This window comes from Pseudomonas sp. NFACC51 (assembly GCF_900103575.1).
Lineage (GTDB): Bacteria > Pseudomonadota > Gammaproteobacteria > Pseudomonadales > Pseudomonadaceae > Aquipseudomonas > Aquipseudomonas fluorescens_Q.
Genome location: NZ_FMXH01000008.1, coordinates 1 through 57,671, shown reverse-complemented (window position 1 = coordinate 57,671; position 57,671 = coordinate 1). Strand labels below are relative to the sequence as shown.

The 57,671-nt window shown below is 62.8% G+C and carries 41 protein-coding genes (1 of these 41 running past the window's edge); 21 read left to right on the top strand and 20 right to left on the bottom strand.

Features of this window, described 5'->3' with window-relative positions; all coding sequences use genetic code 11:
• Positions 1-838: the 3' portion of a lipid kinase YegS gene (gene yegS / locus BLT00_RS17160; RefSeq protein WP_092144789.1), read on the top strand. It extends 80 nt beyond the left edge of the window; 838 of the gene's 918 nt are visible here — the last part of the coding sequence; its start codon lies beyond the left edge, outside the window; its stop codon occupies positions 836-838.
• Here the strand turns inward: yegS and BLT00_RS17155 are convergent.
• From BLT00_RS17155 to BLT00_RS17145, 3 genes are all read right to left on the bottom strand, one after another.
• Positions 822-1,481: a response regulator gene (locus BLT00_RS17155; protein ID WP_063322291.1), complete on the bottom strand. Its 660-nt coding sequence runs from the start codon at positions 1,479-1,481 to the stop codon at positions 822-824. The two genes, yegS and BLT00_RS17155, sit on opposite strands and share 17 nt — an antisense overlap.
• Entirely contained in the window at positions 1,478-2,371 is an 894-nt protein-coding gene (locus BLT00_RS17150; protein ID WP_063322290.1) for a sensor histidine kinase, read from the bottom strand. The genes BLT00_RS17155 and BLT00_RS17150 overlap by 4 nt, the downstream gene beginning before the upstream one ends.
• Before the next feature lie 233 nt (positions 2,372-2,604).
• On the bottom strand, positions 2,605-3,075 hold the full coding sequence (locus BLT00_RS17145) for a hypothetical protein (RefSeq protein WP_092144787.1): 471 nt from the start codon (positions 3,073-3,075) through the stop codon (positions 2,605-2,607).
• 482 nt (positions 3,076-3,557) lie between these two features.
• On the opposite strand from BLT00_RS17145, the gene BLT00_RS17140 reads away from it, so the two are divergent.
• Both BLT00_RS17140 and BLT00_RS17135 read left to right on the top strand, forming a co-directional pair.
• Complete coding sequence (locus BLT00_RS17140; RefSeq protein WP_063322288.1) at positions 3,558-4,481, top strand: chemotaxis protein CheV; 924 nt, start codon at positions 3,558-3,560, stop codon at positions 4,479-4,481.
• A gap of 71 nt (positions 4,482-4,552) precedes the next feature.
• Complete coding sequence (locus BLT00_RS17135) at positions 4,553-5,362, top strand: MOSC domain-containing protein (protein ID WP_092144785.1); 810 nt, start codon at positions 4,553-4,555, stop codon at positions 5,360-5,362.
• Between the two features lie 204 nt (positions 5,363-5,566).
• On the opposite strand, the gene BLT00_RS17130 is transcribed toward BLT00_RS17135, so the two are convergent.
• From BLT00_RS17130 to BLT00_RS17105, 6 genes are all read right to left on the bottom strand, one after another.
• Positions 5,567-5,851 carry a pyrimidine/purine nucleoside phosphorylase gene (locus BLT00_RS17130; RefSeq protein WP_014337306.1) on the bottom strand — a complete coding sequence of 95 codons (285 nt, stop codon included), beginning with the start codon at positions 5,849-5,851 and terminating at the stop codon, positions 5,567-5,569.
• 93 nt (positions 5,852-5,944) lie between these two features.
• On the bottom strand, positions 5,945-6,487 hold the full coding sequence (locus BLT00_RS17125) for a 3'-5' exonuclease (RefSeq protein WP_063322286.1): 543 nt from the start codon (positions 6,485-6,487) through the stop codon (positions 5,945-5,947).
• Between the two features lie 62 nt (positions 6,488-6,549).
• A complete protein-coding gene (locus BLT00_RS17120; RefSeq protein ID WP_092144783.1) occupies positions 6,550-8,520 on the bottom strand; it encodes an acetyl/propionyl/methylcrotonyl-CoA carboxylase subunit alpha in 1,971 nt (656 codons plus the stop codon).
• Between the two features lie 134 nt (positions 8,521-8,654).
• On the bottom strand, positions 8,655-9,812 hold the full coding sequence (gene atuD / locus BLT00_RS17115; protein WP_092144781.1) for a citronellyl-CoA dehydrogenase: 1,158 nt from the start codon (positions 9,810-9,812) through the stop codon (positions 8,655-8,657).
• A gap of 33 nt (positions 9,813-9,845) precedes the next feature.
• Positions 9,846-11,462 (bottom strand): geranyl-CoA carboxylase subunit beta, encoded by a 1,617-nt coding sequence (gene atuC, locus BLT00_RS17110; RefSeq protein WP_092144779.1) that lies wholly within the window; start codon positions 11,460-11,462, stop codon positions 9,846-9,848.
• Positions 11,463-11,630: 168 nt separating this feature from the next.
• Entirely contained in the window at positions 11,631-13,436 is a 1,806-nt protein-coding gene (locus BLT00_RS17105; RefSeq protein WP_092144778.1) for an acyclic terpene utilization AtuA family protein, read from the bottom strand.
• A gap of 181 nt (positions 13,437-13,617) precedes the next feature.
• On the opposite strand from BLT00_RS17105, the gene BLT00_RS17100 reads away from it, so the two are divergent.
• From BLT00_RS17100 to BLT00_RS17090, 3 genes are all read left to right on the top strand, one after another.
• Positions 13,618-14,244 carry a TetR/AcrR family transcriptional regulator gene (locus tag BLT00_RS17100; RefSeq protein ID WP_063322281.1) on the top strand — a complete coding sequence of 209 codons (627 nt, stop codon included), beginning with the start codon at positions 13,618-13,620 and terminating at the stop codon, positions 14,242-14,244.
• Between the two features lie 118 nt (positions 14,245-14,362).
• Entirely contained in the window at positions 14,363-15,139 is a 777-nt protein-coding gene (locus BLT00_RS17095; protein WP_092144776.1) for a substrate-binding periplasmic protein, read from the top strand.
• Between the two features lie 70 nt (positions 15,140-15,209).
• The gene (locus tag BLT00_RS17090; RefSeq protein ID WP_092144774.1) at positions 15,210-16,223 is read left to right on the top strand and encodes a GNAT family N-acetyltransferase; all 1,014 of its coding nucleotides are present in this window, start codon (positions 15,210-15,212) and stop codon (positions 16,221-16,223) included.
• A gap of 140 nt (positions 16,224-16,363) precedes the next feature.
• Here the strand turns inward: BLT00_RS17090 and BLT00_RS17085 are convergent, their stop codons facing one another.
• Positions 16,364-16,912, bottom strand: a complete 549-nt coding sequence (locus BLT00_RS17085; RefSeq protein ID WP_024619408.1) for an RNA polymerase factor sigma-70 — start codon at positions 16,910-16,912, stop codon at positions 16,364-16,366.
• Between the two features lie 281 nt (positions 16,913-17,193).
• Here BLT00_RS17085 and BLT00_RS17080 point away from each other — a divergent pair, with 281 nt between their 5' ends.
• Positions 17,194-30,180, top strand: coding sequence for a non-ribosomal peptide synthetase (locus tag BLT00_RS17080; RefSeq protein ID WP_092144772.1), 12,987 nt, complete (start codon positions 17,194-17,196; stop codon positions 30,178-30,180).
• Positions 30,181-30,278: 98 nt separating this feature from the next.
• Here BLT00_RS17080 and BLT00_RS17075 read toward each other — a convergent pair whose 3' ends face one another.
• The gene (locus BLT00_RS17075; RefSeq protein ID WP_092144770.1) at positions 30,279-30,542 is read right to left on the bottom strand and encodes a hypothetical protein; all 264 of its coding nucleotides are present in this window, start codon (positions 30,540-30,542) and stop codon (positions 30,279-30,281) included.
• A 174-nt stretch (positions 30,543-30,716) separates the two neighbouring features.
• Here BLT00_RS17075 and BLT00_RS17070 point away from each other — a divergent pair, with 174 nt between their 5' ends.
• On the top strand, positions 30,717-31,529 hold the full coding sequence (locus tag BLT00_RS17070; RefSeq protein ID WP_092144768.1) for an alpha/beta fold hydrolase: 813 nt from the start codon (positions 30,717-30,719) through the stop codon (positions 31,527-31,529).
• A gap of 152 nt (positions 31,530-31,681) precedes the next feature.
• Here the strand turns inward: BLT00_RS17070 and dsbG are convergent, their stop codons facing one another.
• Genes dsbG through dsbD form a run of 3 tightly spaced genes read right to left on the bottom strand, consistent with a single transcriptional unit; the run spans position 31,682 to position 35,021 of the window.
• On the bottom strand, positions 31,682-32,449 hold the full coding sequence (gene dsbG, locus BLT00_RS17065; RefSeq protein ID WP_063322276.1) for a thiol:disulfide interchange protein DsbG: 768 nt from the start codon (positions 32,447-32,449) through the stop codon (positions 31,682-31,684).
• Positions 32,425-33,294, bottom strand: a complete 870-nt coding sequence (locus tag BLT00_RS17060) for a TlpA family protein disulfide reductase (RefSeq protein ID WP_092144766.1) — start codon at positions 33,292-33,294, stop codon at positions 32,425-32,427. Before BLT00_RS17060 ends, dsbG begins: the two co-directional genes overlap by 25 nt.
• Positions 33,294-35,021 (bottom strand): protein-disulfide reductase DsbD, encoded by a 1,728-nt coding sequence (gene dsbD, locus BLT00_RS17055; RefSeq protein ID WP_092144764.1) that lies wholly within the window; start codon positions 35,019-35,021, stop codon positions 33,294-33,296. Before dsbD ends, BLT00_RS17060 begins: the two co-directional genes overlap by 1 nt.
• Before the next feature lie 175 nt (positions 35,022-35,196).
• On the opposite strand from dsbD, the gene BLT00_RS17050 reads away from it, so the two are divergent.
• The 4 genes from BLT00_RS17050 to BLT00_RS17035 all read left to right on the top strand — a co-directional run bounded on the left by BLT00_RS17050 (position 35,197) and on the right by BLT00_RS17035 (position 39,374).
• Positions 35,197-35,877: a response regulator gene (locus BLT00_RS17050; RefSeq protein ID WP_072340703.1), complete on the top strand. Its 681-nt coding sequence runs from the start codon at positions 35,197-35,199 to the stop codon at positions 35,875-35,877.
• Positions 35,874-37,208 carry an ATP-binding protein gene (locus BLT00_RS17045; protein WP_092144762.1) on the top strand — a complete coding sequence of 445 codons (1,335 nt, stop codon included), beginning with the start codon at positions 35,874-35,876 and terminating at the stop codon, positions 37,206-37,208. The genes BLT00_RS17050 and BLT00_RS17045 overlap by 4 nt, the downstream gene beginning before the upstream one ends.
• Before the next feature lie 441 nt (positions 37,209-37,649).
• A complete protein-coding gene (locus BLT00_RS17040) occupies positions 37,650-39,062 on the top strand; it encodes an aspartate aminotransferase family protein (RefSeq protein ID WP_092144760.1) in 1,413 nt (470 codons plus the stop codon).
• Between the two features lie 84 nt (positions 39,063-39,146).
• Entirely contained in the window at positions 39,147-39,374 is a 228-nt protein-coding gene (locus BLT00_RS17035) for an MbtH family protein (protein WP_063322270.1), read from the top strand.
• Between the two features lie 187 nt (positions 39,375-39,561).
• Here the strand turns inward: BLT00_RS17035 and BLT00_RS17030 are convergent, their stop codons facing one another.
• Positions 39,562-40,458 carry a LysR family transcriptional regulator gene (locus BLT00_RS17030; protein WP_092144758.1) on the bottom strand — a complete coding sequence of 299 codons (897 nt, stop codon included), beginning with the start codon at positions 40,456-40,458 and terminating at the stop codon, positions 39,562-39,564.
• 103 nt (positions 40,459-40,561) lie between these two features.
• On the opposite strand from BLT00_RS17030, the gene BLT00_RS17025 reads away from it, so the two are divergent.
• Positions 40,562-41,407: a type 1 glutamine amidotransferase domain-containing protein gene (locus BLT00_RS17025; RefSeq protein ID WP_092144756.1), complete on the top strand. Its 846-nt coding sequence runs from the start codon at positions 40,562-40,564 to the stop codon at positions 41,405-41,407.
• A gap of 132 nt (positions 41,408-41,539) precedes the next feature.
• Here BLT00_RS17025 and BLT00_RS17020 read toward each other — a convergent pair whose 3' ends face one another.
• Positions 41,540-42,358: a posphoenolpyruvate synthetase regulatory kinase/phosphorylase PpsR gene (locus BLT00_RS17020; RefSeq protein WP_014337326.1), complete on the bottom strand. Its 819-nt coding sequence runs from the start codon at positions 42,356-42,358 to the stop codon at positions 41,540-41,542.
• Between the two features lie 184 nt (positions 42,359-42,542).
• Here BLT00_RS17020 and ppsA point away from each other — a divergent pair, with 184 nt between their 5' ends.
• The 8 genes from ppsA (at position 42,543) to BLT00_RS16975 (ending at position 50,760) form a co-directional block, all read left to right on the top strand.
• On the top strand, positions 42,543-44,918 hold the full coding sequence (gene ppsA / locus BLT00_RS17010) for a phosphoenolpyruvate synthase (RefSeq protein WP_092144754.1): 2,376 nt from the start codon (positions 42,543-42,545) through the stop codon (positions 44,916-44,918).
• 252 nt (positions 44,919-45,170) lie between these two features.
• Positions 45,171-46,160, top strand: a complete 990-nt coding sequence (locus BLT00_RS17005; protein WP_092144752.1) for an alpha/beta fold hydrolase — start codon at positions 45,171-45,173, stop codon at positions 46,158-46,160.
• A 126-nt stretch (positions 46,161-46,286) separates the two neighbouring features.
• Positions 46,287-46,778, top strand: a complete 492-nt coding sequence (rraA, locus tag BLT00_RS17000; RefSeq protein ID WP_003199517.1) for a ribonuclease E activity regulator RraA — start codon at positions 46,287-46,289, stop codon at positions 46,776-46,778.
• Positions 46,779-46,803: 25 nt separating this feature from the next.
• Positions 46,804-47,799, top strand: a complete 996-nt coding sequence (locus tag BLT00_RS16995; RefSeq protein ID WP_092144750.1) for a zinc transporter ZntB — start codon at positions 46,804-46,806, stop codon at positions 47,797-47,799.
• A gap of 63 nt (positions 47,800-47,862) precedes the next feature.
• Positions 47,863-48,108 carry a hypothetical protein gene (locus tag BLT00_RS16990; RefSeq protein WP_003199521.1) on the top strand — a complete coding sequence of 82 codons (246 nt, stop codon included), beginning with the start codon at positions 47,863-47,865 and terminating at the stop codon, positions 48,106-48,108.
• Positions 48,109-48,110: 2 nt separating this feature from the next.
• Positions 48,111-48,935, top strand: coding sequence for a mechanosensitive ion channel family protein (locus tag BLT00_RS16985; protein ID WP_003199523.1), 825 nt, complete (start codon positions 48,111-48,113; stop codon positions 48,933-48,935).
• A gap of 91 nt (positions 48,936-49,026) precedes the next feature.
• Positions 49,027-49,617, top strand: a complete 591-nt coding sequence (gene sigX, locus BLT00_RS16980) for an RNA polymerase sigma factor SigX (RefSeq protein ID WP_003183614.1) — start codon at positions 49,027-49,029, stop codon at positions 49,615-49,617.
• Between the two features lie 108 nt (positions 49,618-49,725).
• Positions 49,726-50,760, top strand: a complete 1,035-nt coding sequence (locus tag BLT00_RS16975) for an OmpA family protein (RefSeq protein ID WP_092144747.1) — start codon at positions 49,726-49,728, stop codon at positions 50,758-50,760.
• A 197-nt stretch (positions 50,761-50,957) separates the two neighbouring features.
• Here the strand turns inward: BLT00_RS16975 and cobA are convergent, their stop codons facing one another.
• Genes cobA through nirB form a run of 4 tightly spaced genes read right to left on the bottom strand, consistent with a single transcriptional unit; the run spans position 50,958 to position 57,208 of the window.
• The gene (gene cobA / locus BLT00_RS16970; RefSeq protein ID WP_063322263.1) at positions 50,958-51,713 is read right to left on the bottom strand and encodes a uroporphyrinogen-III C-methyltransferase; all 756 of its coding nucleotides are present in this window, start codon (positions 51,711-51,713) and stop codon (positions 50,958-50,960) included.
• Positions 51,714-51,723: 10 nt separating this feature from the next.
• Entirely contained in the window at positions 51,724-54,441 is a 2,718-nt protein-coding gene (locus tag BLT00_RS16965; protein WP_092144745.1) for a nitrate reductase, read from the bottom strand.
• The gene (gene nirD, locus BLT00_RS16960) at positions 54,441-54,758 is read right to left on the bottom strand and encodes a nitrite reductase small subunit NirD (RefSeq protein WP_014337336.1); all 318 of its coding nucleotides are present in this window, start codon (positions 54,756-54,758) and stop codon (positions 54,441-54,443) included. Before nirD ends, BLT00_RS16965 begins: the two co-directional genes overlap by 1 nt.
• Positions 54,755-57,208: a nitrite reductase large subunit NirB gene (nirB, locus tag BLT00_RS16955; RefSeq protein WP_092144743.1), complete on the bottom strand. Its 2,454-nt coding sequence runs from the start codon at positions 57,206-57,208 to the stop codon at positions 54,755-54,757. The genes nirD and nirB overlap by 4 nt, the downstream gene beginning before the upstream one ends.
• Between the last annotated feature and the right edge of the window lie 463 nt (positions 57,209-57,671).

The following is a 57,671-nucleotide window of genomic DNA, read 5'->3' as shown; positions in this document are numbered from 1 at the left end:
GCGCGAGCAGGGCTGGGACCTGGCGGTACGGTTGACCTGGGAGGCCGGTGATGCCCAACGATGCGTCGATGAGGCGCTGGAGGCCGGTTATACGCGACTGATCGCCGGCGGCGGTGATGGGACCTTGCGTGATATCGCCGAAGCGATCGTCCTCCATTCGAGTGAAGCCAGCCTGGTACTGCTGCCGCTGGGCACTGCCAACGATTTCGCCCGGGCGGCTGGCGTTCCGTTGGAGCCTGCGCAGGCCCTGGATTTGCTCGACGTTGCGCCGCAGGCCGTGGATGTGGGGGAAGTCTGCGGTCGGATTTTCCTGAACATGGCCACCGGCGGTTTTGGCAGCCAGGTGACGGCGAACACTTCCGAGGATCTCAAGAAAGTCCTGGGAGGCGCGGCCTACCTGTTCACCGGCCTGTCGCGATTCAGTGAGCTGAGTGCCGCCTATGGTGAGTTGCAGGGCCCCGATTTCCACTGGCAAGGCGATTTGCTCGCGCTGGGCATCGGCAATGGCCGTCAGGCGGGGGGTGGCCACGTGCTGTGCCCGCAGGCGTTGGCCGATGATGGGTTGCTGGACATCAGCATCTTGCCGGCGCCTCAGGAGGTGGTCAGTACGTTGAAGGACTTGCTGGCGGGTGGCCTGGGCATCGACAACATGTTTGTCCGCGCGCGCTTGCCATGGGTGGAGATCAAGGTCGCGCAAGGCCTGGATATCAATCTCGATGGCGAGCCGTTGCAGGTAGACGCCCTGCGTTTCACTGTCCGCCCAAAAGCACTGAACGTGCACCTGCCGTCCGATTCGCCGCTGTTGGGTGGCGCGACGGCGCTCAATCGTCCAGGCTGATGATCTGTTCGCGAACCGCGAACAGCACAAGGCCGGCCACGTCATGGATCTGCAGGCGCTTCATGATTTGCGCCCGGTGGGTTTCCACGGTCTTGATGCTCAGGTTCAGGCCGTTGGCTATTTCCCGGGTGGACTTGCCGCGCACGATCAGCCGCAGTATTTCCAGCTGGCGTGCCGTCAGGTTATGAGTCCGGGCGGGGTCCGACTGATGCTTCTGGACGCGGGTCAGCGCCTGGTTGATCACGGTATGGGCGATGGCCGGGCTCAGGTAGCGTTCGTTGTTGCGCAGCGCCTCCAAGGCGTGTTTCAGCTCATTGGCGGTGGTGTCCTTGAGCAAATAGCCATGGGCTCCGGATTCCAGCGCCTGCATGATCAGCGCCGGATCCGTATGCATGGACAGGATCAGCACCTTGCTGTGGGGGCGCACCCGCTTGAGCTGTTGCAAGGCGTCCAGGCCGCAGGTGTCCTTCATGGAAATGTCCAGCAGCACAATATCGGGGTTCAACCGTTCGACCAGTTCGACCAATCGCGTGCCATCGCTGGCTTCACCAATGACGGCATAGCCCGGGATATCCATGACCAGCGCGCGCACGCCGGCCCTGATCAGGGAGTGGTCATCGACCAGGAGCAAATTACAAATCAAAGGAGAACCTTATTCTTACTGGCTCGTTCCAGGGCTCGCGGCGCCCAGGGAAAGCGTGCTTCGATGTGCGTGCCCTTGCCGGCCTCGCTGATGACCTTGAGGGTGCCGCCCAACTGTTCGACCCGCTCCGACATGCCGGCCATGCCCCGTTGGCCTTCGCGAGCGGGGTGGGTGGCCGGGACAAATCCCTGGCCATCGTCGCTGATCAGCAGGCTCAGGCCGTCAGGCAGGCGTTGCAAGCGTACCAGCAGATTCGTCGCCCGGGCATGACGCAAGATGTTGGTGACCGCTTCCTGGGTGATCCGGAACACCGCGACCGACATTTCCTCCGGGATGCCTGCCATGCGCTGTTGGCAATCGAGGCTCCACTTCACCGGGGCATTGGCCAGCGTCTTGAGCAGGTGCGCCCGCAGGCTGGCTTCCAGTCCGAGGCTGGCCAGTTGCCGGGGGTTGAGGATCGCCGATACGTCGCGAACCTTGTTGAGGGTTTCGTCCAGGGTCTCGCAGAGTAGCGCGCATTGGCCTTGCAATTCTTCCGGCATCCGCCGCTTGAGCCATTCGCCTTGCAGCTTCGCTGCGGTCAGCAACTGGCCAATGTCGTCGTGCAATTCGCGGCTGAGGCGATGGCGCTCGTTTTCCTGGACCTCAAGCAACCGGTCGGCCAGTTCCTGAGGCTGGAACTTGATGGATTTGCGTGACAATCGATGGTGGATCGCCACACAGGTCATGGCCGCGACATTCAGTACCAGCAGGCTCAACGGCACCGTGTAGGCGAACAGGTAGGCCAGCAGGCAGCCGAGGGTCGAGCAGATACACAATAATAATGTGAAGCGACGGGCGTTTTCTCGGGAGGGAGGCCAGGTGATGAATGACTTGAGGCTGGCGTACATAGCGGATGGAGCCAATGAATGTTCGCTGCGGGCTGGCCGGTCAGCGCATCTGACAGGCCCGGTCGGGTAAACGTTTCAGGTCGAGGGCAGCTTCGGTCGGCGGCTTTTACGGCGCTGTCTTGAAGTGGCTGACGCGAGAGATAGTACCACTTCACCTATCGTTGGTCGCGCTCGGCATGGCGCGGTGAAAGCGCTACGTACCAGGCACGCAGCACTGAGCCGGCATCGTCGCCTCAGGCTTGTTTCTGGGGGTAGGGTACCAAGGCCAGCGGACGTGACACTGCCGATGCTTGGTCGGGGCTCTGGCCTACCTGGAAAGCGAATGCCTCGATCAACGAGATCTGTTCACTGGTGTCCAGGCTCAACTGGCCGGTGGTGTGATCGACCAGTTCCAATTGCCAGGCCATCAGGGTTAAACAATCCTTCAGGGCGTCCAAGGCCTGGTCATGCAACTCCATGTGGCTTTGCGCGTGACTGAGCAAACCATGGATGTGCAGTGAAAACTCCGAAACGGCTTCCAACGCCAAGGCATTGGCCTTGTTCGACAGTTTCAGCAAGGTGCTGAGCATGCAATCGATGGCATCCTTGTCGTTGTTGATCAATTGCAGATGGCTCAGGCATTCCTCCGACTTGGCCAACAGCGTCTCGGCTTCGATCAGAAGCTCGGGAAGACGCTGACTCCAGTTCCTGCGATCGTTCGGCATGCTTATCTCCACAACATCATGTCAGGCGAAAGGAAACCGCTTATGGCGAACGGCTGGATCTCAAGGTCGACCGCGGTCGGACGCACGGCGACACATCCCTGCCGATCCGCGAAAGTGAATTCGCAAACAATTGCACGGGTGGGATCGGCCGAAAGACTGGAGGTCCGATGTCCTGTGGTCGCGCACAAAAGCCTGACTCCGTTCAGCAATGAGAATGGCGTCACATTAATGGCTATTGGATAACGGGAATATCAGGTTGGACCTGATTGTGCCTAGGGGAATCCCTTAGGCAGGGGAACTTTGCACACAAGCGAGGGTCGCGTGGCAGGGAAAAATCGCAGATGAAATCATGAAGCCAGTAAAGCATGATGTTAATGTGACATCAATGCCCCGCGCTTGTATTTTATCCGGGGGTCAAGATTCGGTCCGTCCAGCCGATATCTCATTCATTGGATTCATCCGAACAAGCCCAGGAGTCATCAATGGCCGGCATTCTCGACACAGTAGATCAACGAACCCAACTGGTGGGTGAGAATCGCCTGGAAATTCTCATGTTTCGCTTGGCGGGTCGACAGTTGTTCGCCATTAACGTGTTCAAGGTCCAGGAAGTGCTGCAGTTGCCGAAGCTGACCCTGATGCCGCAGCGTCACGCGTTCGTGTGCGGCGTGGTCAATCTGCGCGGCCAGACGTTGCCGGTGATCGACCTGTCCCAGGCCATTGGCATGCGTCCTTTGGTGCCGGGCCCCAACAGCACCATTATCGTGACTGAATACAACCGCTCGGTTCAGGCATTCCTGGTGGGCGGCGTCGACCGCATCGTCAACATGAACTGGGAAGCCATCCTGCCACCGCCGACCAGCGCTGGCCGTGAGCACTACCTGACGGCCATCAGCAAGGTGGACGATCAGTTGGTGGAAATCATCGACGTGGAAAAAGTCCTGGCCGAAATCGTGCCGTACAACGCCAAGGTCTCCCGGGACAAGCTCGAAGATCCGGTGCTGGAGCGCGCCCGTGGTCGCGAAGTGTTGCTGGTGGACGACTCCAACGTCGCGCTCTCGCAACTGCGCGATACCCTGGGGCAACTGGGCGTGAAAATGCACATCGCCAGCGACGGCCTCAAAGCCCTGAACATGCTCAAGGCCTGGGCCGATACCGGCGAGGTCATGACCGATAAATTGCTGATGATCTTCACTGACGCGGAAATGCCCGAAATGGACGGCTACCGGCTGACCACCGAAATCCGCAACGACCCGCGCTTGCGTGGGCTCTATGTCGTACTGCACACCTCGCTGTCCGGCAGCTTCAACGATTCGATGGTCAAGAAGGTCGGTTGCGACAACTTCCTCTCCAAATTCCAGCCGGACAAGCTGGTCGATGTAGTGCGCCAGCGGCTGATGCTCGACTGAAACCGATGGTGGTTTGCTTCAATGGCCGGCTCGTATAAGGTGGCATTTTTTCGCCACCAGGGAAGTTGACCATGTTGCGGCTGAGCGCGCTGTATCGGTATCCGTTGAAGTCCGGCAAGGGCGAGTCCTTGCAAGGGATCGGCCTGGACAAGCTCGGGCTGGAGGGTGACCGGCGCTGGATGCTGGTGGATGAGGGCACAGGGCGTTTCCTGACCCAGCGAGCCGTGGCGAAGATGAGCCAGCTCTCAGCCTTGTGGAACGAATCGGGCGGCCTGACGCTCAGCGCGCCGGGCCATGGCGCCATCGACGTGCCGCTGCCGCCAGTGGTGGAGGAACAGCGGCGCGGGGTGATTATCTGGCGTGACACCTTGCGTGTGCCGGATGCCGGTGACGAGGCCGCGGCCTGGGTCAGCGAATTCATCGGCAATCCTACCCGCCTGGTGCATGTGCCGGTGGATCTGGCGCGTACCACCGCCGCCGGTTATGGCAAGGATGACGATAAGGTTGCCTTCGCCGATGGTTTTCCCCTGCTGCTGATTGGCCAGGCGTCCTTGCAGGACCTGTCGAGTCGGGTCGGTCGTTCGCTGGAAATGTTGCGCTTTCGCCCCAACCTGGTGGTCGAGGGCAGCGAGGCGTTTGCCGAGGACGGCTGGAAGCGCATTCGTATCGGCGAGGTTGAGTTCCGGCTGGTCAAGCCATGCTCACGTTGCATCATGACCACGGTCGATCCGCAAACCGGCGAACGCGATCCGAATCGCGAACCCTTTGCCACCTTGCAGCATTACCGCTCGACACCGGACGGTGCGATGTTCGGTCAGAATCTGGTCAACGACAGCAACGGTCGGCTTGAAGTTGGCATGCCGGTTGAAGTGCTCGAATAAAAGGATCCGTAAACAAAATGCCCGTGTCGCTGGACACGGGCATTTTTGTTTACCACACAACCGCTTTTCTAGCTTTTGTGGCGTGGGAGCTTGCTCCCGCTGGACGCGCTAGCGTCCCCGGCCAAGAGGGGCTGCTTCACGCCCAGCGGGAGCAAGCTCCCTCGCCACAGGGGTAACTGTGTCCCCACTTTGTATTGCGCCGAATCAGCCGCGGTATTCACACAGGTAAGCGGTGTCGACGGCCACTTTGAGCTGGAATTTGCTGTTGGCCGGAACGTTGAACTGGCTGCCGGCTTCGAAGGTTTCCCAGTCGGTGCTGTCAGGCAGCTTCACGGTCAGGGCGCCGGAGACCACGTGCATGATTTCCCGTTGGGCCGTGCCGAACTCATATTCGCCCGGTGCCATGACGCCGATGGTCGCAGGGCCTTCGGCAGTGCCAAAAGCGATCGACTTGACGGTGCCGTCGAAGTACTCGTTGACTTTAAACATGGGCGATTCCTCGAAAAAGGGGCTGAAAAAGGCCGGCCAGTATGCACAAGGCCGCAACATTCGTCATCTGCCGCGCTGGGAGGTGGCTGCCGCTCAACCCGGAAGCACCAGGGGCAACAACCGTGCGGTATTGCGGGCATCTTCCAGCGCTCGGTGCTGTTGACCGCAGAATTGCAGGCCCGCCAGTTGCAGCGCGCCATTGAGCCCCAGCGGTCGCTCCAGTCGACGGGCCTTGGCGAAGCGTTGCTTGAGGTTCATGTGCGGCACCTGGCCGAGGACACTGTGCAATTGCTGGTGCTGCCATTCCTGAAGCAGTTGCTTGCGGTCGTAATCGCCCCAACTGACCCAGCTTTCCAGCTTCGACTGATACGGCGCCAGCCAGCGCTCGAACACCGGCCAGACCTCGGTCAAGGGTGCGGCACTGTCGATATTGGCCTGGGTGATGTGGGTCAGTTCGCGACAGAAGGGCGTCAGCAGCGGTCGCCTCAAGGGCCGCACGAAGCGCTGGAAATGATCCACTTCGCGGCCGTCACGATTCACCAGCGTGGCGCCGATTTCGATAATTTCCATTTCGGTTACCGGCCAGCCACCTTCATCGGTGGTGGCCTCCAGATCAATCACCAGCCAGTGAGGCATTGCAGGGTTCCCGGTATCGGCGTGCTGATGGGTTTGAGCGTAGTCAAACCCTCGGCATCCGACTAGTGGGCCCTTTCAACGCGCAACAAAACCTGGCGTTTTTTCACCTGGTCACCCCGCGCGACCTGCAATTGCCTGACCACGCCGTCGACGCCGGCCTTGAGTGGGTGCTCCATTTTCATGGCCTCAAGCACCATGAGCAACTGGCCTTGGTGCACGGTGCTGCCTTCGCGGACCCGCAGCTCGACAATGGCGCCGTCCATTGGCGCCTTGAGCGTGCCGTCGCTGGCGCTGGTCTTGGCGGCGATGGGGGCCAGGGTCCGATCTTGCAGGTGCAGGCCACCAGGGCAGGCGAACAGCCAGAGATCGTTGCCATCGAGGCGCCACGCATGCCGCCGGCTAATCCCATCGATCACCAATGTTGCGCCATGGGGGGTAGCGTCGAGCAACCTCAGTTCGATCAAGCGCCCGGCACTGCGGATATTGAATGTGCCGTCGGCTTCGCCCATCAGGCTCAGCGTCCAGTCGTGCTCCCCGACACCGATCCGGTAATGCAGCGCCACGCCGATGCTGTTGCGCCATCCGCCCAGGCCTTGAGCATGCCGTGCCTGCGAGGCCTGATAAAACGCTGCCGTGGCGATGGCGAGTTGTTCGGCAGAGGGCTCAAGGGGCCGGAGCGCCGCATGATCGGCAAAGTGCTGCCCGATGAATCCGTTGCCGAAGTCACCGTCGATGAACCGCGGATGTGCCAGCAACCCGGTGAGCAGCCGCTGGTTGCTCTGGACGCCAAGCAGGACGCAATCTTCCACCGCTCGCAATAATTTGCGTCGGGCCTCCTCGCGAGTGGCGCCGTGGACGATGAGCTTGCCTAGCATCGAGTCGTAAAACGGGGTGATGGCTTGGCCCTCCAGCAGGCCATGGTCGATTCGCACGCCGTCCTGCATGGGCGGCTCCCAACCGATCAACCGCCCGGTCTGGGGCAGAAAATCCGCTGCCGGGTCCTCGGCGTACAGCCGCACCTGCATGGCATGGCCGCTAAGCGTCACCTGCTCCTGGCGCAGGGGCAGCGCCCTGCCGGCGGCGACGTCCAATTGCCAGGCCACCAGATCCAGGCCGGTGATCAACTCGGTGACCGGGTGTTCGACCTGCAGGCGCGTGTTCATCTCCAGGAAGTAAAACCGACCGTCCGCAGCGAGCAGGAACTCCACGGTCCCGGCCCCGACATAATTCACTGCGCGTCCGGCCTTGAGCGCCGCGTCACCCATGGCCCGGCGCAGGTCGGTGGTCATGACCGGGCAGGGCGCTTCCTCGATGACTTTCTGGTGGCGCCGCTGGATCGAGCAGTCCCGTTCGCCCAGGTGGATCAGCTGACCGTGATGGTCGCCGAAGATCTGCACTTCCACATGCCGCGGATCGATCAACGCCTGTTCGAGGATCAACTCGTCGCTGCCAAAACCATGCAGGGCCTCCGAGCGCGCGCCGCGCAACTGCTCCAGCAGGTCCTCGGCCCGCTGGACCAGGCGCATGCCTCGGCCTCCGCCACCGGCGCTGGCCTTGATCATCAATGGGTAGCCGATACGCCCGGCTTCGCGCTGCAGCGTGTCGTCGTCCTGGGCGGCGCCCTGGTAACCGGCGATGCAGGGAACGCCGGCTTCAATCATGGCGATTTTTGCCCGGCGCTTGCTGCCCATCAGGTCGATGGCCTCGGGGCTGGGGCCGATGAACACGATGTCGGCCGCTTCGCAGGCCTTGGCGAACCCGGCATTTTCCGAAAGGAAGCCGTAGCCGGGATGGATCGCATCGGCTCCGCAGCGCCGGGCTGCATCGAGAATGGCCGAGGGGTTGAGGTAGGACTGCTGCGCCGCGGCTGGGCCGATCAACACCGCTTCATCGGCCATGCGCACATGCAGCGCGTCGGCGTCAGCCTCGCTGAACACCGCTACCGTGCGATAACCCAGGGCTTGGGCGGTGCGCTGGATGCGACAGGCGATTTCGCCGCGGTTGGCGATGAGGATTTTGCTGAAGGCGGGCATGGGTTCATTCCTGGCGTCTTGCGGTGTCTGTATGGGCCTCATCGCGAGCAAGCTCTGCTCCCACAGGCGAATGCACTCACTGGGCATTGTGGGAGCAAAGCGTGCTCGCGATGGCGCTCTGGCAGGTGATGCACTCAGTTTTTCTTTCCCGGCAAAATCCCCATGAGTTTGCAGATGATGCCCAGCATGATCTCGTCCGCACCGGCACCGATGGACACCAGCCGCACGTCGCGATAGGCCCGGGCGACCGGGTTGTCCCACATGAAGCCCATGCCGCCCCAGTATTGCAGGCAACTGTCGGTGGTTTCCCGGGCCAGGCGTCCGGCCTTGAGCTTGGCCATCGACGCCAGTCGCGTGACGTCCTGGCCGTTGATGTACTGCTCGGTGGCCTGGTAGACCAGCGCCCGCAGGCATTCGATCTCGCTGGCCAGTTCCGCCATGCGAAAGTGGATCACCTGGTTGTCGATCAGGGGCGCGCCGAAGGTCTTGCGTTCCTTGCAGTACTCGATGGTGCTGTCGATGCAATGCTCCAGGCCCTTGAGCATGTTGGCCGCGCCGAACAGGCGTTCTTCCTGGAATTGCAGCATCTGCATCATGAACCCGGCGCCCTCCTGGCCGATGCGATTGCGTTGTGGCACCCGCACGTCGTCGAAAAACACCTGGGCGGTTTCCGAGCTGCGCATGCCGAGTTTGTCCAGGTGCTGGCCAAGGCTGATGCCGGGGCTGTGCATCGGCACCATGATCAGCGATTTGTTGACGTGGGGCTTGTCGTCCGAGGTATTCGCCAACAGGCAGATGAAGTCAGCGCTTGGCGCATTGGTGATCCACATCTTGCTGCCATTGATGACGTAGTCGTCGCCGTCCTTGCGCGCGGTGGTCTTGAGGCCGGCGACGTCGGAGCCGGCGCCCACCTCCGAGACGCCGATGCAGCCCACCTGTTCGCCGCGGATGGCCGGGCGCAGGAAGGCTTCACGCAACTCATCGGAGCCGAAGCGGGCCAGGGCCGGGGTGCACATGTCGGTCTGCACGCCGATGGACATGGGCACGCCGCCGCAATGAATGGTGCCGAATTCCTCGGCCGCGACGATCGAATAGCTGTAGTCCAGGCCCATGCCGCCGAAGGCCGCTGGTTTGGAGATGCCCAGCAGGCCCAGCTCGCCGGCCTTGCGGAAAACCTCATGGATGGGAAAACGCCCGGCTTTCTCCCATTCGTCGACGTAAGGGTTGATGTCATGCTCGACAAACTGGCGAACGGTGCGCCGCAGTGCTTCGTGTTCCTGGGTGAAGATCATTTTCAGTGTTCTCCTGTGAGCCGTGGAGCGTCCTCAGAAACGGGCCACGCCGAAGCTGTTGGCTTGCAGTGGCCGCTGCTCGGCCTCGTGACAGATGTCCAGCAGGTAGCCCAGCAAAGTGCGCGTGTCGCGCGGGTCGATGAGCCCGTCGTCCCACAGGCTGGCGCTGCCGTAGAGGGCAGTGGACTGGCTGTCGAGTTTCTGCGCGGTGGTTTGTTCGAGCAGGTCCAGCGCCTTCGGGTCGGGGAGCAGGCCGTTCTTGATCTGCGTGGCCTCGGTGACCATGCGCAGGACCTTGCCGGCCTGGGCACCGCCCATCACCGCCGTATGGCTGTTGGGCCAGGCGAAGATGAAGCGTGGGTCCAGCCCGCGGCCGCACATGGCGTAATTGCCGGCGCCGTAGGAGCCACCCACCACGACGGTCAGCTTGGGCACTCGGGCGTTGGCCACGGCCTGGATCATCTTGGCGCCGTGCTTGATCACCCCTTGTCGCTCCGACTCGGTGCCGACCATGAACCCGGTGGTGTTGTGCAAAAACAGCAACGGCGTGCGGCTCTGGTCGCACAACTGGATGAATTGCGCGGCCTTGGCCGCGCCCTGTGGCGTGATGGGGCCGTTGTTGCCGATCAGGCCGCAGGCATGGCCGCGAATGTGCAGGTGACCGCAAATCGTCTGGGCGTCGAACTCGCTTTTGAAGGCCAGGAAATTCGAGCCGTCGGCGATGCGGGCGATGATTTCCTGCACGTCATAGGGTTTCTTCGGGTCGTCGGGGACCAGTCCCAATAATTCGTCGGCAGGGTAGAGCGGTTCCGGCCAGCTCCGTTCGGGCTGCGGTGGCAGTTGTGCATTCCAGGGCAGCAGGCTGAGAATCTCCCGGGCCAGGCGCACGCCGTCGGCGTCGTTCTCCGCCAGGTATTCGGCGGTGCCCGCCACCTGCGCATGCATCTGTGCACCGCCCAATTCCTCCTCGCTGGCCACTTCGCCGGTCGCTGCCTTGAGTAACGGCGGCCCGGCCAGGAACAAGCGCGCCTTGTCGCGCACCACCACCACGTAATCCGACAACCCTGGCTGATAAGCCCCGCCTGCGGTGGCCGAGCCATGCACCACGGTGATCTGTGGCAGGCCCATGGCCGACATGCGTGCCTGGTTGGCGAAGCAGCGTGCGCCTTCGACGAAAATCTGCGCGGCGTAATTGAGATTGGCGCCGCCACTTTCGGCGAGGGTGATGACCGGCAGTTTGTTTTCCATGGCGATCTGTTGCAGGCGCAGGGTCTTGTACAAGCCGCTGGGGGAAATCGTGCCGCCCTTGATTGCGCTGTTGTTGGCCACCACCAGCACCCGCACCCCGGACACGTAGCCGATCCCGGCGATCAGGCCGCCGCCGGCCTGGCTACCGTCCTTGTCGTCATGGAGTTTGTAGCCGGCCAGGCTCGCCAGTTCGAGGAACGGCGCGCCAGGGTCCAGCAGCAGGTTCAGGCGCTGGCGCGGCATCAGTTGGCCGCGCTGGTCGAACTTGCCCTGGGCCTGGGCGGCTTTCTCCAGCACGGCCTGTTCGAGCTGGCGCAGCTGTTCGACACCGGCCAGCATCGCCGCGTGGTTGCGAGCGAAGTCAGCGCAGTGCGGGTCAAGGTGCGATTCGATGACTGGCATTGGAGTTCCTCATGTTCGAACAACTGCGCAAAACCCTGTGGCGAGGGAGCTTGCTCCCGCTCGATTGCGCAGCAATCGCAAAAATCGGGGTCGCTGCGCAACCCAGCGGGAGCAAGCTCCCTCGCCACACAAAAGCTGCTGGTCATGTGCTTGACCGAGCGGCACGGGTCATGGCGACTCTCCCTGGCCGACCCGGTCGGCAATGTGCTGCGGCACCGGTATCTGGATCTCCAGCAACTGTTGGGCGAACGCCTTGCCCTGGGGATCGATGCGCAGACTGGCGACACCGCCCCCGCCGAGGGCGTTTTCCAGCAGGAAATTCAAGCTGTGGGTGCCCGGCAGGTACCAGCGTTCGACCCGGCCCAGCAGCGGGTCGAGCACGTGGCTCATCCAATCGACCAGCACCTCCGGGGTCAGCGCCTCGGCGATCCAGGGCAGGTAATCGGGGTCCCGGGCGATCACGCCAATGTTGCTGTGGTTGCCCTTGTCGCCGGAGCGCGCCACCGCCAGTTTGACCAACCGCACGCTGGCATCGGTCCGGCCTTGGGGTTTGGGCAGGTCCGGGGCGACGGGCAGATCGATGGTGTGCAGCGGTTTGAAAGCGGGCAGGGGACAAGGGTGACGCTGGCCGTCGAGTTCAATCTCGAGCCGGCAGGTGGCCTTGTCGATCAGGAACGAGAACAGGCGAATCAACGGTGACACCGTCGGCCGGCCGCCGACCAGCCCTGTCAGCCCTGGCGCCATGCCGGTGGCGGCTTGGGCGATTTCCCTGGAAAACAGCACCAGCGGCTGTTTCTCCGGGTGCCGAACCGCCAGCTTGATCACCACCTCACGACTGTCCCGGCGCTGACTGTGCTGGCCGTAAGTGGCTTCGCTGCCCAGCAGTTCGATGTTCACTTCGCTGTAGGGCGACCAGCCTCGTTGGCTGAAAATCTGTGAGGTCTTGGCGACGATTGCCTGGCTGACGCGTTCGGCCTTGGCCACCGCATCAATGCCGGCGATCAGGCAGGTGGCGGTGCAGCGCCAGCCGTCCGGCCAGGTGGCGCTGACCTTGTATTGATCGGTGGGCGGCAAGCCCTTGGCACCGTGGACGCGCACGGCGTGCTTGCCTTGCTGGATCAACCTGACCTGGCTGAAATCACAGATCACGTCCGGCAATAGATAGCCTTGCGGGTCGCCGATTTCGTAGAGCAACTGCTCGCCGACGGTCAATGGCGTGACCAATCCGCCGCTGCCTTCGGCTTTGGTGACCGTGAATTGGCCGTCGGCGCTGACCTCGACGATGGGAAAGCCGATGTGCTCGTAATCCGGCACTTGCTCCCAGTCGGTGAAGTTGCCGCCCGTGCACTGGGCGCCGCACTCGATCAGGTGCCCGGCCAGTGCGGCCTGGGCCAATCGGTCGTAATCGTCCCAGGCCCAGTCGAATTCATGCACCAGGGCGGCGCTGACCACGGCGCTGTCCACCACGCGACCGGTGATCACCACATCAGCCCCCAGGCGCAACGCCTCGACGATGCCGGGCGCGCCGAGGTAGGCGTTGATAGACACGCACGCGCAGGGCAGGGGTTCGCCACTGAACATTTCGCGAATGCCCTGGGCGGCGAGCCGTTCGAATTGCGGTTGCAGGTCATCGCCCAGCAGCACGGCGATCTTCAACGGCACGCCCCGCTGGTCGCAGGCCGCTTGCAGGGCCTTCGCACAGGCCCGGGGATTGACCCCGCCGGCGTTGCTGATGACACGGATCCCGTTGTCATGCAAACGTCCTAGCAACGGTGTGAGGACCTCGATGAAGTCCGTGGCGTAGCCGCTCGAAGCATCCTTCAGCCGCGCCCCGGCCATGATCGACATCGTCACCTCGGCCAGGTAGTCGAACACCAGGTAATCCAGCGCCCCGCCCTCGACCAGTTGCGCCGCCGCAGTACAGGTATCGCCCCAGAAGGCGCTGGCACAACCGATACGGATCGTTTTGGGCATGGCGTTCCCTCCGGCAAAGGTGGTTCGAGACTACCAAGCAAGCGCTTGGTTTGTAAACGACCGCTGGTTCTTCTGGCCGAGCGCTTGCTTGGTTGCCTCGGTCAGCTTAAATTGCCCGCGCCACTGATGGTTTGGTGTGCAATTGCTCGCGCGTTGGTTGATCGACTGTAGGAGAGAATGGGTGGACGAGCAAAAAGCCCTGGGCGTGATGCGGGAGCTGGTCGACAACGGGCAACTGACCGACCCGGACAGTGCTCGCGGCAAACTGCTCCAGACCGCCGCCCACCTGTTTCGCAACAAAGGCTTCGAGCGCACCACGGTGCGTGACCTGGCCAGTGCCGTGGGCATTCAGTCGGGCAGCATTTTTCACCATTTCAAGAGCAAGGACGACATCCTGCGGGCGGTGATGGAAGAAACCATCCGCTACAACACCGCATTGATGCGCGCAGCCCTGGCCGAGGCAGACAGTGTGCGTGAGCGGGTATTGGCGCTGATCCGCTGCGAATTGCAGTCGATCATGGGCGGTACCGGCGAGGCCATGGCGGTGCTGGTCTATGAATGGCGTTCGTTATCGCAGGAAGGGCAGCGGCACGTGCTGGCCCTGCGTGATATTTATGAAGACTTGTGGCTCGAGGTCCTGGGCCAGGCCAAGGAGGCCGGGTATATTCGCGGTGACGTGTTCATTACCCGGCGGTTCCTCACGGGAGCGTTGTCCTGGACCACCACCTGGTTTCGCGCCGAAGGCAGCCTGAGCCTCGATGAGCTGGCCGAGCAAGCCCTGATCCTGGTGCTTGAAGAAAAACAATAATCGAGCAATACCTTAAATGACCGTGCGTGGCTGGCTAAGTGACTGAAACCGCCTAGCTTGATTGTTATTGATGGGGACTTTTGGGGAGTGGGTTATCTTGACGTTTTCGCCGATGGGGATGACCTCGCGTCTGGTGCTGGCTGCTCTGGCCGTTTTCCTGGTGTTGCCGACCGAGGCAGCGCAACTGGTACGGATCGGTGCGGCGCATTTTCCGCCTTATACCGTTCGTCCTGAGAACGGCGCCGACACCGGCCTGCTGCCGCAAATGGTGGAGGCCTTGAACCAGGCGCAAACCGACTATCAGTTCGTGCTGGTGCCGACATCGATCCCGCGTCGCTTCAATGATTTCAAGCAAGGCCGGGTCGACATGGCGATTTTCGAGAATCCCGAATGGGGTTGGCAGGATGTGCCACACACGTCGGTGGACATGGGCCTGGAAGATGCGGAAGTCTTCGTCGCCCAGCGCCAACCGGAACGCCAGCAAAGTTATTTCGCCGACCTCAGGGGCAAGCGCCTGGCGTTGTTCAGCGGTTATCACTACGCCTTTGCCGAATTCAACGCCGACCCCAAGTTTCTCGCCGGTCAATACAACGCCACGCTGACGTATTCCCACGACAGCAATCTGCTGATGGTCTTGCGCGGGCGGGCGGATATCGCCCTGGTGACCCGTTCGTACCTCAATGATTACGTGCTGCGCAATCCCGAAGTCGGTCCGCAATTGCTGGTATCTGAACGCATCGACCAGATTTACCACCATTACGCGCTGATTCGGCCACAGGCGCCCATTTCCAGTGAAGCGTTCGCACAGTTGCTGCAAACGCTGCGGGATAACGGTCAGATGCTGAAGATTTTCCAGCCCTATCAGATCCAGCTGGTCTCCACGCATTCCCACTGAGGGCGACACTAAATTTCCCGCCCCGGCTCACGTCACACGTTGACTACCGACGAATACGCGAGCCGCTCCCATGTCCAACCTCAACCACCCGACGACGTTGCCCTTGCCCGGCGGCCGTCGCCTCGGCGCCGATGAAACCGAACGCCACCTGAGCCTGATGCTCGAAGGTGCGCCGCTGATCCGGCTGCGCCTTGCGCGCGGTCCCGAGCTGCACGTGCACTTGCAGGAGATCAACGACCGACCAGTAGGCCCGGCGCTATGGGCGGCCTGCTATTGGCTGTTTGCTCGCCATCCCGACTGCCAGCGCCTGACCTGGCACCTCGACGAGCGCCCCGGCGAAGCCTTGCTCAGCGGTTTGTTGACGGCCACTGAACGTGCCGGTGAGTACTTTTGCGAGCGCACAATGTTCTGGCAATTACCGCAGCCCTGGCTGGGGGAGTCGTTCAACGGCAGTTACCCGCAACAGATGGTCATCACCGATGGCCGCCGCCATCCACGTCGGCCCATCAAACCCCGTGGCGAGGTGTATCGGCGTTTCGATGCGCGGCTGGGGGCCTGGGTGTCCTTGCGCACCCTGGAAATCGAGCAGGACTTGGAACGTTTCAACCGCTGGCAGAACAGCCCGCGGGTGGCGAGCTTCTGGCAGGAGGAGGGCAGCCTGGAACAGCATCGCCAGTACCTGGGCAAGCTGCAGGCCGATCCCCGGGTCTTGACCCTGATCGGCTGTTTCGATGACCAGCCGTTCGCTTATTTCGAAGCCTATTGGGCCAAGGAAGATCGGATCGCGCCGTTCTATGACGCTGGCAACTACGATCGCGGCATCCACATGTTGGTGGGTGAAGAGCAACACCGAGGGCCGCACAAGGTGGCCAGTTGGCTGTCGGCGCTGGTGCATTACCTGTTCCTGGACGATCCGCGCACCCAGCGCGTGGTCGCCGAGCCCCGGGCCGACAATGCCCGGATGATCGGGCACCTGCACAACCAGTGTTTCCACTGTGAAAAGGAATTTGATTTCCCTCACAAACGCGCGGCGCTGATGATCCTGGGGCGTGAGCGGTTTTTTGATCGGTGTGGGTTGATGTAAGGGTAGGGGCGGTCATCAGGCCCCATCGCGAGCAAGCTCGCTCCCACAGGGATTTGTGGTGAACACCAACGTTGTGAACACCCAAATCCCTTGTGGGAGCGAGCTTGCTCGCGATGGGGCCAGCAAAGCCACTGCAAAAATCAACGCCGGGCGAAGGTATCCCCGCGAACCCCCGACACCTTGCGGCAATGCACCAGGGCATCGCGGATCATGAAGTTCACCAGGGTCGGCGAGACCCCCAGTTCCTTGGCGATGTCCTTCTGTGGCACGCCATGCAGGCGATACATCTCGAAGGCATAGCGGGTGCGGCTGGGCAGTTCGGTCAGCGCGTCGGCGATGTGTTCCAGCGTGGAAAAGTTGATATGGGAGGTTTCTGGCGAAGCACCCTGGATCACCACGTTCAACCCTTCCTCTTCCGGCCCCGAGTATTTCTGTTCCAGCGCCTGCTTGCGGTAGTGGTCGATCGCCAGGTTGCGCACGATCTGGAACAGATAGCTGAGCTGCGCCTTGAACGAGGAGGTGATCTGGGGCGCCGATTGCAGCCGGAAAAATGCGTCCTGCACCACGTCCTCCGCGCGGGATCGGCAGCCGGTAATGCGTGCCGCGATCTTGACCAGGATCAATCGGTTGTCCACGAATGCCTGGAGTAACGGTGAGTCGCACCTGCTTGTGGATACTTGTTCCGTCATGGAATTCACCTTGCTGCAAAAAGTTAGCAGGACGTCCGGATGCCGGACCCGTCCTACACATCGAGCGCCAAATTAGGCTTAATGATAATGATTGTCAATTGAGAAGAAGAATTATTGATGCAATAAAGTCCAGCCTCGGCACCGCGACCCATTGCCGCGGTGTCTGGCAGCTGGCTGCTTCGCAGCAGGCCTCGGTGAGTCGGCTGCCCGACTAATTATTTGCCGCGGTTATCCGTTCCATGGGGGACAACTTGCAAGCCGAATTCAGGCAGGAACCCCCCATGACCGACGCGTTCGAACTCCCCAGCACCCTGGCTCATGCCCTCCAGCGCCGCGCCGCGTTGACGCCGGACCGGGTGGCCCTGCGCTTCCTTGCCGACACCCCCGGGCAGGGTGTGGTGTTGAGTTATCGCGACCTGGACTTGCGTGCCCGGACCATCGCCGCCGCTTTGCAGGCCGAGGCCGCGCTGGGTGATCGCGCCGTGCTGCTGTTCCCCAGCGGCCCTGACTACGTCGCGGCGTTCTTTGGTTGCCTCTATGCCGGGGTGATTGCCGTGCCGGCCTATCCGCCGGAGTCCACCCGTCGCCATCATCAAGAGCGCTTGCTGTCGATCATTGCCGACGCCGAACCGCGCCTGTTGCTCACCCGCAGTGATCTGCGCGAGCCGTTGCAAGCCATCGAATCGGCGCCGCCGGTGTTGTGTGTCGATACCCTCGACCCGTCCCGCGCCGGGCAATGGCGGATGCCGACGCTGCAGGACGATGACATTGCCTTCCTGCAATACACCTCCGGCTCCACCGCGTTGCCCAAGGGTGTGCAGGTCAGCCACGGCAACCTGGTGGCAAACGAGTTGCTGATCCGCCATGGCTTTGGCATCGACCTGAACCCTGATGACGTCATCGTCAGTTGGCTACCGCTGTACCACGACATGGGCTTGATCGGCGGTTTGCTGCAGCCGGTGTTCAGCGGCGTTCCGTGCGTACTGATGTCGCCGGCCTACTTCCTGGCCCGCCCCCTGCGTTGGCTCGAAGCGATCAGCGAATACGGCGGCACCATCAGCGGTGGCCCGGACTTCGCCTATCGGCTGTGCAGCGAACGGGTCAGTGACTCGGCCCTGCAGCGTCTCGACCTGAGCGGCTGGCGCGTGGCCTATTCCGGTTCCGAGCCGATCCGCCTCGACACGCTGGAGCGGTTTGCCGAGAAGTTCGCCCCGTGCGGTTTCACGCCGGACAATTTCATGGCCTCCTACGGCCTGGCCGAAGCGACCCTGTTCGTCGCTGGCACGCCACGCCGCCACGGCATTCCTTCGCTGCGGGTGGATGATGCGGCACTGGCGCAAAACCGAGCCGAGCCGGGGCAGGGCAGTGCGGTGATGAGTTGCGGTGTCAGTCAGCCCGGGCACGCGGTGCTGATTGTCGAGCCCGCTACGGCGCAGCCGTTGGCCGACAATCAGGTCGGTGAAGTCTGGGCTGCCGGCCCGAGCATCACCCTGGGCTATTGGCGCAACCCCGAAGCCAGCGCCAAGACCTTTGTCCAGCACGATGGCCGGACCTGGCTGCGTACCGGCGACCTGGGTTTCCTGCGCGACGGCGAGCTGTTCATCACCGGTCGCCTGAAAGACCTGCTGATCGTGCGCGGGCATAACCTCTATCCCCAGGACATCGAGCAAGCCATCGAGCGCGAAGTGGAGGTGGTGCGCAAGGGCCGGGTGGCGGCGTTCGCGGTCAACGACAACGGCGAGGAAGGCATCGGCATCGCTGCGGAAATCAGCCGCAGCGTGCAGAAAATCCTGCCGCCCGAAGCCTTGATCAAAGCCATTCGCCAAGCCGTGGCCGAGGCCTGCCAGCAAGCCCCGAGCGTGGTGGCGCTGCTCAATCCCGGCGCGTTGCCCAAGACCTCCAGCGGCAAGTTGCAGCGCTCGGCGTGTCGCAGTCGATTGGCCGACGGCAGCTTGGACAGTTATGCACAGTTCCCGTCAGCCGAGGTAGAAGACGCTGATGAGTCTGCGCCGTCCTCCGAGCTGCAAACGCTCATCGGCCAAATCTGGCGGGAGCAGCTGCAGGTCGAACAAGTCCAGGCTGACGATCACTTCTTCCTGTTGGGCGGTAATTCCATCGCCGCCACCCAGATGATCGCACGACTACGGGAGATCCTGGGGCTGGAACTGAACCTGCGCCTGCTGTTCGAAGCCCCGACCCTGGCCGCGTTCGCCGAAGCGGTGGCGAACCAGCAACAGGACGGCGGCCAGCCTCAAGGAGCGATCAGCGCATTGTCGCGGGACGAAGCGTTGCCGCAATCCCTGGCCCAGAACCGTTTGTGGATTACCTGGCGGCTTGACCCGACGAGCCATGCCTACAATATTCCCGGCGCCTTGCGCCTGCGCGGCGAGCTGGACGAAGACGCGTTGCGCACCAGTTTCCAACAACTGATCGAGCGTCATGAGTCCCTGCGCACGCGGTTCCTGGAGCGCGATGGCGTGGCCCTGCAACAGGTCGATCCAGCAGGGGAATTCAAGCTGCATGTCATCGACCTCGGCGACCTGCCTGCCGACTCGCGCGAAGCCCGGGCGCGGCAGGTTCGAGAAGACGAAGCGGCCACGCCGTTCGATCTGGAGAAAGGGCCGCTGCTGCGGGTCACCCTGTTGCGCCTCGACGAGGATGATCACCAACTGCTGGTGACGTTGCACCACATCATCGCCGACGGCTGGTCGATGAGTGTCTTGATCGAAGAATTCTCCCGCTTGTACGCCGCCGCCTCCCAAGGCCAGGTTGCTGAACTGGCGCCATTGCCGTTGCAATACGCCGACTACGGCAGTTGGCAACGCCAATGGCTCGCCCAGGGCGAGGCCGAGCGCCAACTGAGCTACTGGAAGCAGCAACTGGGCGCTGAACAATCGGCCCTGGTGCTGGGCACGGATCACCCACGCAGCGCGCAACGCCAGCGCAGCGCCGCGCGGCACAGCCTGCGCCTGGACAAGGACCTCGGCGAGGCCCTGCGCCACGTGGCCCAGGCCCATGACGCGACGCCGTTCATGCTGTTGCTAGCAGCCTTCCAGGCGCTGTTGCAGCGTTACACCGGGCAATCCGACATTCGCATCGGCGTGCCCAACGCCAACCGTCCGCGCCTGGAAACCCAGGGGCTGATCGGCTTCTTCATCAACACCCAGGTGCTGCGCGGGCAGGTCGATTCCCGTCAACCGTTCGCCGCGCTGCTGGCCCAGGCCCGGGAAGCTACGCTCGGGGCCCAGGCCCACCAGGACTTGCCATTCGAACAACTGCTCGAAGCGTTTCCCGAGGCGCGCGAGCAAGGCCTGTTCCAAGTGATGTTCAACCACCAGCAGCGTGACCTGGGTGCCTTGCGCCGTCTGCCGGGGCTGCTGGCCGAGGAATTGTCGTGGCACAGCCGCGAAGCCAAGTTCGACCTGCAATTGCACAGCGAAGAAGATCGCAATGGCCGGTTGACCCTGTCGTTCGACTACGCCGACGAACTGTTCGAGGCGGCGACCATCGAGCGGTTGGCAACGCATTACTGCAATCTGTTACGGGCGGTCTGTGCCGATCCGCAGCAAGCCATCGGCGATGTACCGTTATTGACCGTCGATGAACACAGCCAACAGCAGCAGTGGAGCGCGGCCCCGTGTGCGTCGGCCAGCCAATGGCTGCCGGAGCTGTTGAACGAGCAGGCCCGCAGCACGCCGCAACGGATCGCCCTGCGCTGGGACGGTGGTCAACTCGATTATGCCGAGCTGCACGCCCAGGCCAATCGCCTGGCCCACTACCTGCGGGACAAGGGCGTGGGCCCGGACGTGTGCGTAGCGATTGCCGCCGAGCGTTCGCCGCAGTTGCTCATCGGTGTGCTGGCCATCATCAAGGCCGGCGGTGCCTATGTGCCGCTGGATGCGGACTACCCGGCCGAACGCCTAGCCTACATGCTCCATGACAGCGACGTCGACCTGCTGCTGACCCAGACCGCGTTGCTGGAGCGTTTACCCGCCTGCGACGGCGTCAGTGTCATCGCCATGGACGCCCTGCACCTGGAACAATGGCCGAGCAACCCGCCGGGCCTGCACCTGCACGGCGACCACCTGGCCTACGTGATCTACACCTCCGGCTCCACCGGCCAGCCCAAAGGCGTCGGCAACACCCATGCGGCCCTGGCCGAGCGCCTGCAATGGATGCAAGCGACCTATGGGCTGGATGCCACCGATGTGCTGATGCAAAAGGCCCCCATCAGTTTCGACGTGTCGGTCTGGGAGTGCTTCTGGCCGCTGATCACCGGCAGTCAACTGGTCCTGGCCGGCCCCGGCGAGCACCGTGACCCGCACCGCATCGCCCAGTTGGTGCAGCAGTTTGGCGTCACCACGCTGCACTTCGTACCGCCGCTGCTCAGCCTGTTTATCGAAGAGCCGCTGAGCGCCCGCTGCAGCAGCCTGCGCCGGCTGTTCTCTGGTGGCGAGGCCTTGCCCGCCGAACTGCGCAATCGGGTGTTGGCGCAACTGCCGTCGGTGCAATTACACAACCGCTACGGTCCGACCGAAACCGCGATCAACGTCACCCATTGGCATTGCACCGAGGCCGATGGTGAGCGCTCGCCAATCGGCCGGCCCTTGGGCAACGTCCTGTGCCGGGTACTCGACAGCAACCTCAATCCCGTGCCGGCCGGCGTGCCAGGCGAGCTGTGCATTGGCGGCCTGGGCCTGGCCCGGGGTTACCTCGGGCGTCCGGGCCTGAGTGCCGAGCGTTTTGTTGCCGACCCATTGGGACAGGCCGGTGCGCGGTTATACCGTACCGGTGACCGTGCGCGTTGGAACGCCGACGGCGTGATCGAATACCTCGGCCGCCTCGACCAGCAGGTCAAGCTGCGCGGCTTCCGGGTCGAGCCGCAGGAAATCGAAGCGCGCCTGCTGGCCCAGGACGGCGTCGCCCAAGTGGCGGTGCTGGTGCGCGACACCTCGGCCGGCCCGCAGTTGATCGGTTATTACACCGCGCCGGAGGTCGCCCAAGGCCAGGATGAATTGAACACCCGGCTCAAGGCCGCCCTGGCCGCCGAACTGCCGGATTACATGGTGCCCGCCCAACTGCTGCGCCTGGACGTCATGCCTTTGAGCCCGAGCGGCAAACTCGACCGCCGCGCCTTGCCCGAACCGCAATGGCAGGTGCGTGAGCACGTCGAGCCGGCCAGCGTCCTCGAGCAACAAATCGCCGGCATCTGGCGCGAGGTGCTGGGCCTTGCGCGCATTGGCCTGCGGGACGATTTCTTTGCCCTGGGCGGTCATTCGCTGCTGGCGACCCAGATCATTTCCCGCACCCGCCAAACCTGCGATGTCGAACTGCCGCTGCGCACTTTGTTCGAGGCCAGTGAGCTGGGGGCCTTCGCCGAACAGGTGCGCTTGATCCAGGCCAGCGGCCAGGCCAACCGCCAGCCACCGATCGAGAAGGTTGACCGCAGCCAACCGGTGCCGCTGTCCTACTCCCAGCAGCGCATGTGGTTCCTCTGGCAGATGGAGCCGGACAGCCCGGCCTACAACGTCGGTGGCATGGCGCGCCTGCGCGGGGTGCTGGATGTCGGGCGCTTCGAGGCGGCCTTGCAGGCGTTGATCCTGCGCCACGAAACCCTGCGCACCACGTTCCCGAGCGTTGACGGCGTGGCCCACCAGCAGGTGCACGGCGAGACGGGCCTGCGCATGGACTGGAAGGACTTCTCGATGCTGGCCTTTGATGTCCGCGAACAGCGGGTGCAGCAACTGGCCGACAGCGAGGCGCACCAGCCCTTCGACCTGGAAACCGGGCCGCTGCTGCGGGCCTGTCTGGTCAAGACCGCCGAGCATGAGCATTACTTTGTGCTGACGCTGCACCACATCGTCACCGAAGGTTGGGCGATGGACATTTTCGCCCGTGAACTGAGCGCGCTGTACGAAGCCTTTATCGACGATCGCGAATCGCCCCTGGAACCCTTGCCGGTGCAGTACCTGGACTACAGCGTCTGGCAGCGTCAGTGGTTGGAGTCCGGCGAGCGTCAACGGCAGTTGGACTACTGGACCACGCAACTGGGTCGCGAACATCCGCTGCTGGAGCTGCCCGGCGATCGCCCGCGTCCGTCGGTGCAAAGCCATCGCGGTGAACTGTTCCGTTTTGACCTCAGCGATGATTTGGCGGCGCGGGTCCGCGCCTTCAACGCGCAACAGGGCCTTACCCTGTTCATGACCATGACCGCCGCCCTGGCCGTGTTGCTCTACCGCTACAGCGGCCAGACCGACCTGCGCATCGGCGCGCCGGTGGCGAACCGCATCCGCCCGGAAAGCGAAGGGCTGATCGGTGCGTTCCTCAACACCCAAGTGTTGCGTTGCCAGCTCGACGGGCAGATGTCGGTGGGCGAGCTGTTCGAACAGGTGCGCCACACCGTCATCGAAGGCCAGTCCCACCAGGATTTGCCATTCGATCATCTGGTGGAAGCCCTGCAACCGCCGCGCAGTGCGGCTTACAACCCGCTGTTCCAGGTGATGTGCAACGTGCAGCGCTGGGAGTTCCAGCAGAGTCGCACGTTGGCCGGCATGACGGTGGAATACCTGGTCAACGACGCCCGGGCCACCAAGTTCGACCTCAACCTGGAAGTCACCGACCTGGACCAACGCCTGGGTTGCTGCCTGACCTACAGCACCGACCTGTTCGACGAACCGCGCATCGCGCGCATGGCCGGGCACTGGCGCAATCTGCTGGAAGCGTTGCTGGACGATCCGGCCCGACGCCTGAGCGAACTGCCGTTGCTGGACACCCGCGAGCAGCAACAACTGCTCGACAGCCTGGGTGTCGAGGCTGGTGAGCATCGCCTGGATCGATGCCTCCATGAGTTGTTCGACGAACAGGCGCGGATGCGTCCCGATGCGCCGGCCCTGACTTTTGCCGGGCAGACCCTGACGTATGCGCAACTGGACAGCAGTGCCAATCGTCTGGCCTGGATGCTGCGCGAGCGGGGCGTCGGGCCGCAGGTGCGGGTGGGCCTGGCCCTGGAGCGTTCGCTGGAAATGGTCATTGGCCTGCTGGCGATTCTCAAGGCCGGCGGTGCCTATGTGCCGCTGGATCCGGAATACCCGCTGGATCGCCTGCACTACATGATCGAAGACAGTGGCATCAGCCTGTTGCTCAGCGACCGGGCGATGCTCCAGGCCCTCGGTGCATTGCCCGACGGCGTGGGCTGCTGGTGCCTGGAAGATGATTCGCCGGCCTTGGCGCAGTACCCGGATCACGCGCTGCCGCTGATCAACCTGCCGCAACACCAGGCCTACCTGATCTACACCTCCGGCTCCACCGGCAAGCCCAAGGGCGTGGTGGTGTCCCATGGTGAAATCGCCATGCATTGCCAGGCAGTGATCCAGCGTTTCGGCATGCGCCCGGACGATTGCGAGCTGCATTTCTATTCCATCAACTTCGATGCGGCCACTGAACGTCTGCTGGTGCCATTGCTCAGTGGCGCCCACGTGGTGCTGCGGGCCCAGGGCCAATGGGACGCCGAGGAAATCTGCGGGCTGATTCGCCAGCATCGCATCAACATTCTTGGCTTCACCCCCAGCTACGGCAGCCAGCTGGCGCAGTGGCTGGCGACCCAGGGACAGACCCTGCCGGTGCGCATGTGCATCACCGGTGGCGAAGCCCTGACGGGCGAGCATTTGCAGCGCATTCGCGCGGCGTTCAACCCGAGCCTGTTCTTCAATGCCTATGGTCCGACCGAAACCGTGGTCATGCCTCTGGCGAGCCTGGCCCCCGAGCAATTGGAGGAGGGCGCGGCCAGTGTGCCGATTGGCAGCGTGATTGGCGCCCGCATGGCGTACATCCTCGACGCCGACCTGGCGTTGGTGCCGCCAGGCGCCACCGGTGAGTTGTATGTGGGTGGCGCCGGTCTGGCCCAGGGTTATCACCAGCGTCCGGGGATGACCGCCGAGCGTTTCGTCGCCGACCCGTTCGCCACCGACGGTGGGCGCCTGTATCGCACCGGCGACCTGGTGCGCCAGCGTGCCGATGGGCTGGTGGAGTACCTGGGACGGATCGACCATCAGGTGAAAATCCGCGGCTTCCGTATCGAGCTGGGGGAAATCGAAACCCGTTTGCTGGAACATGACGCGGTGCGCGAGGCCGTGGTACTGGCCCTCGACACGCCGGGGGGCAAGCAACTGGCCGGCTATCTGGTGAGCGACGTCGCCAGCCAGGACGACGGGCGACAAGCGGCCCTGCGCGACGCCTTGAAAAACCACCTCAAGGCCCAGTTGCCGGACTACATGGTGCCCACGCACCTGATCCTGCTGGCGAGCATGCCGCTGACCGCCAACGGCAAGCTCGACCGCCGCGCCTTGCCGATGCCCGATCCCGAACTCAATCGCCAACACTACGTGGCGCCGAGCAATGCCCTGGAACAGACCTTGGCGGCGATCTGGTGCGACGTGCTGAACGTGACGCAGGTGGGCCTCAACGATAATTTCTTCGAGCTGGGCGGCGATTCGATCCTGTCCATCCAGGTGGTCAGCCGCGCTCGGCAGCAGGGCATTCATTTCACCCCCCGGGACTTGTTCCAGCACCAGACCGTGCAGACTTTGGCCGCGGTTGCCACGCGCAGCCAGCAGGTGCTTGCCGAGCAGGGCCTGTTGCAGGGTGAGTCCGGGCTGACGCCGATCCAGCACTGGTTCTTCGAGCGCCCGATCCCCAACCGGCATCACTGGAATCAGGCGCTGGTGCTGGAGCCGACTACGGCCCTGGCGCCGCAACCGCTGGAACAGGCACTGCGCAGCCTCCTCCAGCACCATGATGCCTTGCGCCTGGGCTTCGACGAAAGCACCGGGCACTGGCAGGCCGAGCACCAGCCGTTGTCTGACGCGGCGCTGTTGCGGCACGTGTCCGTGGACACCGCGCAGGATTGCGAAGCGTTGTTTGCCGAGACGCAGAGCCGTTTCAATCTGGCCACCGGGCCATTGCTGCGCGCAGTGCTGGCGCAGTTCCCCGACGGCCAGCAACGGTTGCTGATCGTCATCCATCACCTGGTGGTCGACGGTGTGTCGTGGCGGGTGTTGATGGACGATTTGCAAACCGTCTACCGCCCGCTCGCCATCGGGCAGGCAGCGCAATTGTCAGCCAAGACCAGCCCAATGCGGGACTGGGCCGCGCGCTTGCAGGCTTACGCCGGCAGCGAATCTCTGCGCGAAGAACTGGCGTGGTGGCAAGCACAGTTGAGCGGCACGCAGGTGCCGCTGCCGTGCGCAAATCCCGAGGGCGGGCTCCTGGAACGTCATGCTGAAACCGTCAGCGTGCGCCTCGACGCCGGGCGCACCCGGCAACTGTTGCAACAGGCGCCGAGCGCCTACCGCACCCAAGTCAACGACCTGCTGCTTACCGCCCTGGCCCGTGTGCTGTGCCGCTGGAGCGGCCATGCCTCGGCCCTGGTCCAGCTTGAAGGCCACGGCCGCGAAGCGCTGTTCGACGACATTGACCTGACCCGCACCGTCGGCTGGTTCACCAGTGTCTATCCCGTGCGCCTGAGCCCAGCGGCCGAAGACTTCGGAGCGTCTATCAAGGCCATCAAGGAACAATTGCGCGCAGTGCCCCACAAGGGCCTCGGTCATGGCGTATTGCGCTACCTGGCCGACGCCGCGACTCGCCAGACGATGGCCAACCTGCCGCATGCGGCGATCACCTTCAACTACCTGGGCCAGCTCGACCAGACCTTGGGTCATGATGCGCTGTTCCAGCCGCTGGAGGCGCCGTTGGGGGCGATCCACGATCCCGATGCGCCGCTGCCCAATGAGCTGAGTATCGACAGCCAGGTCAGCGGTGGCGAGTTGGTGCTGCGCTGGACGTTCAGCCGCGAACGGCATGATCGTCAGGCCATCGCGACCCTGGCCGATGCCTACCTCGATGAGTTGCAACGCCTGATCGAGCACTGCCTGACAGACGAGGCGGGCGGCCTGACACCATCGGACTTCCCCTTGGCGAAGCTGACCCAGGGCCAGCTCGACAGCCTGCCGGTGCCCGCCGCGCAGATCGAAGACGTCTACCCGCTGACGCCGATGCAGGAAGGCATGCTGCTGCACACCTTGCTGGAACCGGGCACGGGCCTGTACTACATGCAGGATCGCTACCGCATCAACAGCGAACTGGACCCGCAGCGTTTTGCCCAGGCCTGGCAGGCGGTTATCGCCCGTCACGAAGCCTTGCGCGCGTCGTTCTGCTGGAACGTTGGCGAAGACATGCTGCAAATTATCCACCGGCCCGGCAGTACGCCGGTGGATTATCTCGACTGGTCCGAGGTGCCCGAAGACGCCCAGGAAGCCAAGCTCCAGGCACTGCTCAAGAACGAGCGAGAGGCCGGTTTCGATCTGTTGAACCAGGCGCCATTCCATCTGCGGCTGATTCGGGTCGGCGCGGCACGCTACTGGTTCATGATGAGTAACCACCACATTCTCATCGATGCGTGGTGCCGTTCGCTGCTGATGGACGACTTCTTCGAGATCTACACCGCCCTGGGTGAAAACCGCGAACCGCAGTTGACCGTGCCGCCGCGCTATCGCGACTACATCGGCTGGTTGCAGCGCCAGAGCCTGGCCGAAGCCCGCCAGTGGTGGAAGCACAACCTGCAAGGCTTCGAGCGGACCACGCCGATCCCTGGCGACCGGCCGTTCCTGCGCGAGCACGCCGGTGACAGCGGCGGCATGATCGTCGGCGACTGCTACACCCGTCTCGATGCCCGGGACGGCGCACGGCTGCGGGAACTGGCCCAGGCCCATCAACTGACGGTCAACACCTTCGCCCAAGCGGCGTGGGCCCTGGTGCTGCGGCGGGTCAGCGGCGACCGCGACGTGCTGTTCGGCGTCACCGTGGCCGGGCGCCCGGTGGAACTGCCGCAGATGCAACGCACTGTGGGGCTGTTCATCAATAGCATCGCTTTGCGCGTGCAGATGCCCGAGGACCATCAGCGTTGCAGCGTGCGCCAGTGGCTCAGCGATTTGCTGGACCACAATATGCAACTGCGCGAATACGAATATCTGCCGCTGGTGAGCATCCAGGAGGCCAGCGAACTGCCCAAGGGCCAGCCGCTGTTCGACAGTTTGTTCGTGTTCGAGAATGCGCCCGTGGAGGTCTCGGTGCTGGACCGCGCCCAAAGCCTCAACGCCACTTCGGACTCGGGCCGCACCCACACCAACTTCCCGCTGACGGCGGTCTGCTACCCGGGCGATGACCTGGGGCTGCACCTTTCCTACGACCAGCGCTACTTCGATGAAGCCACCGTCCAGGGCTTGCTGAGTGAGTTCAAGCGGCTGCTGCTGGCGCTGATGGAGGGCTTGCACGGTGACATGAGCGAGTTGCCGCTGATCGGTGCCCAAGAGCAGGATTTCCTGATTGAAGGCTGCAACCAGAGCGAACATGCCTATCCGTTGGAACAGAGCTACGTCGAGCTGTTCGAGGCGCGGGTCGCGGCTCATCCCCACCGCCCTGCGGTCAGTTGCCTGGACACGAGCTACAGCTACGCCGAGCTGAATGCACGCAGCAACCGCCTCGGCCACGCCCTGATCGCTGCCGGTGTCGGCCTGGATCAGCCCGTAGCGCTGCTGGCCGAACGGGATGCCGAGCTGCTGGGTATGATCATCGGCAGCTTCAAGGCCGGTGCCGGCTACCTGCCGCTGGATCCCGGCCTGCCGAGCCAGCGCCTGGGCCGTATCATCGAATTGAGTCGCACGCCGTTACTGGTTTGCACCCAGGCCTGCCAGGCCCAGGCGCAGGCGTTGCTGGACGAGTTCGCCTGCTCCGGACGACCGAAGTTGCTGGTGTGGGAAGCCGTCCAGGCCAGCGCTCTTTCGCTGGAAAACCCAGGGGTCTACAGCGGGCCGGATAACCTCGCCTACGTGATCTACACCTCCGGTTCCACCGGCCTACCCAAAGGCGTGATGGTGGAGCAGCGAGGGATGCTCAATAACCAACTGAGCAAAGTGCCGTACCTGGCGCTGAGCGAGGTGGATGTGATTGCCCAGACGGCGTCCCAGAGCTTCGATATTTCGGTCTGGCAGTTCCTGGCCGCGCCGTTGTTCGGTGCCCGGGTCGACATCGTGCCCAACGCCATTGCCCACGACCCGCAAGGGCTGCTGGAGCATGTGCAGCAGCAGGGCATCACCGTGCTGGAAAGCGTGCCGTCGCTGATCCAGGGCATGCTTGCCCAGGAACGCATCGGTCTGGACGGCTTGCGCTGGATGCTGCCCACCGGCGAAGCGATGCCGCCGGAACTGGCCCACCAGTGGTTGTTGCGTTACCCGGACATCGGTCTGGTCAACGCCTACGGCCCGGCGGAGTGTTCCGACGACGTGGCGTTCTTCCGGGTGGACCTGGCCTCGACCCGTGGTACGTATCTGCCGATTGGCACGCCCACCGACAACAATCGTCTGTACCTGCTCGACGGCGCGCTGGACCTGGTACCGCTGGGCGCGGTGGGTGAGCTATGCGTGGCGGGCACCGGGGTCGGGCGTGGTTATGTCAGCGATCCCCTGCGTACTGCCCCGGTCTTTGTGCCCAACCCATTCGGCGCGCCGGGGGAGCGGCTGTACCGTACCGGCGACCTGGCGCGGCGGCGCAGCGATGGGGTGTTGGAGTACGTCGGGCGCATCGACCATCAGGTGAAGATCCGCGGCTACCGCATCGAGCTGGGTGAAATCGAGGCGCGCTTGCATGAACAGCCGGAAGTGCGTGATGGGGCGGTGGGTGTGCAGGAGGGCGTCAATGGCAAACATCTGGTGGGCTATCTCGTTGCCACCGACTCGGCGCTCAAACCCGCCGAACGCCTGGAACGCATCAAGCAGCGCCTGCGGGCCGAATTGCCGGAATACATGGTGCCGCTGCACTGGCTGTGGCTCGAGCGCCTGCCGCTCAACGCCAACGGCAAGCTCGACCGCAAGGCCTTGCCGGCCCTGGAGATCGGCCAGTTGCAAAGCCAGGACTACCAAGCCCCCGGCAATGAACTGGAGCAGACCCTGGCAGACATCTGGGCCCAGGTGCTGAAAGTCGAGCGGGTGGGGGTGCGGGACAACTTCTTCGAACTGGGTGGGCATTCCTTGCTGGCGACGCAAATCGCCTCACGGGTGCAAAAGGCCCTGCAACGCAACGTACCGCTGCGGGCGATGTTCGAATGCAGCACGGTGCAGGAACTGGCCGACTACATCGATGGGCTGGCGGCCAGCGAGATCACCGAGGAGAAGGTAGATCGGTTGAATGATTTGATGGCGGAGTTGGAAGGAATGTAGTTTTGCGGCGTCTATGAAGACCTCATCGCGAGCGAGCTCGCTCCCACAGTGGTTTGTGTACGACGCGAATCTTCTGTGCGAGCTTGCTTGCGATGACTTTATTTTTTGCAACATTCTTCCGGTTTACTGAAAAAGGTCACGCCGGAAGCAAATGCGCCAATCTTCTGGAGGCTGTCATTGACCGCATCCAGCAAACCGAACTGTTCCGGGGTCTGGGAGTTGTCATACGCGGCCAGAATCGCCTCGAAGAATTGCAGTTTCCCCTTGGCTCGCTGGCCGGACGGTTTGTCCGTGTTGGCAGCCTTGGGCTTCAGGAGATCAACTTGCTCTTGGGCGAACGCTTGAAGCTCAGCTTTAGTCATGAGGATTCTCCATCCGCTGTCGTTCCGAGTGTCCAAGCTATCGCCGGCGCTGCGGCAAATCTACTGTCAGACTTTACAGGTCCGTTCAGGCAGAGATAGCTGTGGCGATTGACGATTGGCCGTTTATCGGGTCAGGCTGCCGGGGCTTTGCACATTCAGACAAGGAGTTTCTCGATGCCAATTGCAATGATCGACGGACAACCCCTTTACTACCTGGACCAGGGTCAGGGCCCGGTGGTGCTGCTGGGCGGCAGCTATCTGTGGGACCACGCCATGTGGGCGCCGCAGATCGAGGTGTTGTCCAGGCATTACCGAGTGATCGCTCCGGACCTTTGGGGCCATGGCCAGTCGGGGCAAATGCCGGAGGGCATGAGTTCGCTGAACGATCTGGCCCGCCAGATGATGGAGCTGCTGGATGACTTGAGCATCGACTGCTTCCACCTGGTGGGGCTTTCAGTGGGCGGGATGTGGGGGACGCGGCTGGCGCTGGCGGCGCCCACGCGGATCCAGTCGCTGGTGCTGATGGACACTTACGTGGGCGTCGAGCCAGAACAGACCCGTCAGTACTACTTTTCACTGTTCGACAAGATCGAAGCCAGCGGCAGCATTCCCGAGCCGTTGCTGGACATCATCGTGCCGATCTTCTTCCGACCGGGTATCGACCCGCAATCGTCGCTCTACCAGCAGTTTCGCGCCACATTGGCCGCGTTGCCAACCGATCGCCTACGCGCCAGCATCGTACCGCTGGGGCGGATCATTTTCGGTCGGGACGATATCTTGCCGCGCCTGCATGCGCTGGATGCCAAGGGCACAGTGGTGATGTGCGGCGACCAGGACAAACCGCGTCCGCCGTCCGAGTCGCTGGAAATGGCCGAGCTGATCGGTTGCCCCCATGTGTCGATTCCGGAGGCGGGGCATATTTCCAATCTGGAGAATCCGGAATTCGTGACCGGGGCGTTGCTGGAGTTCCTGACGCGCAAGCACTGAAATTGTGGCGAGGGGATTTATCCCCGTTAGGCTGCGAAGCAGCCCTGAAACCTGACACCTCGGTGAACCTGACAAACCAAGTCGACAGCATTGGGGCCGCTTCGCGCCCCAGCGGGGATAAATCCCCTCGCCACAGGTGTTTGTCCAGGGCTTTACTTCGGCCCGAGAATTTTCACCAGCTTGTCCGGCGACGGTGCGCCTTGCTGCTGTTGCAGCTCGCCTTTTTCATCCAGATAGAAAATCGCCGGGGTGGCGGACAGTTCCAGTTCGTCCATCAACTGCTGGTTGGCGTCCAGTTTTGCCTGGATGGCCGGCGGTATGTCCTTGAGCGGTTTGAGCGGGCTGCCCTTGCCGGCCTTTTCATGCTCGGCCAGGGCTTTTTCCGGGTCCTTGGCCGCCAGCAAGGCGGCGGATTTACCTGGGCTGTCTTCGCGGATGATGCCCACCATGATGTGGCGCAACTGCACCTTGCCGGCCTTGACCCAGGGCCGAGCCTGTTCCCAGAACATGTTGCAGTACGGGCAGTTCGGGTCGCTGAACAGGTACACCGTGCGCGGTGCGTCCTTGTTGCCGTCGGCGATCCAGTTGCTGCCCTCCATCTTCGCCCAGATGGCCTTGGCCATCGGTGCATAAACCAGTTTTTGCAGTGGCTCGGCGCTCAGGTCCTTGCCGTCGGCGTCGTACAGGTTGCCCAGCAGGACGTGTTGCCCATCCGGGGTCAGGTACAGCGCCATGCCACGGTTCTGGTATTGCGCCGCGTAACCGCGCAAGCCGTCCGGCGCGTCGAAGGTGCCGATGATTTTCGCGCCCTTGGCTTCGATCTTCTTGATCGCTGCAGGCAATTCTTCGGCCTGGAGCAGCGGGGCCTGCGACAGTGCGGTGGCGACGGCCAGGGTCAGCAGGTGGCGGAGGCGGGGCATGGCGTTTTCCTTGTGGCGGAGTGAGGCGTTGTGGACGAGTCCGGCGTTTCGAAGTTTTCCAGGGCGCGAGCCAGGCTCGCTTCCGACAATTCCCCCAGGTGGCTGCCCAGCAGGCGGCCATCGGCGCTGTAGAACAGGGTGGTCGGCAGGGCCATGGAGCCGACAGCCTGGCCGAGGCGGCCGCTGCCATCGAACAACACGTTGTCCAGGCTCAGGCCTTGGGTGGCGAGGTAGGTGCTGACGCTTTGCATGCTTTCGGCCTGATTGACGAACAGGAAGGTCAGGTCCGGACGCTGTTGCTGGGCTTCTTCGAGCACCGGCATTTCACGCCGGCAGGGCGGGCACCAGGTGGCCCATAGATTGATCACCAGGGGGCCGCCCTGGTAATCGGTGAGTTTCACGGTCTCGCCGTCGGCGGTGCGCAGGGTGATGTCTGGCAGCCGGGTGCCTTGTTCATAAATCGTCAACGACAGGGTCGCCACCAGCCAGAACAGCAAGCCGCTGCCGACGCCGAAGCCCAATGGTCGGCGCAGGGGCGGACGGCGTCGTGCCCACAACAAGGCGGCAATCAGCAGCGCCACGATGCCCGGCCAGGCCAGGAAGCCACCGTCGCGCAGGTCGACGATCTGCCACGGGTCGTCCCGGTAATGTTGCCAATAGGCGACGACGAAGCCGACCCGTGCGGCCAGCAGGCCCAGTAGAAACAGCACGAACAGTACCGACTCGGGGTTTTCGCCCCCACGCTTGGCCACCCGCCAGCCCACGAAGGTCGCCAGCGCCAGGGCGCTGATGAGCAACAGGTGGTTGAGGGCGATGGCAAAGGTGCCCAAGGTGAACGTCAGCATCAGCGCGCGTCCCGGGTGAGGTTCCAGCGCTCCAGGAACGCCTTGGCGTCGACTTCCCCGGTGATCCGCTGGCTGCGGCGTTCTTCACCGTCGGCGCCGATCCACAGCAGGCTCGGCGGCCCCGGCACTTGATAACGGCCCAGCAGTTCCCGGCTGGAGGGGCTGTCGGCGGTGACGTCCAGGCGCAGCAGGCGCACACCGTTCAGGGCGTCGAGCACTTCGCGGCGACCGAAGACCTGTTTTTCCATGATCTTGCAGGACACGCACCAGTCGGCGTAGTAGTCCAGCAGCACCCACTGGCCCTGGGCCTTGGCGGCGTCCAGTTCCCGCTGCAGGGCGGTGGGCTCGCTGACCGTGATGAACGCATCGTGGGCACTGACGGTCGCGCGGCCCTCGGTGCCGGCGTAGACCTTCAGGGGCTGGAAGAAATCATCGCCGCCGCCCGCGGCGCCAATTACCAGCAGGCTGCCCCACAGGCCGAACAGCAACGAAGCGCTGCCGCAGACATAGGCGATGCGGCCGAACCCTTCGGTCTGGCGCCAGGCGCTGTAGGCGGCGATCAACAACAGCACGCCCCACAGGCCGACCCACAACGAACCGTCGATGATCGGGCGAATCATCAGCAGCGCGGTGCCCAGGAACAGGAAGCCGAACACGCCCTTGAGCAGGTTCATCCAGGCGCCGGGCTTGGGCAGGAAGCGGTTGCCCACGGTCACCAACAGCAACAGTGGCAGGCCCATGCCGATGCCCATGGTGAACAGGATCAGCCCGCCGTGCAGCGCATTGCCGCTCTGGGCGATGTACAGCAGCGCGCCGGCCAGCGGCGCGGTCATGCACGGGCCCACCAACAGGCCGGACAGCGCCCCGAGGATCCCGGCACCCACCAGGCTGCCGCCGCGGCGCTGGCGTCCGGCGTTTTCCAGGCGGTCACGCAGGGCGGCCGGCAATTGCAATTCGAAGAAGCCGAACATGGGCAGCGCCAGCAACACGAATACCGCCGCGAAGCTGCCCAGCAGCCACGGTTGTTGCAGCAGCGCCTGGAGGTTGGCGCCCAGCAGCGCGGCGAGCACGCCCATGGCGGCGTACACCAGGGCCATGCTGATCACGTAGCTGCCGGCCAAGGCCAGGCCGCGTCTCGGCCCGGCGCCGCTGCCCACCACCAGCCCGGCCAGGATCGGCAGCATTGGCAGCGAACAGGGGGTGAACGCCAGCAGCAGGCCCAAGCCGAAGAACACCAGCAGGCTCCAGCCCGAGGCCCGTTGTTGCAGGCCGCTGGCCAGGGCCTGGTCCGGCGCCTCGCCGCTGGCCGCCACCGGTGCGCTGCCACCCAGGTCGACCACTTGGGTCTGGGGTGGATAGCACAGGCCGGCGTCGGCGCAGCCCTGGAAGCCGACCTTGATCTTGCCCGTGGCACCGGCCGGAATCTTCAGCTCCAGCGCCTGGCGATAGACCTGCTGGTCGCCGAAAAACTCATCGCTGTGGGCTTCACCCTCCGGCAGCTTGGGTTTTTGCGCCTCGGCCAGGCCATCGAACTTGAGCCGCTGCTGATACAAGTAGTACCCATCGGCGATCTGCCAGAACAGCTGGGTTTCACCGGAGTCCAGGCGTTCGGAGGTAAACACGAACGCCTTTTCCACCGGCAGGAAATCGGGTTTGGTTTCGAAGGGATTGGCGGCCTGGGCCAGGCCCGAGATCAGGAACAGCCACAGCAAAAACAATCGACGCATGGATAAAGCCTTAGAACGAAGCAAGTGGAAAACACAATGGCGGCTGGCGATTAACCGTCGATTAACCCGGCGACGACCGGCAGGCAGCAATGATCGCCCATGTTGGCCGTACTCGTCGCATAATGTCGGCTTAATCGGCCGGCGGCCTAATGTACCTTTTTCCACGGGGCTTACCATGCGCGTACTGGTCTGCGAAGACGATGAGTTGATTGCCAGCGGGATCGTTGCCGGCCTTACGGCGCAGGGCCTGACTGTCGAGCACGTCGCCACCGCATCGGCGGCGCGGGCGATGGTCGGGGTGGCGGAATTCGACGTCATGGTGCTGGATCTGGGATTGCCCGACGAGGACGGTCTCAAGCTGCTCAGGCAACTGCGTCAGCAGGGGATGCAGACGCCGGTGCTGATCCTCACTGCCCGAGACTCGGTAACCGACCGGGTCGACGGCTTGCAGGCCGGCGCCGATGACTACCTGCTCAAACCCTTCGACCTGCGCGAGCTTGCGGCGCGCCTGCACACGTTGCTGCGGCGCGTGGCGGGGCGCAGCGTCAACCTGATCGAGCACGGTCGCCTGACCTACGACCCCAGCAGTCGGGAAACCACCCTGGACGGCCAGCCGGTGGATCTGTCCCGGCGCGAGCAATCGCTGTTGCAGGCGCTGCTGCACAGTCGCGGCCGGGTGCTGTCCACCGAACAACTCAAGGACAGCGTCTACGGCTTCAACGACGAATTGGAAAGCAACGCCCTCAACGTCCATATCCATCACCTGCGGCGCAAGTTGGGCAACGGGATTGTCGAGACTGTGCGGGGCCTGGGCTATCGCCTGGGGCCGGCCGAAGGTGGAGAGTCCTCCAAGTGATGAGCCTGCGACTGCGCCTGAGCCTGACCCTCGGCGCGGCTTTTGCCCTGATCTGGGCCCTGGCCGCGGCGTGGATGCTCAGTGACCTGCGCAACCAGATGATGTTCTCCCTCGACCAGCGCCTGGTGGCCTCGGCGCGGATGGTTGCCGGGTTGCTGGAACAGATGCCGCCGCTGCCCAGCAAGGGCGACGGCACGCATTTGAGTTCCGAGCAATTGAGCATTCCTGGCGGCATGGCCTGTCAGGTCAGCTCCTTGCGCGGCGAGATTCTGGCCCGCAGCCACGGCACCCCAGAGCAAACCCTGGAAGCCGAGAAAATGGGCTTCCACGACCAGATGATCGATGGCGCGCCCTGGCGCAGCTTCACCCTGGCCCGGGGTGACTTGCGCATCACCACCGCCGACCGCCAGATCGAACGCGAAGCCCTGAACATGTCGATACTGCTGGCCGCCTCGGTGCCGGTGGGCGTGGCATTGCTTGGTTGCCTGTGCCTGTTGTGGCTGGGCATCGGCCAGGGCCTGGCGCCGCTCAATCGCATGCGCGATGCGCTGATGCGGCGTAGCGCCGATTCCCTGGAGCCCTTGCAGATCCATCCACTGCCCAGCGAATTACGACCGCTGCTGGAGACCCAGAACCAGCTGTTCCAGCGCATCGGCAAGACCATCGAGCGCGAGCGACGGCTGACCGGCGACGCCGCCCACGAGCTGCGCAGCCCGCTGACCGCGATCAAGACGCACCTGCAAGTGGCGCGCATGACCGAGGGCGCCGCCCGCGACCAATCCCTGGCCCGGGCCGAGGAGGGCACCGACCGCATGCATCGCACGCTCGAACAGTTGCTGCTGCTGGCGCGGGTAGAAGGTAGCCTGTCGTTCGACGATGGCGTGCAATGCAACGCCGAGCAGGTCGCCCGGCTGGCGATCCAGGATGCCGCCCGCAGTGATTCCCGGCGGATCAGGTTGCACGTATCCCCAGGGTTGTCCGATGCACCGGTGCAGATGCCGGCGGTGCTCTCCATCGCCGCCTTGCGCAACCTGCTGGATAATGCCCTGCGCCATACTCCGGACGATACCGAGGTGGAGCTGAGCCTGGAGATGGTCGGCCAGCGCGTGCGCTTCCAGGTCCGCGACCACGGCCCCGGCATCGCCGCCGACGACATCCAACACCTGACCCAGCGCTTCTGGCGCAACGGCCAGAGCACCGGCTGCGGCCTGGGGCTGGCGATCGTCCAGGCCATCGTCCAGCGTTGCGGTTGCGGCCTGCATTTCGACACGCGCCCGGATGGGCTGCGGGTCGAGTTGACGGTGCCGGTGCAGCAGCCCCTGCTCAAGTGAGTGGTTCCGTGGCGAGGGAGCTTGCTCCCGCTGGGCTGCGCAGCAGCCCCAGAACCAGGGGGCGCGGTGAGTCTGACGGTTCCGGGCGACGGATTTGGGCCCGCTTCGCGGTCCAGCGGGAGCAAGCTCCCTCGCCACAAGGGATTGGGCTGGACACACAATCGCGGTTTCCCCTATCCCTGTTCGCAAAAGCGATGGGTCAGCCAGGTGATGCCGACCGTGCTCGCTCCCTCGCCACAATGATCCAGGCCAACCCCCAAGAACATGGACAATCCCCAGGCAATGCGCGGTATCGAGACACGATTGCACGGCCCGGGAGTAAATCCTTGCCGCGCTGATGCGTTTCCTCAACAGGAAACCTGCATGTGCGCCCGACCGGATACGCACCTGTGCGGTGTGCCATTTGGGTCGCTACTTACAGTGGATTGCGGGGGTCGAGAGATGTCAGTCGCCAACAGCCTTATCGAAGCACAGCCGGCACGGGTCAGCCCTGCGCCGGTCGAGACGCTCTACCAGTTCAATGAGTCGCCGCTGCTGGCCCGCCAGAGTCGGCAGGAGTCCAATGCCCGCAGCTACCCACGGCGGATTCCCTTGGCCCTCAAGCGTGCCAAGGGGCTGTATGTCGAGGACGTCGAGGGTCGCACCTTCATCGACTGCCTGGCCGGCGCCGGCACCTTGGCGCTGGGGCATAACCATCCGGTGGTGATCGAGGCGATCCAGCAGGTGCTGGCCGATGAGCTGCCGTTGCATACCCTGGACTTGACCACGCCGGTCAAGGACCGTTTCGTCCAGGACCTGTTCGGCTTGTTGCCGGCGGCGCTTGCCGCCGAGGCGAAGATCCAGTTCTGCGGCCCCACCGGTACCGACGCGGTGGAAGCCGCCCTCAAGCTGGTGCGCACCGCCACCGGCCGCAGCACCGTGCTTTCGTTCCAGGGTGGTTATCACGGCATGAGCCAAGGGGCGTTGAGCCTGATGGGCAGCCTGGGGCCGAAGAAACCCTTGGGCGCCTTGCTCAGCAATGGCGTGCAATTCATGCCGTACCCCTACGATTACCGCTGCCCGTTCGGGCTGGGCGGTGTGGCGGGCGTCAAGGCCAATCTGCATTACCTGGAAAACCTGCTGAATGACCCCGAGGCTGGCGTGCAATTGCCGGCAGCCGTCATCGTCGAAGTGGTGCAGGGCGAGGGCGGGGTGATTCCCGCTGATCTGGACTGGCTACGCGGTTTGCGGCGGATCACCGAGCAGGCGGGGGTGGCGTTGATCGTCGACGAAATCCAGAGCGGCTTTGGCCGTACCGGCAAGATGTTTGCGTTCGAGCACGCCGGGATCATCCCGGACGTGGTCGTGCTGTCCAAGGCCATCGGTGGCAGCCTGCCGCTGGCGGTGGTGGTTTATCGCGACTGGCTCGACACCTGGCTGCCGGGTGCTCACGCCGGCACCTTCCGTGGCAATCAGATGGCCATGGCCGCCGGTTCCGCGGTGATGCGCTATCTGCAGGAACACGCCTTGCCGGCCCACGCCGCCGCCATGGGCGAACGCCTGAGCGAGCACCTGCACATCCTGCAGCGGGACTTCCCACAATTGGGCGATATCCGCGGTCGCGGGTTGATGCTCGGTGTTGAACTGGTGGACCCGACGGGTAAGCCGGACGCCCTGGGCCATCCGCCGGTGCACGCATGGCTGGCGCCACGGCTGCAACGTGAATGCCTCAAGCGCGGGCTGATCCTGGAGCTGGGTGGCCGACAGGGCGGCGTGGTGCGGTTCCTGCCACCGTTGATCATCACCCGGGCCGAAATCGACCGGGTCGCCGAGATTTTCGGGCGAGCCCTGCATGCGGCGGTCACCGACAGCTAATTTTCACCCGGCCCCGTACGTTCCTTTCATATCCTGGCTGCGCATGTGACGCAGCGAACCTCGAGCAAAGATGGAGAGACACCCATGACTTCAGTATTCGACCGCGAGGACATCGTCTTTCAGGTCGTGGTCAACCACGAAGAACAGTATTCGATCTGGCCAGACTACAAGGCCGTCCCCGAAGGCTGGCGTACCGTCGGCAAAAGCGGGTTCAAGAAGGAATGCCTGGCCTACATCGAAGAAGTCTGGACCGACATGCGCCCGCTGAGCCTGCGCAAGAAGATGGAAGAGCAGGCGGCTGCGGCCCACTAAATGTAGAGCCTGTGGCAGCAAGAAAGCTTTCCACAGGAAGGCTGCGGGAGAACACAAATCTTGCAGCCACATCAGAACCCCTGTGGGAGCGAGCTTGCTCGCGATAGCGGTGGATCGGCAACATCAATGCCGGCTGACACTCCGCACTCGCGAGCAAGCTCGCTCCCACAAAGGCCGACATTACCCGCTATTGCTCGATCAAAAAATCAATCAACGCCCTCGCCGCCGCCGGCAATTGCCGATGGGGCGGGTAGATGATTGAAAAGGGTCGGCTGCGCCCGCCAAAGTCCTCCAGCAAAGCCACCAGTTCCCCACGCTCGATTCGCTCCCGGACAATGAACTCATAGGTCTGGCAGATCCCCATCCCGGCCTGTGCCAGGGACACGATGCCCAATACATCATCGGACACTTGCACTTTGCCCGCCGGCAGCCATTCCCGGTCTTCATGATTGTCGCGAAACAGCCAGGGTGCGATGCGTCCGCTGCTGGGCATTACGAAAGGCAGGCAGGCGTGGGCAGCCAGTTCATCGACGTGCCGGGGCGTTCCGGCGCGTTCCAGGTAATGCGGCGCGGCCACCAGGCACAGGCGAGCGTCTTCGAGCTTGCGCCCGACCAGGCCGCTGTCCGGCAGCGGCCCAAGGCGGATCGCCAGGTCATACCCCTCGGCCACCAGATCGACGTTGCGGTTGGTGATACTCAACTCGACCCGAACTTGCGGGTAAGCCTCGGCGAAACGCGACAGCAGCGAGGGCAGGCGGTAATGACCGTAGGTGGTCGGCACGCTCAAGCGCACGCGACCGGTCAAGACACCGTCCTGGCCCTGGATTCGCCGCTCGGCGTCGTCAATCAGGGCAAAGGCCGAGCGTGACTGTTCCAGGTACAACGTGCCGGCGTCGGTGAGGTTCAGCCGCCGTGTAGTGCGTCGCAGCAGCTGTACGCCGAGCCGGGCTTCGAGGCGGGAGATAGCCCGGCTCAATACCGAAGGCGTGGTCCCCAGTGCCACGGCACCGGCGCTGAGGGTGCCTTTTTCCACGACCGTGACGAAGGCTTCCACGTCGGCCAGATAATCGAATCGGCGTGCCATTGTTGCCTCCAGGGGCCAAGTGATGTTCCGGCGCGCCAGTTTATCGCCGGTCAGGGCATCAATACATTAAGCGCATCTTTTATCGAAACATCCTGGAGTCATCATGAAAAAGCTCACGACCTTGGCAACGTCTGTCGTTCTGGCGGGTATTGGCGTCGCGGCCCATGCCGATAACGTGCTGGTGGTCCTGTCGGATTCCGATCATCTGGATCTGAACAATGGCAAGGTCTTCTCCACCGGGTTTTACCTCAACGAATTGCTGCAGCCGGTGAAGCTGTTGCTCGATGCCGGTCACCAAGTGACGTTCGCCACCCCGGAGGGCAAGGCGCCGACGCTGGACCGGTCCTCGGTGGACAAGATGTACTTCAATAATGACCCGGCGGAGCTGGAGCGTTACCAGGCGTTACTGGCTCAACTGAATATCACTTCGGCCAAGGACTCACCGGTGATCAGCCTGGCCCGTGTCGAGCAGATCGGTCTGGAACAGTTCGATGCCCTGTACATTCCCGGCGGGCATGCGCCCATGCAGGATTTGCTCACGAGCGCACCGCTGGGGCGGGTGTTGACGCATTTCCATGACAAGGGCAAGACCACCGCGCTGGTCTGCCACGGCCCGATCGCGTTGCTGTCGACCTTGCCTGATGCCAAGGGCTTCGTCGGTCGGTTGGCCAGCAAAGGCCAGGCCTCGCCCCCGTCCGACTGGATCTACAAGGGGTACAACATGACGGTGATCAGCAACCAGGAGGAAGAACTCGCCAAGGGGTTGCTGGGCGGCGGGACCATGAAATTCTATCCACAGACCGCGCTGGAGCAGGCGGGCGGGCGCTACAGCAGCAATACCGCGCCATGGACATCCCATGTGGTGAAGGATCGGGAACTGATTACCGGCCAGAACCCGGCGTCGGCGCTGGAGGTGGGGCAGGCGTTGCTCAAGCGGTTGAAACCATAGGCCGGAAGGCTTCCTATCCCTTGTGGGAGCGAGCTTGCTCGCGATTGCGGTGGGTCAGCAAGATCAATGTTGGCTGACACTCCGTCATCGCGAGCAAGCTCGCTCCCACAGGCTTTCCGGCACGCCGTCTGGTTATTTGAACCGCCGCTCCACCCCTTTCTCCACCAGGATCTTCGCCGAAATCTCTTCCACGGAAAAATGTGTGGAATTGATGTGCGGAATATTCTCCCGCCGGAACAGGTTTTCCACCTCGCGCACTTCGAACTCGCACTGGGCATAGCTCGAATAGCGGCTGTTGGGCTTGCGCTCGTTGCGGATCGCGGTGAGGCGGTCCGGGTCGATGGTCAGGCCGAACAGCTTGTGCTGGTGGGCGCGCAGGGCGCTGGGCAGTTGCAGGCGCTCCATGTCGTCTTCGGTCAGCGGATAGTTGGCGGCACGGATGCCGAACTGCATCGCCATGTACAGGCACGTCGGCGTCTTACCACAGCGCGACACCCCCACTAGGATCAGGTCGGCCTTGTCGTAATAATGCGTGCGGGCCCCGTCATCGTTGTCCAGCGCGAAGTTGACCGCCTCGATCCGCTCCATGTAGTTGGAGTTGTGGCCAATGGAGTGGGACTTGCCGACCGAGTAGGAGGAATGCTCGCTCAGTTCCTGTTCCAGGGGCGCCAGGAACGTGGAAAAAATGTCGATCATGAAACCATTGGACGTTGCGAGAATCTCACGGATGTCCTGATTGACGATGGTATCGAAGATAATCGGGCGGAAACCGTCGGTTTCGGCGGCTTTATTGATTTGCTGTACCATGGCCCGCGCCTTGTCGACGTTGTCGATGTACGGCCGTATGAACTTGGCGAAGGTAATGTTTTCGAACTGTGCCAACAGGCTTTGGCCTAGCGTTTCGGCCGTAATGCCGGTGCCGTCGGAGATAAAGAAAGCAGATCGTTTCATTTGCGCCTTGGGCCTTAAGCTAGTGAGCTAGTGACGATTCTTGGATATGATAGGCGCGATTTGCTGGCCGCCAGTGGTCCGCATTCTCACTTATTTTCCAGGTCCAGGCCATATCGCCGGTCATCGCTCCCCTGGAGCCACCGGTGCCTTGAGCTTTTCCAACACAGTTAGTGGAGAGATCACCTTGGTAGAGTACGTAGTTTCCCTCGATAAGCTCGGCGTCCATGATGTGGAGCATGTGGGGGGCAAGAACGCATCCCTGGGCGAGATGATCAGCAACCTCGCCGGTGCCGGTGTATCGGTACCAGGTGGCTTCGCCACGACCGCCCAGGCTTATCGTGATTTCCTGGAACTGAGCGGCCTGAACAAGCAGATCCACGATGCGCTCGATGCCCTGGACGTCGATGACGTCAATGCCCTGGCCAAGACTGGCGCCCAGATCCGCCAATGGATCATGGAAGCCGAGTTCCCCGAAAAACTGAACGCCGAGATCCGCACCGCTTTCGCCAAGCTGTCCGAAGGCAATCCCGACATCGCCGTCGCCGTGCGTTCCTCGGCCACCGCCGAAGACCTGCCGGATGCCTCCTTCGCCGGCCAGCAGGAAACCTTCCTGAACATCCGTGGCGTGGAAAACGTCATCCGTGCCGCCAAGGAAGTCTTCGCCTCCCTTTTCAACGACCGTGCCATTTCCTACCGCGTGCACCAGGGCTTCGACCACAAGCTGGTTGCCCTGTCCGCCGGCGTGCAGCGCATGGTCCGCTCCGAAACCGGCACCGCCGGCGTGATGTTCACCCTCGACACCGAGTCGGGCTTCCGTGACGTGGTGTTCATCACCGGCGCCTACGGCCTGGGTGAAACCGTCGTGCAGGGCGCGGTGAACCCCGATGAGTTCTACGTTCACAAAGGCACGCTGCAAGCCGGTCGTCCGGCCATCCTGCGCCGCAACCTGGGCAGCAAGGCCATCAAGATGATCTACGGCGACGAAGCCAAGGCCGGTCGTTCGGTGAAGACCGTCGACGTGGACAAGGCCGAGCGCGCGCGTTTTTGCCTGAGCGACGCCGAAGTCAGCGAGTTGGCCAAGCAGGCGATGATCATCGAGAAGCACTACAAGTGTCCGATGGACATCGAATGGGCCAAGGACGGTGACGACGGCAAGCTGTACATCGTGCAGGCCCGTCCGGAAACCGTGAAGAGCCGCACCCAGGCCAACGTCATGGAGCGCTACCTGCTCAAGGAAACCGGCACCGTGCTGGTGGAAGGCCGTGCCATCGGCCAGCGCATCGGCGCCGGCAAGGTACGGATCATCAACGACGTCTCGGAGATGGACAAGGTCCAGGCCGGCGACGTACTGGTCTCCGACATGACCGACCCGGACTGGGAACCGGTGATGAAGCGCGCCAGCGCCATCGTCACCAACCGTGGCGGGCGCACCTGCCACGCGGCGATCATCGCCCGTGAACTGGGTATCCCGGCCGTGGTGGGTTGCGGCAACGCCACCCAGTTGTTGAAAGACGGCCAGGGCGTGACCGTTTCCTGCGCCGAAGGCGATACCGGCTACATCTTCGAGGGCGAACTGGGCTTCGACATCAAGAAGAACTCCGTGGACGCCATGCCGGACCTGCCGTTCAAGATCATGATGAACGTCGGCAACCCGGATCGCGCCTTTGACTTCGCGCAACTGCCGAACGCTGGCGTGGGCCTGGCCCGCCTGGAGTTCATCATCAACCGCATGATCGGCGTGCACCCCAAGGCACTGCTGAACTACGACGGCCTGCCGCAGGACATCAAGGACAGCGTCGACAAGCGCATTGCCGGTTACAACGATCCGGTCGGTTTCTACGTCGAGAAGCTGGTGGAAGGCATCAGCACCCTGGCGGCGGCGTTCTGGCCGAAAAAGGTCATCGTGCGCCTGTCGGACTTCAAGTCCAACGAATACGCCAACCTGATCGGCGGAAAGCTCTACGAGCCGGAAGAAGAGAACCCGATGCTGGGCTTCCGTGGTGCTTCGCGCTACATCAGCGAATCGTTCCGCGACTGCTTCGAGCTCGAATGCCGCGCCCTCAAGCGTGTGCGCAACGAAATGGGCCTGACCAACGTCGAGATCATGGTGCCGTTCGTCCGGACCCTGGGCGAAGCGAGCCAGGTCGTCGATCTGCTGGCCGAAAACGGCCTGGCCCGGGGCGACAACGGTCTGCGCGTGATCATGATGTGCGAGCTGCCATCCAACGCGATCCTGGCGGAAGAATTCCTTGAGTTCTTCGACGGGTTCTCCATCGGTTCCAACGACCTGACCCAGCTCACCCTGGGCCTGGACCGCGATTCCGGGATCATCGCGCACCTGTTCGACGAACGTAATCCGGCGGTCAAGAAGCTGCTGGCCAACGCCATTGCCGCCTGCAACAAGGCCGGCAAGTACATCGGCATCTGCGGCCAGGGCCCTTCGGACCACCCGGACCTGGCCAAGTGGCTGATGGAGCAGGGCATCGAAAGCGTTTCGTTGAACCCGGACTCCGTGTTGGAAACCTGGTTCTTCCTGGCTGAGGGTCAGGCGGCGGTCTGATCGAGTGAAGGGGCGGTCAACGGTAATACTGTTTAAAGGCTGGTGAAGTTCATTGTGGCGAGGGAGCTTGCTCCCGCTGGACTGCGTAGCAGTCCCTTTCTTGTGAGCGCTTCGCACTCAAGCGGGAGCAAGCTCCCTCGCCACGGTTTTACTTATCCTCTTCAATGAGCAGCGTTACAGTTACACGACCCCTTTTTGATTGAAGTAGGGCGGGCTCCTGACAGATGCCGCCCTTTTTTGTGCAAGAGCATTATGCAAAGCAGCAGCAACCTCTTTCCTGTCGCCCTGATCAGCGCCGAGCGGCGCGGTGATCTGAGCGAAGACGTCTATCGCTTGAAACCCGGCAACAGCCCGGACGCCAGCGTCGAACTGGCCGTCACCCGGCTGGGCATGGCCGACGCCGGCGAAACCCGCGGGGTCCCGGTGATCCTGTTGCACGGCAGTTTTTCCAATCGGCGCTTCTGGTATTCCCCCAAGGGCCTGGGCCTGGGCGCGTACCTGACACGCCTGGGGTTCGATGTCTGGATCCCCGAGATGCGCGGCCATGGGTTGTCCCAGCGCAACCAGGGTTATCGCAACAATCGCGTGGCCGACTACGCCCGCTACGACTTGCCGGCCATTGGCGCCTTCGTGCGTGAGCAGAGCGGGCAAGTGCCTCACTGGATCGGTCATTCCCTGGGGGGCATCACCCTGGCGGCCGCCTTGGGCGGCCATTACCTGGGCAAGCCGGCGGTGGCTTCGGCGGCGTTTTTTGGTACCCAGGTCAGCCGTACCTACTGGCCGCTGAAGATTCCGCCAGTGGAGTGGAGCGGTCGCTTCATTCTCAAGCGTTTTGCCCAATTGTCCGGTTCAAGGCTCAAGCGCGGCCCCGAGGACGAGCCCATCGGCCTGGCCCTGGAAAGCATGCGCTGGTACGGCCTGTTCGGACGTTTCGGCGATGCCGAGAAGAACTGGTGGGCCGGGTTGGCCGATGTCCAGTTACCGGTGTTGGCCGTGAGTGCCGCAGGCGATCACCAGGACCCGACCTGGGCGTGCCGCAAACTCTTCGATCAGATCGGTTCCGAGCACAAGCAGTTTGTCTGCCTGGGCCGGGGACAGGGGTTCACCGAAGACTTTGGCCACGTCGAGATGCTGGTGAGCAAGGCCGCGCATCTTGAAGTCTGGCCGCTGGTGGTGCGTTGGCTCAAGGATCAGCAGGCCCCTTTGCTGGCGGAACAGCCCCAGTTGGCCGAGGCGGTTTGAGGCGAAGGCTCTGACAAGGGCATTTCGCTCTGGTCGGCTTGCGGCTAAGATATGACGCTTCAAGCGGTTCCAGTCACAAACGGTTGCTCATTCAGTCCGACGTTCCAGCCTTTCAGGAGTTGTTCGATGAACCATTACCTCACGCCCGACCTGTGCGACGCCTACCCGGAACTGGTGCAGGTGTTGGAGCCGATGTTCAGCAATTTCGGCGGCCGCGATTCCTTCGGCGGCGAAATCGTGACCATCAAGTGCTTCGAGGACAACTCGCGGGTCAAGGAGCAGGTTGAACTCAAGGGCAACGGCAAGGTGCTGGTGGTCGATGGCGGCGGTTCCCTGCGTCGGGCGCTGCTGGGAGACATGCTGGCGGAAAAAGCCGCGAAAAACGGCTGGGAAGGGCTGGTGGTCTACGGTTGCATCCGCGACGTCGACATCATTGCCCAGACGGACCTCGGGGTCCAGGCCCTGGCCAGTCACCCGATGAAGACCGACCGGCGCGGCGTTGGCGAACTCAATGTGCCGGTGACCTTTGCCGGCGTGACGTTTCGTCCGGGCGAGTATGTCTATGCGGACAATAACGGCGTGATCGTCTCGCCAAGCCCGCTGAAAATGCCTGAATGAAGCAGTACAGCCATAAGGGATGAGGATGTTCGAGGAAGAAAACGCGCAGTGGGGGCTGGTGCATGCCCTGGTGCTGGACGGTAAAGGCGGCGCGCGTTCCATAGCCCGGACCGAACTCGACGATTTGCAGTTGCAGGCCCATGAAAGCCTGTGGCTGCACTGGGATCGCAGTCATCCGCAAACCCACACCTGGTTGCGCAAATCCAGTGGCCTGAGCGAGTTCAACTGCGACCTGCTGCTCGAAGAAAACACCCGGCCGCGGCTGTTGCCGTTGCCCAATGCCGAGCTGCTGCTGTTCCTGCGGGGGATCAATCTCAACCCGGGCGCCGAACCTGAAGATATGGTGTCGGTACGGATCTTTGCGTCCGCCCAGCGGGTGATCTCCCTGCGCCTGCGTCCGTTGCGCGCCACCGATGAGCTACTGGCGCAACTGGCCGAGGGCAAGGGCCCGAAGACGGCGTCCGAACTCATCCTCTACATGGCGCAATACCTCACCAATAAGGTGCAGGACCTGGTCACCTGCCTCTCCGAAATCGTCGATGGCGAGGAAGAAAAACTCGATACCGACGAACGGTATACTCCCGAGCACGACGCCATTTTGCACATCCGTCGACGGGCTGCCGGGCTCAAGCGATTCCTGGCGCCACAGCGGGACATCTTCGGCCAGATGACGCGGCTCAAACTGCCATGGTTTTGCGACGATGACGGCGACTACTGGAACGAATTGAACAACAGCCTGACCCGTTACCTCGAGGAGCTGGAATTGACTCGAGAGCGCGTGGGGCTTGTGCTGGAGGCCGAAGACCGGCGCCTTTCGGTGCGCATGAATCGCACCATGTACCGCTTCGGCATCATCACCGGGATTTTCCTGCCGATGAGTTTTCTCACCGGCCTTCTGGGTATCAACGTCGGCGGCATTCCGTTTTCCGAAAGCCCCTACGGTTTCATGGTCGCGTGCTTGCTGATGATCTGCGTGGCGCTGGGGCAGTGGTGGTTGTTCCGTCGTTTGCGCTGGGTGTGATGGGGTTTCATGTGACCCGACGAAATTTGATCGCGTCTTCCACAGACATCACGAGAGGTGCGTATGCACGATCCGTTTGAACAGTCTTTGCGCGACATGCTCAAGGCTTCGCCGTCCAGCCGGGACGACGATGCATGCCTGGGACGTGTACTGAAAACCGCCAACCGCCAGGTCGGCGCCGGCGATCTGTTCAGCCTGCTGGGCCGCTGGTTGCCCGCGCTGATGATTGCCCTGAATAACGGATCGGCCCATCTCTCGCCGGTTTCCCGCCGTAAACCTGTTACTCGCACCGCTGATAAGGCTGATTGAATATGGAACTTGATCTCTGGACCCAGAGCCTCGTCACGGCGATGACTGCGTTGTGGACCAAAGTAGCTAACTTCATCCCGAATCTCTTCGGCGCCCTGGTGGTGCTGCTGTTGGGCTTTGTCGTGGCCAAGCTGCTGGACACGCTGCTGTCCAAGTTGCTCGCCAAGCTGGGCCTCGATCGCCTGATGGGCGGCACCGGCCTGACCAAGTTGCTGTCCCGTGGCGGCATCCAGGTACCGATCTCGACCCTGGTCGGCAAGATCGTGTACTGGTTTGTATTGCTGATTTTCCTGGTTTCCGCAGCAGAATCCCTTGGCCTTGAGCGAGTTTCGGCGACGCTCGATATGCTCGCATTGTATTTGCCGAAGGTTTTTGGTGCTGCGCTGGTATTGCTGGTCGGCGTTCTGCTGGCGCAACTGGCCAATGGGCTGGTGCGCGGCGCGGCCGAGGGCGTGGGGCTGGACTACGCCGCTGGCGTAGGGCGAATTGCCCAGGGCCTGGTGATCATCATCAGTATTTCGGTGGCGATCAGCCAGTTGGAGGTCAAGACAGACCTGCTCAACCACGTGATCGTGATCGTTTTGATTACCGTTGGTCTGGCGGTTGCGCTGGCAATGGGATTGGGGAGTCGTGAAATCGCCGGTCAGATACTGGCGGGAATCTATGTGCGTGAATTGTATGAGGTTGGGCAACAAGTGCGTGTAGGCGAGGTCGAAGGCCAGATCGAAGAGATTGGCACGGTGAAGACCACATTGCTGACCGAGGAGGGCGAGCTGGTGTCGCTTTCCAATCGGATCCTGCTGGAACAGCATGTGAGTAGCCGCTAACCCGGCAAATCCTGCTAATGTATGCCGCCGCAAAATGCCTGCTATCGCAGGCTGCGGCGCACATTGACCTAGACTGTCGGCCCGACTTGTTTTGAACAAACCCCAATCGCTATCTACGCGCTACGACCCCCGTGATCTCTCCGATGAGGAGTTGGTCGCGCGCGCGCATACCGAGCTGTTTCACGTAACGCGCGCCTATGAAGAATTGATGCGCCGTTACCAGAGAACATTATTTAACGTTTGTGCACGATATCTTGGGAACGATCGCGATGCTGATGATGTCTGTCAGGAGGTGATGTTGAAGGTGCTGTATGGCCTGAAGAACTTCGAGGGGAAATCGAAGTTCAAGACCTGGCTCTACAGCATCACCTACAACGAATGCATCACGCAGTATCGCAAGGAACGGCGAAAGCGTCGCTTGATGGACGCTTTGAGCCTGGATCCTCTGGAGGAAGCGTCGGAAGATAAGGCGCCCAAGCCCGAGGAGAAGGGGGGACTCGATCGCTGGCTGGTCTATGTGAACCCGATCGATCGGGAAATTCTGGTGCTACGATTTGTCGCAGAGCTGGAATTCCAGGAGATCGCAGACATAATGCATATGGGTTTGAGCGCGACAAAAATGCGTTACAAGCGCGCGCTCGACAAATTGCGTGAGAAATTTGCGGGCATTGCTGAAACTTAAGTTCGGCGCAAATATCTCTTACGTGTAGGCAAGTTCTGATAGACTTGCCGCCGAGTTGTCCCCCGGTTTGCGGGACTGCTTCACAATCACCAGATGGGGATTTAACGGATGAAACTGAAAAACACCTTGGGCTTTGCCATTGGTTCTTTGATTGCTGCCACTTCGTTCGGCGCTCTGGCACAAGGCCAAGGCGCAGTTGAAATCGAAGGCTTCGCCAAGAAAGAACAATTCGACAGCGCTCGTAACTTCAAGAACAACGGCAACCTGTTCGGCGGTTCGGTTGGTTACTTCCTGACCGACGACGTTGAACTGCGTCTGGCCTACGACGAAGTGCACAACGCCCGTACTGACGACGGCACCAACGTCAAAGGCGCCAACACCGCTCTGGACGCTCTGTACCACTTCAACAACCCAGGCGACATGCTGCGTCCTTACGTCTCTGCCGGTTTCTCCGACCAGAGCATCGACCAGAATGGCAGCAACGGTCGTAACCGTTCCACCTTCGCCAACGTTGGCGGCGGCGCCAAGCTGTACTTCACCGAGAACTTCTACGCCCGTGCCGGCGTTGAAGCTCAGTACAACATCGACCAGGGCGACACCGAGTGGGCTCCAAGCGTCGGTATCGGTGTGAACTTCGGTGGCGGCTCCAAGCCTGCTGCTGCTCCAGTTCCAGCTCCGGCTGAAGTCTGCTCCGACAGCGACAACGATGGCGTGTGCGACAACGTCGACAAGTGCCCTGACACCCCAGCCAACGTAACCGTTGACGCTGATGGCTGCCCAGCTGTTGCTGAAGTCGTACGTGTTGAGCTGGACGTGAAGTTCGACTTCGACAAGTCGGTTGTCAAGCCTAACAGCTACGGCGACATCAAGAACCTGGCTGACTTCATGAAGCAGTACCCATCCACCAGCACCACTGTTGAAGGTCACACTGACTCCGTCGGTCCTGACGCTTACAACCAGAAACTGTCTGAGCGTCGTGCAAACGCCGTCAAGAACGTTCTGACCAACCAGTACGGTGTTGAATCGTCCCGCGTTCAGTCTGTTGGCTACGGCGAATCCCGCCCAGTTGCCGACAACGCCACTGAAGCTGGTCGTGCAGTTAACCGTCGCGTAGAAGCGCAGGTTGAAGCCCAAGCTAAGTAATTAGCCTGGCGCTATAGAAAAGCCCGGCTTAGGCCGGGCTTTTCTTTGTCTGCGATTTGTGGGACGCAGCTTGTGCCAGACAGAACAATACCTGTGGGAGCGGGCTTGCTCGCGATGGCGGCGTATCAGTCAACATCAATGATGCGGACCCACCGCTATCGCGAACAGGCTCGCTCCCACAGGTTCGGTGTGGTTTGTTATAGCGCCGACGCCTGGACCCACGCAGGCTGCGATCCGGCGAGTTCAGCGGCCGCTGCCACCGCGCCAATCACCAGGATCGCCGGGCTCTTGAGTTGAAAGGCGTTCGCATCGGCTTCCATCGAGGCCAAGTCGCTGCGGCAGTCACGTTGATGGGGCAGGGACGCATTTTCGATCATGGCGACAGGCGTGTTCGCCGCCAAGCCACCGGCCAGCAACTGTTCGCGGATCTCGCTCAGTTTCGCCACACCCATGTACACCACCAGCGTCGTGCCGCTTTGCGCCAAGGCTTGCCAGTTCAGGCTACTGCCGTCCTGGGTGTGGGCCGTCACCAGCGTCACGCCCCGGGCAACCCCGCGCAGGGTCAGTGGAATATCGCATTGGGTCGCCCCCGCGAGGCCGGCGGTGATGCCATTGACCATCTCCACTTCGACACCCTGCTCGCGCAGCCACTGCGCCTCTTCACCACCGCGGCCGAAGATGCAGGGGTCGCCGCCCTTGAGGCGCACCACGCATTTGCCCTGGCGGGCATAACGCAGCATCAATCGATGAATGAAGGCCTGGGGTGTGGAGCGGCACCCGCCGCGCTTGCCCACGGCAATGATGCGTGCATCGGGGCAATGTTCCAGCACCGCTGCGTTGACCAGATCGTCGATCAACACCACGTCGGCCTCGCGCAGGGCGCGCACGGCTTTGAGGGTCAGTAATTCAGGGTCACCAGGACCTGCACCCACCAGCCAGACTTTTGCGTTCATAGTGTTTTCCTCACGAGATAGCCGCCAGCGGTTGCGCAGTGGCAACCAGCAGGCGCTTGATTTCCGGTACGCAGGAGCCGCATTGCGTGCCACAGCCCAGCTCCTGTTTGAGCCCCTGCAAGTCCAGGCCACGTTCAATACCTGCGCAGATCGCACGCTGGCTGACGTTCATGCAGTTGCACAGCGTTTTGCTGCCACCCGTTGCTGCGCCGACATTGCCCGGCGGCGCGCTCAAAGGCGCCAGCAGCCAGCGCCGCAGTTGTTCATCGGCACGACCTTCCAGCCACAGGTTCTGCAACCAGTGTCGGGCCAGGGTTTCGCCGGCCAGGCGAATAGCGGTGATGCGGCCGTTTTCTATGCGCACCCGCTTACCGATGGAGCGACGCGGATCGTCATAGGCCAGCACCGGCCCATCAATCAGACCCAATTGTTCGTCGATGGCCTGGAGCAGTTGCGGTTCAGGGGCAACGGCGCTGGCGGCGCGAATCAGCAATGCGGGACGCTCACGGCCAGTCAGGCTCAGGCTGACGTAGGAAAACGCCTCGCACAGGGGGCGCAGGGCCTCCAGATGCTGTTGAACATCGCCTTCGATCAAGGCGAAAAGCTGCCAAGGCAGGTTCACCGCTTCCAGGCGCACACCGCTGTGCTTGAGTTCCGGTTGTTTCGACAAGGGATCGAAGGCGGGTTGCGTCAGGGTATTGACCCCGCCCTTGAGGAACCGGTCGCCCCAGTGCATGGGTAGGAACGCCTGGCCGGGACGCACGCTGTCGTCGCTGTCCACGGCCACGATCACGCTGCCGCGACGACTCTTGAGGCTGACCAGGTCGCCCGCTTGCAGGCGATGGCGCTGCAGTTCGTCGGGATGCAGGCTGAGTACCGCTTCGTTCACATGACCAAACAACTGGGCGGCGGTGCCGGTGCGGCTCATGCCGTGCCATTGGTCGCGTAGCCGACCGGTGTTGAGGGTTAGCGGGTAGCGGGCGTCACGCAGTTCCTTGGCGGCGCGATACGGGTCGGCCACGAACCGGGCGCGGCCGCTGTCGGTGGGAAAAATCCCGTCCACGTACAGGCGCGCCGTTCCGACGGTCGCCCCTTCCGGGAAGGGCCATTGCTGCGGACCGAGTTGATCGATCAACGCATGGCTGATGCCGGACAAGTCCAGGTCGCGACCCCGGGTCAATTGCTTGTATTCATCGAACAATTGGGCCGGGGTTTCAAAGGCGAACAGGCTGGGCTGGCCGGGCCGCAGGCGTTTCTCCAGGCGCTGCGCGAAATCCACCGTGATTGCCCAATCCGGCCGTGCTTCACCCGGCGCGCCGATTGCCCGGCGGACGTGGGAAATGCGCCGTTCGGAGTTGGTCACCGAACCTTCTTTCTCGCCCCAGCTGGCCGCCGGCAGCAGCAGGTCGGCGAATGCGGCGGTTTCGGTGGTCCGGAACGCCTCCTGCAGGACCACGAACGGGCAGGCTTGCAGGGCTTCACGTACCGCGGTCTGGTCCGGCATCGATTGGGCGGGGTTGGTGCAGGCGATCCACAAGGCCTTGATCTTGCCGCTGCGAACCTGCTCGAACAATTCGATGGCGCTCAAGCCCGTGGTGGCGGGCAATTGCTCGACGCCCCAGTAACGGGCGACGTCGGCGCGATGCGCCGGGTTGGCGGCTTCGCGATGGCCCGGCAGCAGGTTCGACAGGCTGCCGGTTTCCCGTCCGCCCATGGCATTGGGTTGGCCGGTCAGCGAGAACGGTCCCGCACCCGGCCGACCGATTTGCCCGGTGGCCAGGTGCAGGTTGATCAGGGCGCTGTTCTTGGCGCTGCCGGCGGTGGACTGGTTCAAACCCATGCACCATAACGACAGAAAGCTTGGCGACGTGCCGACCCATTCGGCGCACTGATGCAGTTGTTCGACGCTGATGCCGCATAACTGGGCGACCATCGCCGGGGTGTAGTCGCGCACCAGGTTTTTCAGGTCCGCCAGGCCTTCGGTGTGGGCCTTGATGAAGTCGCGGTCAATCCAGTCTTCCCACAGCAGCAAGTGCAGAATCCCATGGAACAAGGCGACGTCGGTGCCCGGCAGGATCGCCAGGTGCAGGTCTGCCAGGTCGCAGGTGTCGGTGCGCCGGGGGTCGATGACGATGATTTTCATCTGTGGCCGGCGGGATTTGGCCTCTTCAAGGCGGCGAAACAGGATCGGGTGGGCGTAGGCCATGTTACTGCCGACGATCATCACGCAGTCGCTCAGCTCCAGGTCTTCATAGCTGCAGGGCGGGGCGTCGGCGCCGAGGCTGCGCTTGTAGCCCACTACGGCGGAGGACATGCACAGCCGCGAATTGCTGTCGATGTTATTGGTGCCCACCAATGCCCGGGCGAGCTTGTTGAAGGCGTAGTAGTCCTCGGTCAGCAGTTGCCCGGAGATGTAGAACGCCACGCTGTCCGGGCCGTGCTCGGCGATGGTCTCGGCGAAGACGCTGGCGGCGTGATCCAGGGCGCTGTCCCAGTCGCTGCGGGCCCGGGCCAGGCCTTTGCCCAGGCGCAGTTCCGGGTAGAGGGCGCGAGCGGCGAGGTCGCCGGTCAGGTGCAGGGTGGAGCCCTTGCTGCACAGTTTGCCAAAGTTGGCCGGATGGGCGGGATCGCCACTGACGCCGAGGATGCGCTCGCCGTCATGCTCGATCAGGACGCCGCAACCGACCCCGCAATAACAGCAGGTCGAGGCAGTGATCTGGCGGTTCATCAGCTTGCGTCCCGCAATGCCAGCTGCACCCGACCGTTCTCGACCCGTGCCGAATGATGATGGGCGCAGCCCACATCCGGAGCCTGGGCCTGGCCGGTTTCCAAGTCGATCTGCCAGTTGTGCAGCGGGCAGGCCACGCGCTTGCCGTAGACCAAGCCTTGTGACAACGGCCCGCCCTTGTGCGGGCAACGGTCATCGAGGGCGAAGACTTCATCGTCGCTGGTCCGAAAAATTGCGATATCGCCTTTCGGGCCATTGATGATGCGCGAGCCAAGGATATTGATTTCTTCCAGTGCGCAGATATCCAGCCAGTTCATGCCGGCACCTCCAGGTTTTTCACGGGGATGACCTCGAACTCTTTCTTCAGCTGGGGTTGTTCCAGGCGCTGTTTCCAAGGGTCCTGTTCCAGCGACAGGGAAAACTTCAGGCGTTCATGGAGGGCTTTGCGCCGTTCCGGGTCCTCAAGCACGGCTTTCTTGATGTGCTCCATGCCGACCCGCTGCATGTAGTGCACGGTGCGTTCGAGGTAGAAGGCTTCTTCGCGGTACAGCTGCAGGAAGGCACCGTTGTATTCACGCACTTCCTCGGCGGTCTTGAGCTTGACGAAAAACTCGGCGACCTCGGTCTTGATCCCGCCGTTGCCACCGATGTACATCTCCCAGCCGGAATCGACGCCGATAATGCCGACGTCCTTGATGCCCGCTTCCGAGCAGTTGCGCGGGCAACCGGAGACGGCCAGCTTGACCTTGTGGGGCGACCACATGTTGAACAGGTCGTGCTCCAGTTCGATGCCCAGTTGGGTCGAGTTTTGCGTGCCGAAGCGGCAGAACTCACTGCCCACGCAGGTCTTTACGGTGCGGATGGACTTGCCGTAGGCGTGGCCGGACGGCATGTCGAGGTCTTTCCACACGCCGGGCAGGTCCTGCTTCTTGATGCCCAGCAGGTCGATGCGCTGGCCGCCGGTGACCTTGACCATGGGCACGTTGTATTTGTCGGCCACGTCGGCGATGCGCCGCAGTTCCGAAGGATTGGTCACGCCGCCCCACATCCGCGGCACGACCGAGTAGGTGCCGTCTTTCTGGATGTTGGCGTGGGCGCGTTCGTTGATCAGGCGCGATTGTGGGTCGTCCTGGGCTTCGCCGGGCCAGGTGGAGATCAGGTAGTAGTTCAGTGCCGGACGGCAGGTGGCGCAGCCGTTCGGGGTCCGCCAGTTCAGGTAGCTCATGGCCCCGGCGATGGTCAGCAGGTGCTGGTCGCGGATCGCCTGGCGGATCTGGCCGTGGTTGAGGTCGCTGCAACCACAGATGGCTTTTTCGCTCTTCGGCTTGACGTCTGCCGCGCCACCCACGGTGTTGATCAGGATCTGTTCCACCAGGCCGGCGCAGGAGCCGCAGGAGCTGGCGGCCTTGGTGTGTTTCTTCACGTCATCGACGCTGAACAGCCCGTGTTCCTGGATCGCCTTGACGATGGTGCCCTTGCACACGCCATTGCAACCGCAGACTTCGGCGCTGTCGGCCATGCTCATGGCTTTGTCCTGGCCTTGGTGACCGACGTCGCCCAAGGCGTTCTCGCCAAACATCAGGTGATCGCGGATCTCGCTGATGCCGTGGTTTTCCCGGATCTGGCGGAAGTACCAGCCGCCATCTGCGGTATCGCCGTACAGGCAGGCGCCGACCAGCACGTCATCCTTGATCACCAGCTTTTTGTAGACGCCACCGATCGGGTCGGAGAGGGTGATGGTCTCGGTGCCTTCGCCGCCCATGAAGTCCCCGGCGGAGAACAGGTCGATACCGGTGACCTTGAGTTTGGTCGAGGTCACTGAGCCCTTGTAGGTGGCGAAGCCCAGTTGTGCGAGGTGGTTGGCGCAGACCTTGGCCTGTTCGAACAACGGCGCCACCAGGCCGTAAGCGGTGCCACGGTGGCTGGCGCATTCACCGATGGCGTAGATGCGCGGGTCGTAGGTTTGCATCGTGTCGTTGACCAGGATCCCGCGGTTGCAGGGGATGCCGGATTTTTCCGCCAATTCGGTATTGGGCCGGATGCCGGCGGCCATCACCACCAGGTCGGCGGGGATGATGTCGCCGTTCTTGAACTGCACCGAGCCGACCCGGCCATTGCCGGCGTCGTGCAGGGCCTGGGTCTGCTCGCTGAGGCGGAATTTCAAGCCCCGGTTTTCCAGGGCGGTCTGCAGCAGTTGGCCGCTGGTCTTGTCCAGTTGCCGTTCCAGCAGCCATTCGCCCAGGTGCACCACGGTCACGTCCATGCCCCGCAGCTTCAAGCCGTTGGCGGCTTCCAGGCCGAGCAGGCCGCCGCCGATGACCACGGCGTGCTTGTGAGTCTTGGCGGTGTCGATCATCGCCTGGGTGTCGGCGATGTCGCGGTAGCCGATCACGCCTTCCAGGGTGTTGCCGGGAATCGGCAGGATGAAGGGCGTGGAGCCGGTGGCGATCAGCAGGCGATCGTATTCGGCTTCGCTGCCGTCTTCGGCGATAACCCGGCGCTTGACCCGGTCGATCTCCACCACCTTGCGGTTGAGCAGCAGCTTGATGTTGTTGTCCAGGTACCAGCTCAGGTCGTTGAGCACGATCTCCTCGAACGTCTGCTCACCGGCCAGCACCGGCGAGAGCAGGATGCGGTTGTAGTTGGTGTGTGGCTCGGCGCCGAACACTGTGATGTCGTACAGCTCGTTGCTCAGCTTGAGCAGTTCCTCGAGGGTTCGAACCCCGGCCATGCCGTTGCCGATCATTACCAGTTTGAGTTTTTTCATCAGGGTTCTCCGCAAGCTCAGGTCCGCTTTATCACGGTGATCGGACTGGCTCGGCAATTTTTACGAAAACAAAAAAAGGCGTCCCGCTAGCAAGCTAGCGAGGACGCCTTTGTCCTGGTCCCGTTCTCTCGGGAAGCACCGCCTTCATCGTTGGAGGCGTTGCTTTATGTATGGTGAGAGAGGTTATGCAGTGGTTGTGCCAAGTGGCTTGAAGGTGCGGGTTTATTGAGCTGCGGGTTGGTTGAGCGGATTGGGGAGGGATTTATTGCACCGAATCAAAGCGTGTTGCCCGGTAATGGAGCGTTGTCGAGCGACGAGGCATTTTATGTGGCGAGGGAGCTTGCTCCCGCTGGGCTGCGCAGCAGCCCCCCTCTCAAGCTCGCTCAATCAACCTGATCCACCGTGTCGCCGGGTTCTAGGGCCGCTGCGCGCCCCAGCGGGAGCAAGCTCCCTCGCCACGGGG

Coding starts and splice junctions, on each gene's coding strand:
- BLT00_RS17150 (WP_063322290.1), bottom strand. CDS start 2,371: ATGTACGCCAGCCTCAAGTCATTCATCACCTGGCCTCCCTCCCGAGAA.
- BLT00_RS17145 (WP_092144787.1), bottom strand. CDS start 3,075: ATGCCGAACGATCGCAGGAACTGGAGTCAGCGTCTTCCCGAGCTTCTG.
- BLT00_RS17140 (WP_063322288.1), top strand. CDS start 3,558: ATGGCCGGCATTCTCGACACAGTAGATCAACGAACCCAACTGGTGGGT.
- BLT00_RS17135 (WP_092144785.1), top strand. CDS start 4,553: ATGTTGCGGCTGAGCGCGCTGTATCGGTATCCGTTGAAGTCCGGCAAG.
- BLT00_RS17130 (WP_014337306.1), bottom strand. CDS start 5,851: ATGTTTAAAGTCAACGAGTACTTCGACGGCACCGTCAAGTCGATCGCT.
- BLT00_RS17125 (WP_063322286.1), bottom strand. CDS start 6,487: ATGCCTCACTGGCTGGTGATTGATCTGGAGGCCACCACCGATGAAGGT.
- BLT00_RS17120 (WP_092144783.1), bottom strand. CDS start 8,520: ATGCCCGCCTTCAGCAAAATCCTCATCGCCAACCGCGGCGAAATCGCC.
- atuD (WP_092144781.1), bottom strand. CDS start 9,812: ATGATCTTCACCCAGGAACACGAAGCACTGCGGCGCACCGTTCGCCAG.
- atuC (WP_092144779.1), bottom strand. CDS start 11,462: ATGCCAGTCATCGAATCGCACCTTGACCCGCACTGCGCTGACTTCGCT.
- BLT00_RS17105 (WP_092144778.1), bottom strand. CDS start 13,436: ATGCCCAAAACGATCCGTATCGGTTGTGCCAGCGCCTTCTGGGGCGAT.
- BLT00_RS17095 (WP_092144776.1), top strand. CDS start 14,363: ATGACCTCGCGTCTGGTGCTGGCTGCTCTGGCCGTTTTCCTGGTGTTG.
- BLT00_RS17090 (WP_092144774.1), top strand. CDS start 15,210: ATGTCCAACCTCAACCACCCGACGACGTTGCCCTTGCCCGGCGGCCGT.
- BLT00_RS17085 (WP_024619408.1), bottom strand. CDS start 16,912: ATGACGGAACAAGTATCCACAAGCAGGTGCGACTCACCGTTACTCCAG.
- BLT00_RS17080 (WP_092144772.1), top strand. CDS start 17,194: ATGACCGACGCGTTCGAACTCCCCAGCACCCTGGCTCATGCCCTCCAG.
- BLT00_RS17075 (WP_092144770.1), bottom strand. CDS start 30,542: ATGACTAAAGCTGAGCTTCAAGCGTTCGCCCAAGAGCAAGTTGATCTC.
- BLT00_RS17070 (WP_092144768.1), top strand. CDS start 30,717: ATGCCAATTGCAATGATCGACGGACAACCCCTTTACTACCTGGACCAG.
- dsbG (WP_063322276.1), bottom strand. CDS start 32,449: ATGCCCCGCCTCCGCCACCTGCTGACCCTGGCCGTCGCCACCGCACTG.
- BLT00_RS17060 (WP_092144766.1), bottom strand. CDS start 33,294: ATGCTGACGTTCACCTTGGGCACCTTTGCCATCGCCCTCAACCACCTG.
- dsbD (WP_092144764.1), bottom strand. CDS start 35,021: ATGCGTCGATTGTTTTTGCTGTGGCTGTTCCTGATCTCGGGCCTGGCC.
- BLT00_RS17050 (WP_072340703.1), top strand. CDS start 35,197: ATGCGCGTACTGGTCTGCGAAGACGATGAGTTGATTGCCAGCGGGATC.
- BLT00_RS17040 (WP_092144760.1), top strand. CDS start 37,650: ATGTCAGTCGCCAACAGCCTTATCGAAGCACAGCCGGCACGGGTCAGC.
- BLT00_RS17035 (WP_063322270.1), top strand. CDS start 39,147: ATGACTTCAGTATTCGACCGCGAGGACATCGTCTTTCAGGTCGTGGTC.
- BLT00_RS17030 (WP_092144758.1), bottom strand. CDS start 40,458: ATGGCACGCCGATTCGATTATCTGGCCGACGTGGAAGCCTTCGTCACG.
- BLT00_RS17025 (WP_092144756.1), top strand. CDS start 40,562: ATGAAAAAGCTCACGACCTTGGCAACGTCTGTCGTTCTGGCGGGTATT.
- BLT00_RS17020 (WP_014337326.1), bottom strand. CDS start 42,358: ATGAAACGATCTGCTTTCTTTATCTCCGACGGCACCGGCATTACGGCC.
- BLT00_RS17005 (WP_092144752.1), top strand. CDS start 45,171: ATGCAAAGCAGCAGCAACCTCTTTCCTGTCGCCCTGATCAGCGCCGAG.
- rraA (WP_003199517.1), top strand. CDS start 46,287: ATGAACCATTACCTCACGCCCGACCTGTGCGACGCCTACCCGGAACTG.
- BLT00_RS16995 (WP_092144750.1), top strand. CDS start 46,804: ATGTTCGAGGAAGAAAACGCGCAGTGGGGGCTGGTGCATGCCCTGGTG.
- BLT00_RS16990 (WP_003199521.1), top strand. CDS start 47,863: ATGCACGATCCGTTTGAACAGTCTTTGCGCGACATGCTCAAGGCTTCG.
- BLT00_RS16985 (WP_003199523.1), top strand. CDS start 48,111: ATGGAACTTGATCTCTGGACCCAGAGCCTCGTCACGGCGATGACTGCG.
- BLT00_RS16975 (WP_092144747.1), top strand. CDS start 49,726: ATGAAACTGAAAAACACCTTGGGCTTTGCCATTGGTTCTTTGATTGCT.
- cobA (WP_063322263.1), bottom strand. CDS start 51,713: ATGAACGCAAAAGTCTGGCTGGTGGGTGCAGGTCCTGGTGACCCTGAA.
- BLT00_RS16965 (WP_092144745.1), bottom strand. CDS start 54,441: ATGAACCGCCAGATCACTGCCTCGACCTGCTGTTATTGCGGGGTCGGT.
- nirD (WP_014337336.1), bottom strand. CDS start 54,758: ATGAACTGGCTGGATATCTGCGCACTGGAAGAAATCAATATCCTTGGC.
- nirB (WP_092144743.1), bottom strand. CDS start 57,208: ATGAAAAAACTCAAACTGGTAATGATCGGCAACGGCATGGCCGGGGTT.